The organism is Pseudomonas sp. B14(2022) (assembly GCF_012030485.1).
Lineage (GTDB): Bacteria > Pseudomonadota > Gammaproteobacteria > Pseudomonadales > Pseudomonadaceae > Aquipseudomonas.
In genome coordinates this window covers 113917-171587 of sequence record NZ_JAAUVM010000001.1, presented here as the reverse complement: position 1 = coordinate 171587, position 57671 = coordinate 113917, and the positions used below count along the sequence as shown (strand labels likewise).

49 protein-coding genes, 5 tRNA genes and 2 pseudogenes (2 of these 56 only partly in view) are annotated in these 57671 nt (G+C 60.8%); 27 read left to right on the top strand and 29 right to left on the bottom strand.

Annotated features, from left to right (window positions below; all coding sequences use genetic code 11):
* Positions 1–156 carry the 5' portion of a response regulator transcription factor gene (locus HCF10_RS00850; protein WP_003171731.1) on the bottom strand. Its footprint begins 405 nt before the window's first position, so only the first 156 of its 561 coding nucleotides appear in the window; the start codon lies at positions 154–156; its stop codon lies beyond the left edge, outside the window.
* Positions 149–1411 carry an ATP-binding protein gene (locus HCF10_RS00845; protein ID WP_090409478.1) on the bottom strand — a complete coding sequence of 421 codons (1263 nt, stop codon included), beginning with the start codon at positions 1409–1411 and terminating at the stop codon, positions 149–151. Before HCF10_RS00845 ends, HCF10_RS00850 begins: the two co-directional genes overlap by 8 nt.
* Positions 1412–1615: 204 nt before the next feature.
* On the opposite strand from HCF10_RS00845, the gene HCF10_RS00840 reads away from it, so the two are divergent.
* From HCF10_RS00840 to HCF10_RS00795, 10 genes are all read left to right on the top strand, one after another.
* Positions 1616–2329: an SIMPL domain-containing protein gene (locus tag HCF10_RS00840; RefSeq protein ID WP_145335359.1), complete on the top strand. Its 714-nt coding sequence runs from the start codon at positions 1616–1618 to the stop codon at positions 2327–2329.
* A gap of 92 nt (positions 2330–2421) precedes the next feature.
* Positions 2422–4023, top strand: a complete 1602-nt coding sequence (locus HCF10_RS00835) for an ABC transporter substrate-binding protein (RefSeq protein WP_131698455.1) — start codon at positions 2422–2424, stop codon at positions 4021–4023.
* 258 nt (positions 4024–4281) lie between these two features.
* On the top strand, positions 4282–5910 hold the full coding sequence (locus HCF10_RS00830; protein WP_131698456.1) for an ABC transporter substrate-binding protein: 1629 nt from the start codon (positions 4282–4284) through the stop codon (positions 5908–5910).
* 304 nt (positions 5911–6214) lie between these two features.
* Entirely contained in the window at positions 6215–7819 is a 1605-nt protein-coding gene (locus HCF10_RS00825; RefSeq protein ID WP_167654720.1) for an ABC transporter substrate-binding protein, read from the top strand.
* Positions 7820–7990: 171 nt separating this feature from the next.
* On the top strand, positions 7991–9388 hold the full coding sequence (locus tag HCF10_RS00820) for an OprD family outer membrane porin (RefSeq protein WP_131698458.1): 1398 nt from the start codon (positions 7991–7993) through the stop codon (positions 9386–9388).
* Positions 9389–9468: 80 nt separating this feature from the next.
* The gene (locus HCF10_RS00815) at positions 9469–11064 is read left to right on the top strand and encodes an ABC transporter substrate-binding protein (protein WP_131698459.1); all 1596 of its coding nucleotides are present in this window, start codon (positions 9469–9471) and stop codon (positions 11062–11064) included.
* Positions 11065–11140: 76 nt separating this feature from the next.
* The gene (locus HCF10_RS00810; RefSeq protein WP_003171721.1) at positions 11141–12151 is read left to right on the top strand and encodes an ABC transporter permease subunit; all 1011 of its coding nucleotides are present in this window, start codon (positions 11141–11143) and stop codon (positions 12149–12151) included.
* A 10-nt stretch (positions 12152–12161) separates the two neighbouring features.
* Positions 12162–13073 (top strand): ABC transporter permease subunit, encoded by a 912-nt coding sequence (locus tag HCF10_RS00805; protein WP_131698460.1) that lies wholly within the window; start codon positions 12162–12164, stop codon positions 13071–13073.
* 10 nt (positions 13074–13083) lie between these two features.
* On the top strand, positions 13084–14052 hold the full coding sequence (locus HCF10_RS00800; protein WP_131698461.1) for an ABC transporter ATP-binding protein: 969 nt from the start codon (positions 13084–13086) through the stop codon (positions 14050–14052).
* Positions 14052–15023 (top strand): peptide ABC transporter ATP-binding protein, encoded by a 972-nt coding sequence (locus tag HCF10_RS00795; RefSeq protein WP_017138288.1) that lies wholly within the window; start codon positions 14052–14054, stop codon positions 15021–15023. The genes HCF10_RS00800 and HCF10_RS00795 overlap by 1 nt, the downstream gene beginning before the upstream one ends.
* 129 nt (positions 15024–15152) lie before the next feature.
* Here HCF10_RS00795 and HCF10_RS00790 read toward each other — a convergent pair whose 3' ends face one another.
* Positions 15153–15398 (bottom strand): hypothetical protein, encoded by a 246-nt coding sequence (locus HCF10_RS00790; RefSeq protein WP_131698462.1) that lies wholly within the window; start codon positions 15396–15398, stop codon positions 15153–15155.
* A 195-nt stretch (positions 15399–15593) separates the two neighbouring features.
* Positions 15594–17177: a peptide chain release factor 3 gene (locus HCF10_RS00785; RefSeq protein WP_131698463.1), complete on the bottom strand. Its 1584-nt coding sequence runs from the start codon at positions 17175–17177 to the stop codon at positions 15594–15596.
* 331 nt (positions 17178–17508) lie between these two features.
* Here HCF10_RS00785 and HCF10_RS00780 point away from each other — a divergent pair, with 331 nt between their 5' ends.
* The 5 genes from HCF10_RS00780 (at position 17509) to HCF10_RS00760 (ending at position 22582) form a co-directional block, all read left to right on the top strand.
* The gene (locus tag HCF10_RS00780) at positions 17509–18225 is read left to right on the top strand and encodes an ABC transporter permease (protein ID WP_032886220.1); all 717 of its coding nucleotides are present in this window, start codon (positions 17509–17511) and stop codon (positions 18223–18225) included.
* Positions 18226–18245: 20 nt separating this feature from the next.
* Positions 18246–19139, top strand: coding sequence for a glycine betaine ABC transporter substrate-binding protein (locus HCF10_RS00775; protein WP_167654719.1), 894 nt, complete (start codon positions 18246–18248; stop codon positions 19137–19139).
* Between the two features lie 12 nt (positions 19140–19151).
* Positions 19152–19805, top strand: coding sequence for an ABC transporter permease (locus HCF10_RS00770; RefSeq protein WP_131698465.1), 654 nt, complete (start codon positions 19152–19154; stop codon positions 19803–19805).
* On the top strand, positions 19802–20959 hold the full coding sequence (locus tag HCF10_RS00765; RefSeq protein WP_053131666.1) for an osmoprotectant ABC transporter ATP-binding protein OsmV: 1158 nt from the start codon (positions 19802–19804) through the stop codon (positions 20957–20959). The genes HCF10_RS00770 and HCF10_RS00765 overlap by 4 nt, the downstream gene beginning before the upstream one ends.
* 459 nt (positions 20960–21418) lie before the next feature.
* Positions 21419–22582: a type III PLP-dependent enzyme gene (locus tag HCF10_RS00760; RefSeq protein WP_014716890.1), complete on the top strand. Its 1164-nt coding sequence runs from the start codon at positions 21419–21421 to the stop codon at positions 22580–22582.
* A 49-nt stretch (positions 22583–22631) separates the two neighbouring features.
* Here the strand turns inward: HCF10_RS00760 and HCF10_RS00755 are convergent, their stop codons facing one another.
* Positions 22632–23381, bottom strand: a complete 750-nt coding sequence (locus HCF10_RS00755) for a tetratricopeptide repeat protein (protein WP_131698466.1) — start codon at positions 23379–23381, stop codon at positions 22632–22634.
* Position 23382: 1 nt separating this feature from the next.
* A complete protein-coding gene (locus HCF10_RS00750; RefSeq protein WP_145335365.1) occupies positions 23383–24063 on the bottom strand; it encodes a Fe2+-dependent dioxygenase in 681 nt (226 codons plus the stop codon).
* Positions 24064–24269: 206 nt separating this feature from the next.
* Here HCF10_RS00750 and HCF10_RS00745 point away from each other — a divergent pair, with 206 nt between their 5' ends.
* Positions 24270–26573, top strand: a complete 2304-nt coding sequence (locus tag HCF10_RS00745; RefSeq protein ID WP_131698468.1) for a TonB-dependent receptor — start codon at positions 24270–24272, stop codon at positions 26571–26573.
* A 132-nt stretch (positions 26574–26705) separates the two neighbouring features.
* On the top strand, positions 26706–29231 hold the full coding sequence (locus HCF10_RS00740) for a PepSY domain-containing protein (RefSeq protein ID WP_167654718.1): 2526 nt from the start codon (positions 26706–26708) through the stop codon (positions 29229–29231).
* A gap of 56 nt (positions 29232–29287) precedes the next feature.
* Here HCF10_RS00740 and HCF10_RS00735 read toward each other — a convergent pair whose 3' ends face one another.
* From HCF10_RS00735 to ptsP, 4 genes are read right to left on the bottom strand one after another with little or no spacing between them, the layout of a single operon-like run.
* The gene (locus HCF10_RS00735; RefSeq protein ID WP_167654717.1) at positions 29288–30829 is read right to left on the bottom strand and encodes an alkaline phosphatase D family protein; all 1542 of its coding nucleotides are present in this window, start codon (positions 30827–30829) and stop codon (positions 29288–29290) included.
* Positions 30830–30873: 44 nt separating this feature from the next.
* Positions 30874–32589 carry a PTS fructose-like transporter subunit IIB gene (locus HCF10_RS00730; protein ID WP_131698471.1) on the bottom strand — a complete coding sequence of 572 codons (1716 nt, stop codon included), beginning with the start codon at positions 32587–32589 and terminating at the stop codon, positions 30874–30876.
* Positions 32590–32600: 11 nt separating this feature from the next.
* Complete coding sequence (pfkB, locus tag HCF10_RS00725) at positions 32601–33521, bottom strand: 1-phosphofructokinase (RefSeq protein ID WP_167654716.1); 921 nt, start codon at positions 33519–33521, stop codon at positions 32601–32603.
* On the bottom strand, positions 33522–36380 hold the full coding sequence (gene ptsP / locus HCF10_RS00720) for a phosphoenolpyruvate--protein phosphotransferase (protein ID WP_167654715.1): 2859 nt from the start codon (positions 36378–36380) through the stop codon (positions 33522–33524).
* A gap of 294 nt (positions 36381–36674) precedes the next feature.
* Here ptsP and cra point away from each other — a divergent pair, with 294 nt between their 5' ends.
* Both cra and HCF10_RS00710 read left to right on the top strand, forming a co-directional pair.
* On the top strand, positions 36675–37670 hold the full coding sequence (gene cra / locus HCF10_RS00715; protein WP_131698474.1) for a catabolite repressor/activator: 996 nt from the start codon (positions 36675–36677) through the stop codon (positions 37668–37670).
* A gap of 2 nt (positions 37671–37672) precedes the next feature.
* Positions 37673–38449: a TatD family hydrolase gene (locus tag HCF10_RS00710; protein WP_131698475.1), complete on the top strand. Its 777-nt coding sequence runs from the start codon at positions 37673–37675 to the stop codon at positions 38447–38449.
* Here the strand turns inward: HCF10_RS00710 and HCF10_RS00705 are convergent.
* The 6 genes and pseudogenes from HCF10_RS00705 to HCF10_RS00685 all read right to left on the bottom strand — a co-directional run bounded on the left by HCF10_RS00705 (position 38396) and on the right by HCF10_RS00685 (position 44774).
* The gene (locus tag HCF10_RS00705; RefSeq protein ID WP_145335377.1) at positions 38396–38827 is read right to left on the bottom strand and encodes a hypothetical protein; all 432 of its coding nucleotides are present in this window, start codon (positions 38825–38827) and stop codon (positions 38396–38398) included. The two genes, HCF10_RS00710 and HCF10_RS00705, sit on opposite strands and share 54 nt — an antisense overlap.
* A gap of 126 nt (positions 38828–38953) precedes the next feature.
* Positions 38954–39658, bottom strand: coding sequence for a methyl-accepting chemotaxis protein (locus HCF10_RS31850; protein ID WP_443200898.1), 705 nt, complete (start codon positions 39656–39658; stop codon positions 38954–38956).
* A 153-nt stretch (positions 39659–39811) separates the two neighbouring features.
* Positions 39812–40009: pseudogene (locus HCF10_RS31845) on the bottom strand (HAMP domain-containing protein); the annotation flags it as partial.
* Between the two features lie 1156 nt (positions 40010–41165).
* The gene (ampE, locus tag HCF10_RS00695) at positions 41166–42002 is read right to left on the bottom strand and encodes a regulatory signaling modulator protein AmpE (protein ID WP_145335381.1); all 837 of its coding nucleotides are present in this window, start codon (positions 42000–42002) and stop codon (positions 41166–41168) included.
* A complete protein-coding gene (gene ampD, locus HCF10_RS00690) occupies positions 41999–42562 on the bottom strand; it encodes a 1,6-anhydro-N-acetylmuramyl-L-alanine amidase AmpD (protein WP_065924088.1) in 564 nt (187 codons plus the stop codon). Before ampD ends, ampE begins: the two co-directional genes overlap by 4 nt.
* A gap of 61 nt (positions 42563–42623) precedes the next feature.
* Complete coding sequence (locus HCF10_RS00685; RefSeq protein ID WP_167654713.1) at positions 42624–44774, bottom strand: DUF1631 domain-containing protein; 2151 nt, start codon at positions 44772–44774, stop codon at positions 42624–42626.
* Between the two features lie 245 nt (positions 44775–45019).
* Between HCF10_RS00685 and nadC the strand changes: the two genes are divergently transcribed.
* Positions 45020–45868, top strand: a complete 849-nt coding sequence (gene nadC / locus HCF10_RS00680; protein ID WP_131698480.1) for a carboxylating nicotinate-nucleotide diphosphorylase — start codon at positions 45020–45022, stop codon at positions 45866–45868.
* Between the two features lie 7 nt (positions 45869–45875).
* On the opposite strand, the pseudogene HCF10_RS31770 reads toward nadC, so the two are convergent.
* The 5 genes and pseudogenes from HCF10_RS31770 to HCF10_RS00660 form a co-directional block, all read right to left on the bottom strand.
* A pseudogene (locus HCF10_RS31770) lies at positions 45876–45965 on the bottom strand (outer membrane lipoprotein carrier protein LolA); the annotation flags it as partial.
* Positions 45966–45986: 21 nt separating this feature from the next.
* Positions 45987–46292, bottom strand: a complete 306-nt coding sequence (locus tag HCF10_RS00675) for a DUF6388 family protein (protein ID WP_027604882.1) — start codon at positions 46290–46292, stop codon at positions 45987–45989.
* A 178-nt stretch (positions 46293–46470) separates the two neighbouring features.
* Positions 46471–46543 (bottom strand) — tRNA-Thr (locus tag HCF10_RS00670).
* A 48-nt stretch (positions 46544–46591) separates the two neighbouring features.
* Complete coding sequence (locus tag HCF10_RS00665; RefSeq protein ID WP_167654712.1) at positions 46592–47992, bottom strand: O-antigen ligase family protein; 1401 nt, start codon at positions 47990–47992, stop codon at positions 46592–46594.
* Positions 47993–48027: 35 nt separating this feature from the next.
* Positions 48028–48438: a pilin gene (locus HCF10_RS00660; RefSeq protein ID WP_131698538.1), complete on the bottom strand. Its 411-nt coding sequence runs from the start codon at positions 48436–48438 to the stop codon at positions 48028–48030.
* A 202-nt stretch (positions 48439–48640) separates the two neighbouring features.
* On the opposite strand from HCF10_RS00660, the gene HCF10_RS00655 reads away from it, so the two are divergent.
* The 4 genes from HCF10_RS00655 to yacG are packed head-to-tail and all read left to right on the top strand — an operon-like array spanning position 48641 to position 51529.
* Positions 48641–49849, top strand: coding sequence for a type II secretion system F family protein (locus tag HCF10_RS00655; protein ID WP_167654711.1), 1209 nt, complete (start codon positions 48641–48643; stop codon positions 49847–49849).
* Positions 49846–50712, top strand: a complete 867-nt coding sequence (locus tag HCF10_RS00650) for a prepilin peptidase (RefSeq protein ID WP_131698483.1) — start codon at positions 49846–49848, stop codon at positions 50710–50712. The genes HCF10_RS00655 and HCF10_RS00650 overlap by 4 nt, the downstream gene beginning before the upstream one ends.
* Entirely contained in the window at positions 50709–51332 is a 624-nt protein-coding gene (coaE, locus tag HCF10_RS00645; RefSeq protein ID WP_027604887.1) for a dephospho-CoA kinase, read from the top strand. Before HCF10_RS00650 ends, coaE begins: the two co-directional genes overlap by 4 nt.
* Entirely contained in the window at positions 51329–51529 is a 201-nt protein-coding gene (gene yacG / locus HCF10_RS00640) for a DNA gyrase inhibitor YacG (protein ID WP_003188437.1), read from the top strand. The genes coaE and yacG overlap by 4 nt, the downstream gene beginning before the upstream one ends.
* Here yacG and HCF10_RS00635 read toward each other — a convergent pair.
* The 3 genes from HCF10_RS00635 to HCF10_RS00625 all read right to left on the bottom strand — a co-directional run bounded on the left by HCF10_RS00635 (position 51526) and on the right by HCF10_RS00625 (position 52970).
* Entirely contained in the window at positions 51526–51741 is a 216-nt protein-coding gene (locus HCF10_RS00635; protein ID WP_003171680.1) for a hypothetical protein, read from the bottom strand. The two genes, yacG and HCF10_RS00635, sit on opposite strands and share 4 nt — an antisense overlap.
* A 75-nt stretch (positions 51742–51816) precedes the next feature.
* Positions 51817–52506, bottom strand: a complete 690-nt coding sequence (locus tag HCF10_RS00630; RefSeq protein ID WP_145335391.1) for an energy-coupling factor ABC transporter permease — start codon at positions 52504–52506, stop codon at positions 51817–51819.
* Positions 52503–52970 carry an FAD/FMN-containing dehydrogenase gene (locus HCF10_RS00625; RefSeq protein WP_131698485.1) on the bottom strand — a complete coding sequence of 156 codons (468 nt, stop codon included), beginning with the start codon at positions 52968–52970 and terminating at the stop codon, positions 52503–52505. The genes HCF10_RS00630 and HCF10_RS00625 overlap by 4 nt, the downstream gene beginning before the upstream one ends.
* A 104-nt stretch (positions 52971–53074) precedes the next feature.
* Between HCF10_RS00625 and HCF10_RS00620 the strand changes: the two genes are divergently transcribed.
* From HCF10_RS00620 to HCF10_RS00610, 3 genes are read left to right on the top strand one after another with little or no spacing between them, the layout of a single operon-like run.
* Complete coding sequence (locus tag HCF10_RS00620) at positions 53075–53704, top strand: DUF1780 domain-containing protein (RefSeq protein ID WP_027604891.1); 630 nt, start codon at positions 53075–53077, stop codon at positions 53702–53704.
* 54 nt (positions 53705–53758) lie between these two features.
* Positions 53759–53932 (top strand): DUF3094 family protein, encoded by a 174-nt coding sequence (locus HCF10_RS00615; protein ID WP_016976295.1) that lies wholly within the window; start codon positions 53759–53761, stop codon positions 53930–53932.
* 60 nt (positions 53933–53992) lie between these two features.
* The gene (locus tag HCF10_RS00610; protein WP_167654710.1) at positions 53993–55291 is read left to right on the top strand and encodes an NAD(P)/FAD-dependent oxidoreductase; all 1299 of its coding nucleotides are present in this window, start codon (positions 53993–53995) and stop codon (positions 55289–55291) included.
* A 131-nt stretch (positions 55292–55422) separates the two neighbouring features.
* Here HCF10_RS00610 and HCF10_RS00605 read toward each other — a convergent pair.
* The 5 genes from HCF10_RS00605 to clpB all read right to left on the bottom strand — a co-directional run.
* A tRNA-Pro gene (locus HCF10_RS00605) sits at positions 55423–55499 on the bottom strand.
* Positions 55500–55592: 93 nt separating this feature from the next.
* Positions 55593–55668 (bottom strand) — tRNA-Lys (locus tag HCF10_RS00600).
* Positions 55669–55673: 5 nt separating this feature from the next.
* Positions 55674–55750: transfer RNA gene (locus HCF10_RS00595), tRNA-Pro, on the bottom strand.
* Between the two features lie 9 nt (positions 55751–55759).
* Positions 55760–55835 (bottom strand) — tRNA-Asn (locus HCF10_RS00590).
* A 303-nt stretch (positions 55836–56138) separates the two neighbouring features.
* A protein-coding gene (gene clpB, locus HCF10_RS00585) for an ATP-dependent chaperone ClpB (protein ID WP_131698487.1) crosses the window boundary here: on the bottom strand, positions 56139–57671 show its 3' portion. 1032 nt of this gene lie beyond the right edge of the window; only the last 1533 of its 2565 coding nucleotides appear in the window; its start codon lies off the right edge, out of view; its stop codon occupies positions 56139–56141.

Genomic DNA, 57671 nt, shown 5'->3' with positions numbered 1-57671 from the left:
GGCGATGGTCAGGCCTTCTTCGGCGGAGCCTGCGGTGCTCACGCGAAAGCCGCGACGGCTCATGGCGCGCGCCATCACGCGGGTAAACGTGGCGTCATCATCTACCAGCAACAGATGCGGCAGTTCTTCGCCTTCGACTTGGATCTCGTCACTCATCGATATCTCCTCGTGCGACACGGGGCAGGCGCAGCTCGGTGAGCGTGCCGCCTTCCTCATGACTATAGAGCTTCACTGAGCCGCCCGCGCGGGTCACGCTGGCCTTGCTCAAAAACAGGCCCAGGCCGAAGCCTTTGCCCTTGGTGGTAAAGAAAGGTTTGCCGATCTGCTCAGCAATGGCCAACGGCACACCTGCGCCGTGATCGCGGATGCTGATCGTCAGGTCATCCACATCCCAATCCAGCCGGACTTCCAGGCCTTCGGGGCAGGCGTCGGCGGCGTTGTTCAGCAGGTTGAGCAAGGCTTGGGTCAGGTCCGGCGGTGGCGCCAGGCGCGGCACAGTGCCCTGCCCCAGCAGGTGGAAACGGTAGCTGGCCTCGGGGCGCATCAAATGCCAGCGGTTCAGGGCTTCGTCGAGCCACTGGGTCACGTCCTGCATATCGACCGCCAGGCGGCGATTGGCTTCAGCCGCGCGTACCAGTTGCTGCAAGGTTTGCTTGCATTGCTTGACCTGTTCGCGCAGCACGCCGAGATCCTCTTGCAGCGCCGGGTCGTGGTGGTCCTGGGTCATTTCGTTGAGCAGCACGCTCATGGTCGCCAACGGCGTGCCCAATTCGTGAGCCGCACCGGCGGCCTGGGTGGCGACGGCGAGCAGTTGCTGGTCACGCAGGCCTTCTTCGCGGCGAATGGCGCGCAGTTCTTCCTGGCGGCGCAGCTCTTCGGCCATGCGCGCGGCAAAGAAGGTGATCACGGCGGCAGACAGGGCAAAGCTCAGCCACATCCCGTAGATCTGCAGGTTTTCGCGGGCGATGGGGAACGTTTGCAACGGATAGAACCGCGCCAGCAGCAAGGTGTACAGGGTCAGGGCGATGCCCGACAGCACCACCGAGTAGCGCCACGGCAAGGTCACCGCGGCGATGGTCAGTGGCACCAGGTAATAAGAAACGAACGGGTTGGTGGAACCGCCGGAGAAATACAGCAACACACTGTGGATAAACAGGTCGCAGGCCAATTGCAGGGCGTATTCCAGCTCGGTCACCGGCCATGTGGTACGCAACCGAATGGCGGTAAATACACACAGCACGATGGAGAAACCCAGGGTCACGCCCAATTGCAGCCACGGCAGCGGCAGCAGGTCGAACCAATAGGCAAGCCCGACCGAACCGGCCTGTGCGGCCAGTACCAGGGTACGGATGAACGTCAGGCGCCAAAGGTTCTGGCGGGTGGCGGAAGTCAGTTTTACGGCGGCGAGCATGAGCTCTCCCGATGAGCGCTGCAGGCGGATCGGCAGGAGTATAAACGAAGCAAGCGCGCTGGCATGGCGCGTGTGGCTCTTTGCCGCAGGCCGAGCGAACAACCGTTCGTCGGCGTCCGCACGATGTGTAGCGAATATGTAAACCCGAAGAACCCGGTACCACCGTCTACAGTCATACCGATACGAACACCCTAAGGAGCTTCCATGTCTCGTTTCACTCGCAGTGCAGTTGTTCTCACCCTCAGTGCCAGCGCCCTGGCCAGCCTTCCGGCACTGGCCGCCGATGCACTGAATTACAACCAGATATCCCTGCGCGCCGAGGTCAGCCAGGAAGTGGCCCGGGACAAGATGATCGTCACCCTCTACACCGAGTCCCAGAACCCCGACCCGGCCAAGCTCGCGGCCGAAATCACCACCACCATGAACAAGGCCCTGGGCCAGGCGCGCGAAGTCCAAGGCGTGACCCTGCGCCAGGGCAGCCGTAACAGCTACCCGATCTACGACAACAAGAACCAGAAGATCACCGGCTGGCGCGAGCGCGCCGAACTGCGCCTGGAAAGCGCGGACTTCCCGGCGCTGTCCAAACTCACCGGCGAGTTGCTCAACACCCTGAAAATGGAAAACATGGACTTCGCCATCGCCGACACCACGCGCAAGACCAGCGAAGACGCCCTGCTCAAGGACGCGGTTGCCGCCTTTAAAGCACGCGCGCAACTGGCCACCGATGCGTTAGGCGGCAAGGGCTACAAGATCGTCAACTTGAACTTCAACACCAATGGCTACCCACAACCTTATGCCCGTGGCGGAATGATGATGAAGGCGGCCATGATGGATTCAGCACCGACGCCGGAAGTGGAGGCAGGTACCAGCCAGGTCAGCATGAGCGCCGATGGGGTGATCGAAGTGCAGATGCCGTAACCCCTACCCGACAAACCTGAACGGCGGTAACCTCGGTGACCGCCGTTTTTGTTTGGGCAGCTTTTATATGCCTGCCACTTTTAGGGGTCTCCATGGAAAGAACCACCTTCAAACCACTCCTCTTTACCGCCGGCCTGCTGGCCTTTATGCCGATGGCCCACGCAGCCAGCACCCTGGTCTACTGCTCCGAAGCCAGCCCCGCCGGTTTCGACCCCAGCCAGTACACCAGCGGCACCGACTTCGATGCGTCCGCCGAAACCGTGTTCAACCGCTTGACCCAGTTCAAGCGTGGCGGCACCGAAGTGGAACCAGGCCTGGCCACCCGCTGGGAGGTGTCCAAAGACGGCCTGACCTACACCTTCCACCTGCGCGATGGCGTCAAGTTCCACACCACTGACTTCTTCAAACCCACCCGCGATTTCAACGCGGATGACGTGCTGTTTACCTTCAATCGCCTGCTGGATGCCGAGAGCCCGTTCCGCAAGGCCTACCCTTCCGAATCGCCGTACTTCACCGACATGGGCCTGAACACCACGATCAAGAGCGTCGACAAACTCGACGAGCACACCGTGCGTTTCAACCTGAACAACGTCGATGCCTCGTTCGTGCAGAACCTGGCCATGAGTTTCGCCTCCGTGCAATCGGCCGAGTACGCCGCCCAGCTATTGAAGGAAGGCAAGGCCGAAGACATCAACCAGAAACCGGTGGGCACCGGGCCGTTCGTGTTCAAGCGTTACCAGAAGGACTCGCAGATCCGCTACGTGGCAAATAAACAGTATTGGAAACCCGAGGATGTGAAGCTCGACAACCTGGTGTTCGCCATCACCCCGGACGCCGCCTCGCGCCTGCAAAAGCTCAAGGCCGGCGAATGCCAGGTCAGCGGCTACCCGCGCCCGTCGGACATCGAGGTGATGAAGCAGGACCCCAACCTGCGCGTGCTGCAGCAAGCCGGTTTCAACCTGGGCTTTCTGGCCTACAACGTGACCCATCCACCGCTGGATCAACTCAAGGTCCGCCAGGCCCTGGACATGGCCATCGACAAGCCGGCGATCATCAAGGCCGTGTACCAGAGCGCCGGACAATTGGCGCAGAACGCACTGCCACCGGCGCAGTGGTCTTATGACCCGTCCATCAAGGATGCCCCGCACGATCCGACCAAGGCCCGCGCGCTACTAAAAGAAGCAGGGGTTGCACCAGGTACCACCATCAACCTGTGGGCGATGACCGTGCAACGCGCGTCCAATCCGAATGCACGCATGTCGGCACAAATGATCCAGCAGGATTGGGAGAAAGTCGGCATCAAGGCCAATATCGTCAGCTATGAGTGGGGCGAATACATCAAGCGCGCCAAAAATGGCGAGCACGATGCGATGATTTATGGCTGGACCGGCGACAACGGCGACCCGGATAACTGGCTCGGTGTGCTCTACAGTTGTGCTGCGGTCAAGGGCAGCAACTACGCCAAATGGTGTAACCCCGCCTATGACAAGCTGGTGCAGCAGGCCAAAGTCAGCAGTGACCGTGAGCAGCGCATCAAGTGGTATCAGCAGGCACAGAAAATCCTTAAGGAACAAGTACCTATAACGCCTATTGCAAACTCGACGGTTTTCCAACCGCTGCGCAGGGAAGTGAAGGACTTCAAGATCAGCCCCTTCGGGCTGACACCGTTCTACGGCGTGAGTCTAGATAAGTAACAGCAATGCCCCAACCGAGTGCGCCAGACGCCTCGGTTGACCCTTCGTGGTGCGCGCCATGCACCGAAAAAAACCTATAAATATGCTCAAATATGTCAAAACTTTCATAATTGCGACATTCCTGTACGTTCGTACCACTCTTTCTACCTTCCAACGGTTCAGCATCTTGCAATGGGTATGGCGCCTGCATAAGTATCCGCAGGCCGACTCACGAGGTCGCCCTCACCACCAAAAATGACAACAAATCATGAGGCCAACATGCTTAAACACGCAGTCCTTCCGTTATTAGTGAGCGCTGGCCTTATGGCCGCGGCCCCTTTCGCCCAAGCGGCGACTAACCTGGTGTTCTGCTCCGAAGGGAGCCCGGCCGGTTTTGACCCAGGCCAGTACACCACCGGAACAGACTTCGATGCCTCGGCCGAAACCATGTTCAACCGTCTGAGCCAGTTCGAACGAGGCGGCACCGCCGTTGTTCCTGGCCTTGCCACCAGCTGGGACGTGTCCCCGGATGGCCTGACCTACACCTTCCACCTGCGCGAAGGCGTCAAGTTCCATACCACCCCGTACTTCAAGCCCACCCGTGAGTTCTCGGCTGACGACGTACTGTTCACCTTCAACCGGATGATCAATAAAGACGATCCATTCCGTAAGGCTTACCCCACTGAGTTCCCGTACTTCACGGACATGGGGATGGACACCAACATCAAGAACATCGAGAAGGTCGATGCCCACACCGTCAAGTTCACCCTTGGCACCGTGGACGCCGCTTTCATCCAAAACCTGGCAATGAGCTTCGCTTCCATCCAGTCGGCTGAATACGCAGCCCAACTGTTGAAGGAAGGCAAACCTGCGGACATCAACCAGAAACCGGTCGGTACTGGCCCGTTCGTATTCAAGAGCTACCAGAAAGACTCGAACATTCGCTACACCGGCAACAAGGACTACTGGAAACCTGAAGACGTGAAGATCGATAACCTGATCTTCGCCATCACCACCGACCCGTCGGTGCGTATCCAGAAGCTGAAGAAAAACGAGTGCCAGATCACCCTGTTCCCACGTCCGGCCGACCTCAAGGCGCTGGGTGAAGACAAGGACCTGAAACTGCCGCACCAGGCCGGTTTCAACCTGGGCTATGTCGCCTACAACGTCATGGACAAGATCAAGGGCAGCGACCAGCCAAACCCACTGGCTGACCTGCGCGTACGCCAGGCGCTGGACATGTCGGTGAACAAGCAGCAGATCATCGACTCCGTCTACCAGGGCGCAGGTCAACTGGCGGTCAACGCCATGCCGCCAACCCAATGGTCCTACGACAACACCATCAAGGACGCCAAGTACGATCCCGAGAAAGCCAAGGCGCTGCTCAAGGAAGCGGGTGTCAAGGAAGGTACCGAGATCGTTCTGTGGGCGATGCCCGTTCAGCGTCCGTACAACCCGAACGCCAAGCTGATGGCTGAAATGCTGCAAAACGACTGGTCCAAGATCGGCCTGAAGGTCAAGATCACCAGCTACGAGTGGGGCGAGTACATCAAGCGCTCTAAAGGCGGCGAGAACCAGGCCATGATCATTGGCTGGAGCGGCGACAACGGTGACCCGGACAACTGGCTGAACGTGCTGTTCGGCTGCGACTCGCTGGCCGGCAACAACTTCTCCAAGTGGTGCGACAAGAAATTCGACGGCGTCGTGAAAGAAGCCAAGGCTACGTCGGACGTCGCCAAACGCACCGAGCTGTATAAGCAGGCGCAACATATCCTCAAAGATGCAGTCCCGATGACACCTATCGCGCACTCGACGGTGTATCAACCCATGCGCAACACCGTACAGGACTTCAAGATCAGCCCGTTTGGCCTGAACTCCTTCTATGGCGTGAGCGTAAGCGGCAAGTAAGGACCAATGACGGTGGCGTTTCATAACGTCGCCGTTATTGCATCCGCCTGGACCGTAGGAAATAGACCACGCTAGCAATCGCCGCGTCCTACAGCTGCGAACTGCGACAAGCAGCTCTTTTGCCTACAAGGTCAGTCCGATTTGGCGCATTTACTGCGAAGTCCGCGACCCATACCGTCGTAGGACAGCAGAGGCTCCAACCTGGAAAAGGCACTTGCTGTGTGTGGGATCAGTAATGTCTACCTGGCCGTACGCCAGGGTGATTGCTTGCTGATGACAACTACAAACAAGGATCGGGATCGTCATGCGCCATACCACCGTTCTATCCGCAATTTTTGGCTCCAGCCTGCTGGCCATAGCCACGATGGGCCAGGCGGCCGACAAGAAGAGCCTGGTGTTCTGCTCCGAAGGCAGCCCGGCGGGGTTCGACACCGCGCAATACACCACCGCCACCGATAACGATGTGGCCGAGCCGCTGTACAACCGCCTGGTTGAGTTTGAAAAGGGCGCGACCAACGTCGTACCTGGACTGGCGACCAAGTGGGATATTTCCGAAGACGGCCTGACCTACACCTTTCACCTGCGTGAAGGGGTGAAATTCCACAGCAACAAGGAATTCAAGCCGACGCGGGACTTCAACGCCGACGACGTGCTGTTCACCTTCAACCGCATGCTTGACCCCGACCACCCGTTTCGCAAGGCCTACCCCACCGAGTTTCCGTATTTCAACGGGATGAGCCTGAACAAGAACATCGCCAAGGTCGAAAAAACCGACCCGCATACCGTGGTGATGACGCTCAACTCGGTCGACGCTGCGTTCGTGCAGAACATCGCCATGAGCTTTGCCGCCATCCTGTCGGCCGAATACGCCGAGCAGTTGCTCAAGGAAGGCAAGCCCAGCGACATCAACCAGAAGCCGATCGGCACTGGCCCCTTTGTCTTCCAGCGCTACCAGAAAGACTCGCAGATCCGCTATGTGGGTAACAAACAGTACTGGGACCCGAGCAAGGTCAAGCTGGACCAGCTGATTTTTGCCATCAACACCGACGCCTCGGTGCGCGTGCAAAAGCTCAAGGCCGGCGAATGCCAGGTCACCCTGCATCCCCGCCCGGCCGACGTCGACGCGCTCAAGGCCGACCCGAAGCTGCAACTGCTGACCAAGCCGGGTTTCAACCTCGGCTACATCGCCTACAACGTGCGCCACAAGCCGTTCGATCAGCTCGAAGTGCGCCAGGCGCTGGACATGGCGGTGAACAAGCAGAGCATCTTGAATGCCGTGTACCAGGGCGCGGGGCAGTTGGCAGTCAATGCCATGCCACCGACCCAATGGTCCTACGACGACAGCATCAAGGACGCCGCCTACAACCCGGAAAAAGCCAAGGAACTGCTCAAGGCCGCCGGCGTGAAGGAAGGTACCGAGATCACCCTGTGGGCGATGCCGGTGCAACGGCCGTACAACCCCAACGCCAAGCTGATGGCCGAGATGCTGCAAAGCGACTGGGCCAAGATCGGACTGAAGGTCAAGATCGTCAGCTACGAGTGGGGCGAATACATCAAGCGCACCAAGAACGGTGAGCACGATGTCAGCCTGATCGGCTGGACCGGCGACAACGGTGACCCGGACAACTGGCTGGGCACCCTCTACAGCTGCGACGCCATCGGTGGGAACAACTACTCCATGTGGTGTGACCCGGCGTACGACAAGCTGATCAAGCAAGCCAAGGTCGTCACCGACCGAGAACAAAGGACTGTTCTGTACAAACAGGCGCAGCAACTGCTCAAGCAGCAGGTGCCGATCACGCCCGTAGCCCACTCGACGGTCAATCAGCCGTTAAGCGTCAAAGTCGAAGGATTCAAAGTAAGCCCCTTCGGCCGCAACGTGTTCTCGGGCGTCAGTATTACCCCATAAGAAAATAACCGGATTGCAGGGAGCGAAGTTGGCTCTCTCGCAAACGCGCAGCCTTTTGTTGGGATTTTTCCTACAGCAAACGTTTGCACCAGCTTGATCGAGTTACACACCCAATAGCCGGATCACCAAAAAAGACCGGCATTAAAAAGAGAACCAAAGGAGCTTCAACCCATGAAACTGAGCAGCAAAGCGCTTCTGGCCCTGGCCATCAGCACCATCACGGCAACCGCCTACGCTGAAACCCAAAGCCAGGACTTCGTTCCTACCACGTTGGCCGGCACCAGCGCTCAAAGCGAGGCCAAAGGCTTTATCGACGGTCAAAGCCTGGGCGGTACTACCCGTAACTGGTACTCCACCGAGAAGAGATTCCGTGGCCAGCGTTTCTCCTACGAGAAACACAATCAGACGCGCACCGACGCAAACCGCACCAACTGGGTACAAGGCACCATCCTCAACTACTCCTCGGGCTTCACCCAAGGCACCGTAGGTGTGGCGACCGAAGTCGCGGCTTACAACGCCGTGGTCCTGGACCGCAGCAAGCGAGATATCAAGGGCGGATCCAACCGTACCCTGGCTGACTCCGACGGTGATGCAGTAGGCCAATGGAGCAAGCTGGGCCTGGCTAACGTCAAGTTCCGCGTGTCCAACACCACCTTGACCGCCGGTCGCCAGAACTTCAGCAGCGGCATCGTCGACACCATCGGCAACCGTGCCCTGCCGTCGAGCTTCGAAGGTGTGAGCTTCAACAGCGAAGAGCTGAGCAACCTGTCGTTCCAAGGCGGTATTTTCGATCGCGTTTCGCCGCGTACCGAGCAGAGCCTGTCGAAATTCCGTTCCGAGTACGGTAATGGCCAGGAAACCGACAAGGTCAAAACCCTGGGCTTCAACTACCAGCCGTTCAAGAGCCTGAAAACCAGCGTGTTCGCCGCTAACGTCGAAGACTTCTGGAACCAGTACTACTTCGGTGCCACCCACGAATTGGGTGATGCACAGACCCTGGCACTGACCACCGGCCTGAACTACTACAAAACCACCGACACCGGCAGCAAGAAGATGGGCAACATCGACAACGACACTTACTCGTTGTCCCTGGGGCTGACCCACCAGGCCCACAGCCTGACCTTCTCGTACCAGGAAGTTAACGGTGACGAGTACTTCGACTACCTGCACGAAACCAACGGCATCTACCTGGCCAACTCCCTGACCTCCGACTTCAACAGCCCGAACGAGAAGTCCTTCCAGGTCGCCTACGCCATCAACATGGCCGAATACGGCGTGCCAGGCCTGAAGTTCAACGTCTACTCGGCGCGCGGCTGGGGCATCGACGGTACTCACTACAACGGTACCGCCTACGGTACTGCCGGTGAGAGCCGCAGCGACCTGCGCCTGATGGACGGTGAGAAACACCAGGAATACGGCGTTGGCACCTCCTACGCGATTCAGAGCGGCCCACTCAAGGCCACCACCATCCGTGGCACCTACGTGACTCACCGCGCCAGCGCACAACAGGCTGACGGCAACATCAAAGAGTTCCGTCTGGTCACCACCATCCCGTTCAACATTCTTTAATTAGCGCCAGGTAGACGGCGGGCTCAGGACGAGCCCGCCGTCTACGCTTGTCTGGTCCCATCGATTGCAGAGGGCTCTGAATGAAAATGCTCCCGCTACAAGCTGCCGTTGCCGCTGCGCTGTTAAGCGTCGCTATCGGCGTATCGGCCAAACCCCTGGTGGTCTGCACCGAAGCCAGTCCGGAAGGTTTTGACCCGGTCCTGTACACCACCGCCGTCACCGCCGATGCCGCCGCTGAAACCATGTTCAACCGTTTGGTGGACTTCAAGCCCGGCACCACCGAGATCGTGCCAGCGCTCGCCACTTCCTGGGAAATCAGTGACGACGGCCTGACCTATACATTTCATCTGCGCGATGACGTCAAGTTCCACACCACCGACTACTTCAAACCCACGCGCAACATGAATGCCGACGACGTCCTCTGGAGCTTCCAGCGCCAGCTGGACCCAAAACACCCATGGCACAACAAGTCCAACGTGGGCTACCCGTACTTTGAAAGCATGGGCTTCAAGGAACTGCTCAAGAGCGTGGAGAAGACCGATGACCATACCGTGGTCTTCACCCTGACCCGCCCTGAGGCACCGTTCCTGGCCGATGTCGCGATGCCGTTCACCGCCATCCACTCCGCCGAGTACGCCGACAAGCTACTCGCCGCCGGCAAGACCGAAGAGCTCAACAGCAAGCCGATCGGCACCGGCCCGTTCATTTTCACGCGCTACCAGAAGGATGCTCAGGTGCGCTTCAAGGCCAACCCGGAGTACTTCCGTGGCAAGCCTCCGGCCGATCCGTTGATCCTGGCCATTGCGGTCGACAACAACGTGCGCCTGCAGAAGCTCAAGGCCAACGAATGCCAGATCGCGCTGTATCCCAAGCCCGATGACCTTCCCAGCATCAAGAAAGACCCGAACCTGAAGGTCGCCGAACTGGCGGCGATGACCACCGCCTACACCGCCCTGAACACCACCCACAAGTACATGAGCGACGCGCGGGTGCGCCACGCGATCAACATCGCGTTCGACAAGAAAGGCTACAACGAATCCCTGTATGGCAAAGGCAACGCCGTTGATGCCACCGGTCCGTATCCGCCGACCCTGCTGGGCTTCAACGACAAGCTGAAAAACCCTGAGCGCGACCTGGACAAGGCCCGTGCCCTGCTCAAGGAAGCCGGCGTACCGGAAGGCACCGAGTTCACCCTGTTCACCCGTAACGGCGGCGGCCCGACCAACCCTAACCCAATGCTCGGCGCCCAGCGCATGCAGGCGGACCTGGCGCAAATCGGCCTGAAAGTGAACATCAAGGTCATGGAATGGGGCGAGATGCTCAAGCGCGCCAAAGCCGGCGAGCACGACATGGTTTCTGCTGGCTGGGCCGGTGATAACGGCGACCCGGATAACTTCCTCACGCCGAACCTGAGTTGCGATGCAGCCAAAAACGGCGAAAACTACGCACGCTGGTGTAACAAAGAGTTTCAGGACTTGATCGATAAGGCCCGTGCTATCGCTGAACCCACTGAACGCGCCGCACTCTATGAACAAGCACTGGACGTTTTCGACAAGGACCAACCATGGATTCCCATGGCTTACCCGAAAATGTTCACCGCCATGCGCAAGAACGTCGAGGGTTATACCCAAAGTCCTCTGACGAACAATAACTTCGCCACTACCCAGGTGAAGTAAATAAGAGAAACGCTCGGCACCGCCCACCAGGACGGTGCCGAACCTGCCTAACCGGCTGATTGAGGTACACCACAAGATGTTTAGTTTTATTGCCCGCCGACTGGGGTTATTGATCCCCACGTTTTTCGGCATCACGTTGCTCACGTTTGCGTTGATACGCATGATCCCTGGCGACCCTGTCGAAGTCATGATGGGCGAGCGGCGCGTCGACCCCGAGATGCACGCACAGGCAATGGAACGCCTTGGCCTTAACAAGCCGCTGTATGCGCAATACCTGGACTATGTCGGCAAGCTCGCCCAGGGCGACCTTGGCGAATCGCTGCGCACCCGCACCAGCGTGTGGACCGAGTTCACCGCCCTCTTCCCGGCGACCCTGGAGCTGTCCATGGCCGCCCTGCTGTTCGCCGGCATCCTGGGCCTGTTGGCCGGGGTGATCGCGGCACTCAAACGAGGATCCCTGTTCGACCATGGAGTGATGGGCATCTCCCTGGCGGGCTATTCGATGCCGATCTTCTGGTGGGGCCTGATCCTGATCATGTTCTTCTCCGTGAGCCTGGGCTGGACCCCGGTTTCCGGGCGTATCGACCTGCTCTACGACATCGAGCCGCGCACCGGCTTCATGCTGATCGACACCCTGCTGGCTGACGAGCCGGACGCGTTCTGGGATGCGCTGCACCACCTGATCCTGCCGGCCATCGTGCTCGGCACCATCCCGTTGGCAGTGATCGCGCGGATGACCCGTTCATCCATGCTCGAAGTGCTGCGTGAAGACTACATCCGTACCGCCAAGGCCAAAGGCCTGTCGCCGGCGCGCGTGGTGTTCGTGCACGGCCTGCGTAACGCGTTGATCCCGGTACTCACCGTGGTCGGCCTGCAAGTCGGCACCCTGCTGGCCGGTGCGGTCCTGACCGAAACCATCTTCTCGTGGCCCGGCATCGGCAAATGGCTGATCGAAGCCATTGGCGCGCGGGACTACCCGGTGGTGCAAAACGGCATCCTGCTGATCGCCTGTCTGGTGATCCTGGTGAACTTCGTGGTGGACATCCTCTACGGCTTCGCCAACCCACGCATCCGTCACCAGCGCTGAGATCATGACCATGACCACACCTACTCAAGTGTCAGCAGTCGATCAAAGCCTGCTGTACCCGTCGCCGTACAAAGAATTCTGGCAAGCCTTCTCCAAGAACAAAGGCGCGGTTGCCGGCCTGCTGTTCATGTTGCTGATCGTGTTCTGCGCGATCTTCGCCCCCTGGGTAGCGCCGCATAACCCCACCGAGCAATACCGTGATTTCCTGCTGACCCCGCCTTCGTGGCTGGAAGGCGGGCAGATCCAGTTCCTGCTCGGCACCGATGAGCTGGGCCGCGACCTGCTCTCGCGCCTGATCCAGGGCTCGCGCCTCTCGTTGCTGATCGGCTTGTCGTCGGTAGTGATGTCGCTGATCCCGGGCATCCTGCTGGGCCTGTTCGCCGGGTTCTTCCCGCGCCTGCTTGGCCCGACCATCATGCGCCTGATGGACATCATGCTGGCCCTGCCGTCGCTGCTGCTGGCGGTTGCCATTGTCGCGATCCTCGGCCCTGGCCTGATCAACACCGTGATCGCTATCGCTATCGTCTCGCTGCCGTCCTATGTACGTCTGACCCGCGCTGCGGTGATGGGCGAACTGAACCGCGACTACGTGACTGCCGCCCGCCTCGCCGGCGCCGGCCTGCCCCGCCTGATGTTCATCACCGTGCTGCCTAACTGCATGGCACCGCTGATCGTTCAGGCCACCTTGAGTTTCTCTTCCGCGATCCTCGATGCCGCCGCGTTGGGCTTCCTCGGCTTGGGCGTACAACCGCCAACGCCTGAGTGGGGCACCATGCTGGCTTCGGCTCGCGACTACATCGAACGCGCATGGTGGGTCGTCAGCCTGCCGGGCTTGACCATTTTGCTCAGCGTGCTGGCAATCAACTTGATGGGTGACGGCCTGCGCGACGCGCTGGACCCGAAACTCAAGAACGCCGCCTGAGGAGATTCCCATGTCACTGTTAGAAATCAAGAATCTCAACGTCCGCTTCGGCGACAAGACCGCCGTGCCGGTGGTCGATGGCCTCGATATTTCCGTCGACAAAGGCGAAGTCCTGGCCATCGTTGGCGAGTCGGGCTCGGGTAAATCCGTGACCATGATGGCGCTGATGGGCCTGATCGAGCACCCCGGCATCGTCACCGCCGACGCCCTGAACTTCGACGGCAAGGACATGCTCAAGCTGAGCAACCGCCAGCGCCGCCAGATCGTCGGCAAAGACCTGGCGATGGTGTTCCAGGACCCGATGACCGCGCTGAACCCCAGCTACACCGTGGGTTTCCAGATTGAAGAAGTGCTGCGCCTGCACCTGAAGATGTCCGGCAAGCAAGCGCGTAAACGGGCCATCGAGTTGTTGGAAAAAGTCGAGATCCCCGGCGCTGCCAGCCGTATGGATGCCTACCCGCACCAACTGTCCGGCGGTATGAGCCAGCGAGTAGCCATCGCCATGGCGATTGCCGGCGAACCGAAATTGCTGATCGCCGACGAACCGACCACCGCGTTGGACGTGACCATCCAGGCGCAGATCATGGAACTGCTGCTGGCCCTTCAGAAAGAGCAGAACATGGGCCTGGTGCTGATCACCCACGACCTCGCGGTCGTGGCTGAAACCGCCCAGCGTGTGTGCGTGATGTACGCCGGCCAAGCGGTGGAAGTCGGCCAGGTGCCGCAATTGTTCGACATCCCGGCGCATCCGTACAGCGAAGCGCTGCTCAAGGCGATTCCCGAGCACAGCCTCGGCGCCACGCGCCTGGCCACGCTGCCGGGTATCGTGCCTGGCCGCTATGACCGCCCGCAGGGTTGCCTGCTGTCGCCACGCTGCCCGTATGTGCAGGAATCCTGCCGTGCCCAGCGACCCAGCCTTGATCCGAAAAGCAACAGCCTTGCGCGCTGCTTCTACCCCTTGAACCAGGAGGTGGCGTAATGGCCGTCGTTCTTACCGCCCGCGACCTCACCCGTCACTACGAAGTGTCCCGTGGCCTGTTCAAGGGCCATGCGCTGGTACGCGCGCTTAATGGTGTGTCGTTTGAACTGGAAGCCGGCAAGACCCTCGCGGTTGTAGGCGAGTCGGGTTGCGGCAAATCCACCCTGGCCCGTGCGCTGACGCTGATTGAAGAGCCGTCTTCAGGCTCTCTGAAAATCGCCGGCCAGGAAGTCGCCGGCGCCGACAAGGCCCAGCGCAAGCAACTGCGCAAAGACGTGCAGATGGTGTTCCAGAGCCCCTACGCCTCGTTGAACCCGCGCCAGAAGGTCGGTGATCAACTGGGCGAACCTCTGTTGATCAACACCAACCTGTCCGCAGCCGAACGTCGCGAGAAAGTGCAGGCGATGATGAAGCAAGTGGGCCTGCGCCCTGAGCATTATCAGCGCTACCCGCATATGTTCTCCGGTGGCCAGCGCCAGCGGATCGCCCTGGCCCGCGCGATGATGCTGCAACCGAAAGTGCTGGTGGCGGATGAACCGACCTCGGCCCTCGACGTATCGATCCAGGCCCAGGTGCTCAACCTGTTCATGGACCTGCAGCAGGAGTTCAACACCGCCTACGTGTTCATCTCCCACAACCTGGCGGTGGTGCAACACGTCGCCGATGACGTGATGGTGATGTACCTCGGCCGCCCGGTGGAAGTTGGCCCCAAGGAAGATATCTACGCCCGCCCCCTGCACCCGTACACCCAGGCGCTGCTGTCGGCCACCCCGACCATTCATCCGGATCCGAACAAACCGAAGATCAAAATCGTTGGTGAGTTGCCTAACCCACTGAACCCGCCGCCAGGCTGCGCTTTTCACAAGCGCTGCCCGTATGCGACGGCGCGTTGCAGCAGCGAGGAGCCGCAGTTGCGGGCGTTGGATAACCGCCAGGTGGCTTGCCACTACGCGGAGCAATTCGTGGCCTGAAACCCTGTGACGGCATTCCCACGCGGAGCGTGGGAATGATCAATGTGTAAGCAGTGGATACAGCGTTCTACAGCCCTTCCCGTCAGGTTGCGCATCAGCCTGGCGGGAGGGGCTTTCTTTTGGATGCAATTAACTGTCGCCGTCGTCGTAGGTTTCGCTGTCTTCCCCTTCGTTGTAAGGGTTTTCTGCGTCCTCTTTTGGCGCGGGCTGGGCCTGGGGTTGCCAACTGCCGGAGTTGACCTCGTTCTGCTTTTTCTTGGTGACCGGGCCGGTGTCTTTCCACTGCGGCGCTCCTGCGCCCGCCAGCGCCGGAAGGGTCGTCAGCCCCAGGACGGCCAGCAACACCAGGGGAATGGCGCGTTGAGCATTTCGCACGGTGATCTCCTTTACAGTCGGTGGGTAAACGCTAGACCCGATGCCGGATTCTCGCCAATCCCATGCCTGGTGGAGACCAAAAATGTGGGAGGGGGCTTGCCCCCGATAGCGTAGTGTCAGCCCCCAAGGTACTGGCTGACACACTGCTATCGGGGGCAAGCCCCCTCCCACATTTTGTTTTGCGGCGCTCGGACCTTAGTGGTGCTCGCGGGTCGCGCGGAATTTCACATCCGGCCAGCGCTCTTCCATCAACGCCAGGTTCACCCGGGTCGGGGCCAGGTAGGTCAGGTGACCACCGCCATCGACCGCGAGGTTTTCCACGGCCTTGTTGGAGAACTCTTCCAGCTTCTTCTTATCGGCGCATTCGATCCAGCGCGCGGAGTACACCGTGATCGGCTCGTAGGAGCACTCGACCTTGTATTCCTCTTTCAAGCGGCTGGCGACCACATCGAACTGCAGCACGCCGACGGCGCCGAGGATGATGTCGTTGCTGCGCTCGGGGAAGAACACCTGGGTCGCGCCCTCCTCTGCCAGTTGCTGCAGGCCTTGGCGCAGTTGCTTGGATTTGAGCGGGTCACGCAGGCGCACGCGGCGGAACAGTTCCGGAGCGAAGTGCGGGATACCGGTGAAGCCCAGCGCTTCGCCTTCGGTGAAGGTGTCGCCGATCTGGATGGTGCCGTGGTTGTGCAGGCCGATGATGTCGCCGGCGTAGGCCTCTTCGAGCTGTTCACGCTCGGAGGAGAAGAACGTCAGGGCGTCGCCGATGCGCACGTCCTTGCCGGTGCGCACGTGGCGCATCTTCATGCCTTTTTCGTATTTGCCCGAGCAGATGCGCATGAAGGCAATACGGTCGCGGTGCTTGGGGTCCATGTTCGCCTGGATCTTGAACACGAAGCCGGTGAATTTCTCTTCCACCGGTTCCACGGTGCGCTCGTTGGCGACACGGGCCAGCGGCTTCGGTGCCCAGTTCACGACGGCGTCGAGCACGTGGTCGACGCCGAAGTTGCCCAGGGCGGTCCCGAAGAACACCGGGGTCAGTTGGCCGTCGAGGAATTCCTGCTGGTTGAACTCATGGCAGGCGCCCTGCACCAGTTCCAACTGGTCGACAAAGCGGTCGTACTCGTCACCCAGGTGGGCGCGGGCTTCGTCGGAGTCGAGCTTCTCGATGATTTTCACATCGGTGCGTTCGTGACCGTGGCCGGCGGTGTAGACAATGATGTAGTCGTCGGCCAGGTGGTACACACCCTTGAAGTCGCGGTAGCAACCGATCGGCCAGGTGATCGGCGCGGCCTTGATCTTCAGGACGGCTTCGATTTCATCCAACAATTCGATCGGGTCGCGGATGTCGCGGTCGAGTTTGTTGATGAAGCTGACAATCGGCGTGTCACGCAGGCGGCACACGTCCATCAGCGCGATGGTACGTGGCTCGACGCCCTTACCGCCGTCGAGGACCATCAGTGCCGAGTCCACCGCAGTCAGGGTGCGATAGGTGTCTTCGGAGAAGTCTTCGTGGCCCGGAGTGTCGAGCAGGTTGACCATATGGTCGCGATACGGGAACTGCATGACCGACGTGGTAATGGAAATACCCCGTTGTTTTTCCATTTCCATCCAGTCGGAGGTGGCATGGCGGTCGGATTTGCGGGATTTCACCGTGCCGGCCACTGCGATCGCCTTGCCCATCAGCAGGAGCTTCTCGGTGATGGTGGTTTTACCGGCATCGGGGTGGGAAATAATGGCGAAAGTGCGGCGTTTCGCGACTTCGGCGGCCTGGTGGGTCATGGGAAATCGCCTGGCAGGTGAGTCAAAAAAGGGCGGCGAGTATAGCGCAAACCGGGAGTGACGGACCACCGTTCACCCCTTTGGGGGTGGCTAAATACTGCCAACTGTGGAACCTTTTAAAAGGTAGAGACGTCCACTCCCCTGCTATCGCACTCGGAACAGGGGCTGAAAAATCAGCAAGTTAGCCTGACGAGGCTGCGCTTATGGCTCGATTTGATACCGCGTTGCCGGTATTGGCGAGCTGCTTTTCGCGAACTCATTCAGAGGCAGCCAGGAATGGCATTGCCGCTCGGAAATGTGTTCGCCGACAAAAGAAAAAAGGAGTCCGCCTGTGGCTATTCGCTATGGCAAAGGGCTGATAGGAGGAGTGGTTGTCGTCGCTCTCCTGGCCCTGCTGGTCCACTGGATCGGCATCAACACGATCGAACTGTACCGCGACGATTTGTTGTTTTACCTGCAAGCTCATTTGATCCTTGTTCTAGTCTCCATGCTGGCGGCCCTGATTGTGGGCATCCCCGCCGGTATCCTGCTCAGCCGACCGAACATGGTCGGGCGCGCAGAACGCTTCATGCAGATCTTCAACATCGGCAACACCGTCCCCCCTCTGGCCGTACTGGCCATCGCCCTCGGCGTCCTCGGCATCGGCAGCGGCCCGGCCATCTTCGCGCTGTTCCTCGCCTCCCTGTTGCCCATCGTGCGCAACACCTACGAAGGCCTCAAAAACGTTCAGGGCTCGCTGAAAGAAGCCGCCACCGGCATCGGCATGACCCCGCGCCAGGTGCTGTTTCGTGTCGAACTGCCGAATGCCGTGCCGATCATCATCGGTGGCGTTCGCGTGGCACTGGCGATCAACGTCGGTACCGCACCGCTGGCGTTCCTGATTGGTGCCAACAGCCTGGGCAGCCTGATTTTCCCCGGCATCGCCCTGAACAATCAGCCGCAACTGCTGCTTGGTGCCGCATGCACCGCACTGCTGGCATTGCTGCTCGACGGTCTGGTGACCATGGCCAGCCGCCTCTGGCTGGAACGCGGGTTGCGTCCGTCTTAAGGCTTGGCAAAGGAAATCACATGAAAAGACTGACCTTGATATTGAGCTGCGTCCTGCTGTTTGCTGGTTTTGCGCAAGCGGCTGAAAAACCGGTAATTCGCATCGGCGCACGGGTGTTCACCGAACAGACCCTGCTGGCCGAAATCACCTCCCAGTACCTGCGCACCAAGGGCTACGACGCCCGCGTGACCGGCGGCCTGGGCAGCAACCTGGCGCGCAGTGCCCAGGAAAGCGGGCAACTGGACCTGATCTGGGAATACACCGGCGTGTCGCTGGTGGCCTACAACCATGTGGACGAGAAGCTCGACAGCGAACAGTCCTACGCCCGGGTCAAAGAACTCGACGCGAAAAAAGGCCTGGTCTGGCTGTCGCCGTCGAAATTCAGCAACACCTACGCCCTGGCATTGCCGGAAAACGTGGCCAAGGAATTCCCGCAGATCAACACCATCAGCGACCTGACCCAAGCCCTGGCCCAGAAAACCAAAGGCACGCGCCTGGTGGCCCTGGACACCGAGTTCGCCAACCGCTCCGACGGCATGGGCGGCATGGTCAAGCTGTACGACATGAACCTGACGCGTAAAAACACCCGGCAGATGGACGCCGGCCTGGTCTACACCGCCCTACGTAACGGCCAGGTGTTTGCCGGTCTGGTCTACACCACCGACGGTCGCCTGAACGCGTTCAAGTTGAAGCTGCTGGAAGACGACAAGCACTACTTCCCGGACTACACCGCCGCCCCGGTGATTCGCCAGCAATACCTCGACCAGCACCCTCAACTGGCCGCCGAGCTCAAGCCATTGGCCGAACTGTTCAACGACGCAACCATGCGCGAGTTGAATGCACGGGTCGACGTCGAGCATGAAAGTCCATCCGCTGTTGCCGCCGATTTCCTGCGCCAACATCCGATCAACTAAGAAGGAGAAGACATGGAATTCCTGAACGCCTTTTCCCATCTTGATTGGGCCCAGGTCCTGCACCTGACCTGGCAGCACATCACCCTGGTCGGTATCGCGGTGATCCTGGCGATTGTCGTCGGCGTGCCCCTCGGCGTGCTGATGACCCGCTTCCCAACCCTCGCCGCCCCCCTGCAAGCCAGCGCCACGGTGCTGCTGACCGTACCGTCCATCGCGCTGTTCGGCCTGCTGCTGCCGTTCTACTCCAAGTTTGGCCAGGGCCTGGGGCCGATGCCGGCGATCACCGCCGTGTTCCTCTACTCCCTGTTGCCGATCATGCGTAACACCTACCTGGCGCTGACCGGCGTCGAACCGGGCATTCGCGAGGCCGCCAAAGGCATCGGCATGACCTTCGGCCAGCGCCTGCGCATGGTCGAGCTGCCCATCGCCGTGCCGGTGATCCTCGCCGGTGTGCGTACCGCCGTGGTGATGAACATTGGCGTCATGACCATCGCCGCCACCATCGGCGCCGGTGGCCTGGGTGTACTTATTCTGGCTTCCATCAGCCGCAGCGACATGTCGATGCTGATCGTTGGCGCCGTGCTGGTCAGTCTCCTGGCCATCTTCGCCGACCTGCTTCTGCAATGGCTGCAACGCTCGCTGACTCCAAAAGGACTGCTCAAATGATCGAACTTCAAAACCTGACCAAGACTTTTCAAAGCAACGGCAAAACTGTTTCGGCCGTGAACGACGTAAGCCTGACCGTCAACGAAGGCGAGATTTGCGTATTCCTCGGCCCTTCGGGCTGCGGCAAGAGCACCACGCTGAAAATGATCAACCGCCTGATCAAGCCGACCTCGGGCAAGATCCTGATCAACGGCGAAGACACCACCGACCTCGACGAAGTGACCCTGCGTCGCAACATAGGCTATGTGATCCAGCAGATCGGCCTGTTCCCGAACATGACCATCGAGGAAAACATCGTGGTCGTGCCCAAGCTGCTCGGTTGGGACAAACAGAAATGCCACGACCGCGCCCGCGAGTTGATGAGCATGATCAAGCTGGAACCCAAGCAGTACCTGCATCGCTACCCGCGTGAGCTGTCGGGCGGCCAGCAACAGCGCATCGGCGTGATTCGCGCACTGGCGGCCGATGCGCCGTTGCTGCTGATGGATGAGCCGTTCGGCGCGGTCGACCCGATCAACCGCGAGATGATCCAGAACGAGTTCTTCGAGATGCAACGCGCGCTGAACAAGACCGTGATCATGGTCAGCCACGACATCGACGAAGCCATCAAACTGGGTGACAAGATCGCCATCTTCCGCGCCGGCAAGCTGCTGCAGATCGACCACCCGGATACGCTGCTGGCACATCCGGCGGATGAGTTCGTCAGCAACTTCGTGGGCCAGGACAGCACCCTCAAGCGCCTGCTGCTGGTTAAAGCTGAAGATGCGGCCGACAACGCCCCGTCGGTGAGCCCGGAAACCCCGGTGGCCGAGGCCCTGGAGCTGATGGACGAAACCGACCGCCGCTATGTGGTAGTCACGTGCGCCGAGAACAAGGCACTCGGCTATGTACGCCGTCGCGACCTGCACCGTCAGACCGGCACCTGCGGCCAGTACCTGCGTGAGTTCAACGCCACGGCGGCGTACGACGAGCATTTGCGCATCCTGTTGTCGCGTATGTACGAGTTCAACCGCTCGTGGCTGCCGGTAATGGATGCGGAGCGGGTGTTCCTGGGTGAGGTGACCCAGGAATCGATCGCCGAGTACCTGAGCTCCGGTAAGTCCCGTGGGGGCAAGACCAGTATTGTCTCCCCTGCCGAGACCGCCCTGGCCTGATCTTATGTGGGAGGGGGCTTGCTCCCGATGGCGGCGTGTCAGTCACTTCATCTGTCACTGATCCACCGCTATCGGGAGCAAGCCCCTCCCACATTTGGTCCGCGATCTGTCAGGGAAATACCTTCAATTATCCCCATCCGGGGAACATCATTCCGTCACACGTGTCGGTTACATAAGTAGCTGCACGCGGTCCCGCGACGAACGCGTGCAAAAACGCGACATTTTTAGTTGATCTATGGCCCCTCACGTCCTAAAGTTCGCGCCGAACGTCCATGCTGGAAACGATCCATCCGGCTCAAGTACTGACGACGAGACAGCAAGGCCAAGGGAAGCGGTTGTTCCCATGGCCTTTTTGCTTTCGGCGACATGCCTTGGGAAGTAGGCGAACCAAAGTGGGGATACGGAGGACGTTCATTTGCACCCATTGATCAATTTAGTTTGCCCTTAGGAGTTCCCAGCATGTCGATCAACGTCGAAGATTATTTCGCGCGCGCCACTTTTGACAAAATGAAGGCGTTCGCCGACAAGCAAGAAACCCCGTTCGTGGTGATCGACACCGCGATGATCAGCCAGGCCTACGATGACCTGCGCGCCGGTTTCGAATTCGCCAAGGTGTATTACGCGGTCAAGGCCAACCCTGCCGTCGAGATCATCGACCTGTTGAAAGACAAGGGTTCGAGCTTCGACATCGCCTCGATCTACGAGCTGGACAAGGTCATGGACCGCGGCGTCAGCGCCGACCGTATCAGCTACGGCAACACCATCAAGAAATCCAAGGACATCCGCTACTTCTACGAGAAAGGCGTGCGCCTGTTCTCCACCGACTCCGAAGCCGACCTGCGCAACATCGCCAAGGCCGCACCGGGCTCGAAAGTGTACGTACGTATCCTCACCGAAGGCTCGACCACCGCTGACTGGCCTCTGTCGCGCAAATTCGGCTGCCAGACCGACATGGCCATGGACCTGCTGATCCTCGCTCGTGACCTGGGCCTGGTGCCGTACGGCATTTCGTTCCACGTTGGCTCGCAGCAACGCGACATCAGCGTGTGGGACGCGGCAATCGCCAAGGTCAAAGTGATCTTCGAACGCCTGAAGGAAGAAGACGGCATCCACCTCAAGCTGATCAACATGGGCGGTGGCTTCCCGGCCAACTACATCACCCGCACCAACAGCCTGGAAACCTACGCCGAAGAGATCATCCGTTTCCTCAAGGAAGACTTCGGCGATGACCTGCCGGAAATCATCCTCGAGCCAGGCCGCTCCTTGATCGCCAACGCCGGTATCCTGGTCAGTGAAGTGGTATTGGTTGCACGTAAATCCCGTACTGCCGTCGAGCGTTGGGTGTACACGGATGTGGGCAAGTTCTCCGGCCTGATCGAAACCATGGACGAAGCCATCAAGTTCCCGATCTGGACCGAGAAGAAAGGCGAGATGGAAGAAGTGGTCATCGCCGGCCCGACCTGCGACAGCGCCGACATCATGTACGAAAACTACAAGTACGGCCTGCCGCTGAACCTGGCGATCGGTGATCGTTTGTACTGGCTCTCGACCGGTGCCTACACCACCAGCTACAGCGCGGTTGAGTTCAATGGCTTTCCGCCGCTGAAGTCGTTCTACGTGTAAGACGGCTGCGCACAAAAAACCCATGACATGTCATGGGTTTTTTTATGCCTCAGGAAAGGCTCACGGCCCGTTGGCGGTAGGCCTCGGCCAGCGCTCTAACCTGCGGATCACTCGCCGCAGCCAAGGCCTTGTGGGCTGTTCGCAGGAACTTGAGATTTCCGCCCGCCAGTGCCTTGCGCAACCACGCCAACGCCGCCTCGACCTGGCCCCTGTCGGCCAACACCGCCGCATAGCTGAACTGCCCGCGAAAATCCCCGGCCTCGGCTGAACGTCGATACCACTCGACAGCCGCCTCCAGGTCCCTCGGGCAAACCTGAGCGTCTTCCAGATAGCGCCCCAGCAGGTTCATCGACTTGGCATGGCCCTGTTCTGCGGCTTGCCGATACAGGGCCAGCGCTTGCTGTGGGTTCTCGGCAACACCCCGCCCAGTCGCCAGCAGATTGGCATAGTTGTACTGGCCCCAATCCAATCCCGCGTCTGCCGCCAACCGATATTCCCGTGCAGCCGCCGTTTCGTCGATGGCACACCCCCAGCCATGCTCCCGGCAACGCCCGGCCATATTGCGCGCCATTAAATGCCCACCCTGCGCCGCAATCTGGAACCAACGCAGCGCCAGCGCTTCATCGCGCGCTATACCGCGGCCTTCCAGCAGGATTTGCCCGAGCAAGGCCTGGGCATCCACCACGCCCTCCTTGGCCGCGATCAAAATCGCCTGGGCCGCGCGCACCGGCGAGTCGTCGAGCATGCCCTGCAATTGCTCAACGTTGAGCACTTCTTCGCGGCGCAATAAAAAGCCCATGTCAGACCTCGACCCAACGACGCAACAGGTTGTGATAGGTGCCGGTGAGTTGGATCAGGGCCGGGTGATCAGGTACATCGCGGGTCAGTTGCTGGATGGCGCCGTCCATCTCGAACAGCAGCGTACGCTGGCTGTCTTCACGCACCAGGCTTTGGGTCCAGAAAAATGAGGCATAGCGCGCACCACGGGTCACGGCGTTGACTTTGTGCAGGCTGGAGCCGGGGTACAGCACCATGTCGCCGGCCGGCAACTTCACGCGCTGCAGGCCGAAGGTGTCCTGGATCTCCAGTTCGCCGCCGTCATAGTCGTCCGGGTCGCTGAAGAACAGCGTGGACGACAGGTCCGTACGCACCCGCTCATGGCTGCCCCTGGCCTGGCGCACGGCATTGTCGATATGGAAGTCGAAGCTGCCACCGGCTGTGTAGCAATTGAGCAGCGGCGGGAAGACCTTGTGCGGTAACGCTGCCGACATAAAGAGAGGGTTTTTCCACAACCTTTCGAGCATCGCCGCGCCGATTTCCTTGGCCAGTGGGTGGCCTTCGGGCAATTGCAGGTTGTGCTTGGCTTTGGCGGACTGGTGCCCGGCGGTGATTTTGCCATCGGCCCAATCGGCGGTTTCCAGGGCGTGGCGGATGCGCTGCACTTCCTCGCGAGAGAACAGGCCGGGAATGTGCAGCAACATGGGGCAATACCTGTAGGCAAAGAGGCGCTAATGGTATTGATTCTTATCCGCCCTGTAAAACGCCAAAGACGAACGAGATCGTAAAAACCGTAAGCCAAAAGTGTAAAGAATGTAAATTCAGCGCGAATAGTAATGCATCTCAATTGATAGAAAGTCTTGTTCACCCTATATTCCGCCGCCTCACATCCTTGGGGAAAGGACACGTCATGTCGCGCACCACCACAAAAACACCTGTTGCTTCACCCCGTATGCTGGCTTCGGCCATCGGCGTTGCGCTCAGCGCCAGCTCTGTCGCCCATCTGGCGCAGGCGGCCGAAGACACTGAACAAAAAGGCCAGCGCAACAGTATCTCCCTCGGCGCCACCAGCATCACCGGCGAAGAACAGGACAACACCGCTTACCAGGTCGAAAAAGCCTCGTCGCAAAAATACACCGCGCCGCTGGTGGATACGCCGCGCTCGGTGACCGTGGTGCCACAACAAGTCCTCAAGGACACCGCTGCCACCTCGTTGCAGGATGCCCTGCGCACCGTACCGGGGATTACCTTCGGCGCTGGCGAAGGCGGCAACCCGCAGGGCGACCGTCCATTCATCCGTGGTTTCGACGCCCAGGGCGACACCTACCTGGACGGCGTGCGCGACACCGGCGGCCAGAGCCGTGAGATTTTCGACATCGAGTCCATCGAAGTCAGCAAAGGCCCGAACTCCTCCTTCGGCGGTCGTGGCTCGGCCGGTGGCAGCCTCAACCTGGTGAGCAAGACCCCGCAAGCCCGGGACTTCACCAACGGCGGCTTCACTTACGGCTCCGACCAGACCCGCCGCTATGTACTCGATGTGAACCGTCAATTCCTCGACGACAGCGCCGCGTTCCGCCTGAACCTGATGAGCCACGAGCAGAACGTGGCTGGCCGTGACGCTGTAAATTACGACCGCTGGGGCGTGGCCCCATCGCTGACCTTTGGGTTGGGCACGCCGACCCGCGTCAACCTCAGCTACTACCATATGGAAAGCAATGACCTGCCGGATTCGGGCATTCCGTATGGCTACAGCTCTGCGACCGCCACCACCCACGCGCACGACAAACCCACCGACGGCGGCGACAGCAATAACTTCTACGGTCTCAAGGACCGCGACTTCCGCAAGACCCGCGCGGACATCAGCACGTTCTCCATCGAGCACGACCTGAACGACGACATGACGCTGAAAAACACCCTGCGCCATGGCAGCACCGGCCAGGACTACGTACTTACCCAGCCGGACGATAGCCAACGCAACGTCAACCGTTTCGGCACGGTGTGGCGTCGCGCGAACGCTCGCGTCTCCACCACCACGACCACCACCAACCAGACAGATCTGTTCGGCAACTTCCAGGCGCTTGGCTTCAAGCACAGCTATTCCACCGGCCTGGAGTTCACCGGCGAAGAAACCCGCGTCAGTGGTTACACCGTCACACCGAACACCAACCCGACGTGCACCGTGGCCGGCGGCGGCCGGGGTGGCCAATGCACCTCGCTGAGCAACCCGAATCCGGACGACGCCTGGACCGGCAGCATCGCGCGCAACTACAACGGCACCAACACCAAGGCCACCAGCCGTGCCGCCTATGTGTTCGACACCATTGAGCTGGACCCGAAATGGCTGCTGAACGTCGGCCTGCGCTACGACACCTTCGACACCGAAGCAAACATCAACGCAGTGCCCAGCGCGACCGTGAAGGCACGCAGCAAGGTCAAGGACGACAGCCAGTTCTTCAACTGGCAGGCCGGCCTGGTCTGGAAGCCTTTGGAGAACGGCAGCATCTACACCTCCTACGCGACCTCGGCCTCACCGGCAGGTGGACTGGTGGGCGAAGGGGTCGACAGCAATGCGATTCCTACCGGCATCAACACCAGCGACCTCAAGCCCGAAGAAACCGTCAACTACGAGCTGGGCACCAAGTGGGATCTGTTCCACAACCGCCTGTCCCTGTCTGCCGCAGTGTTCCGTACCGAGAAGAAAAACACCCGCATCCTGGTGGACTCCAACACCTACGAAACGGCGGGCGAATCGCGGGTCGATGGCCTGGAACTGTCCGCCAGCGGCAAGATCACAGAGCTTTGGCAAGTATTCGCCGGCTACAGCTACCTGAAAGCCGAACTGGTTGACCCAGGCAAAAACGGCAACCGCCAGGGCGTCGTCCAGGCAGGTTCCAACAAAGGCAACCAGATGCCCAACACGCCGGAGAACTCGTTCAGCCTGTGGACCACCTATAACGTGACCCCGAAGCTGACCATCGGCGGTGGCGCGTTCTACGTCGATCAGGTTTACGGCGATGCGGCCAACACCGTGTATGTGCCGTCCTACACACGCTACGACGCCATGGCCAGCTATAAGCTGACCAAGAACGTCGACCTGCAACTGAACGTGCAGAACCTGACAGACAAGACCTACTACGACAAAGCCTACGCCTCGCACTTCGCCAACCAGGCGGCGGGCCGCACGGCGCTGCTGTCCACAAGCTTCCACTTCTAAACGGTCAGCAGCCCACAAAGCCCCACGCATCGGATGCGTGGGGCTTTTGCGTGTCAAACAGAATGTTTCTCGACAACCCACGGCATAATGCGCGCCGTGCCCTACATATTCAGATAGACGAGGCGGTCCGACGTGTTGAAGAAAACCCTGTTCCAGTTGCACTGGTTCTTCGGCATCACTGCCGGGCTGGTGCTGGCCTTGATGGGGATCACCGGGGCTGCGATCTCGTTTCAGGATGAGATTCTGCGCGCGCTCAACCCGAGCGTGTTGAGCGTGGAGAAGCGCGAAGCCGGCGTGCTGCCGCCCGCCGAGCTGGTGCGCAAGCTGGAAGCCACCGAAGGCAAGACCGTGTCCATGCTCTGGGTGGAAAGCGAAAGCGGCAACGCCGCCCGCGTGTTCTTCACCCCGCCGCCGGGCGAACGCCGTGGCCAGATGCGCTATTTCGACCCCTACACCGGCGACTACATGGGCGACGCGGTCGGCCAGGATGTGCTCGGCTTTATCCTGCAACTGCACCGCTTTTTGGCCATGGGCGAAACCGGCCGGCAGATCACCGGCGCCTGCACGCTGATCCTGGTGTTCTTCTGCCTGTCCGGCCTGTACCTGCGCTGGCCGCGCCAGGTCGCCAACTGGCGTGCCTGGCTGACGCTGGACTGGCGCAAAAAGGGCCGCAGCTTCAACTGGGATTTGCATTCGGTGTTCGGCACCTGGTGCCTGCTGGCCTACCTGCTGGCGGCACTGACCGGTCTGTCCTGGTCCTACGATTGGTACAGCCAGGGCCTGACCAAACTGCTGTCCGACGCGCCGCAAAATGAACGGATGCGCAAGCGCGGTCCGCCGCCCGCAGGCCCGTCCCCCGTAGCCAACTACGACGCAATCTGGAGCAGCATCTACAGCACTGCCGGCCCAGGCTTGAGTACCTATAACATCCGCATGCCAGCCGTCGCCGGGCAACCCGCCATCGTCTATTACCTGCTCAAAGACTCACCCCACAACCGCGCACTGAACCAGATCAACCTGGACCCGGCTACCGGCGAGGTCAAATCCCATGACGCGTACGCCGACAAAACCTTTAAGTCGCAGTTACTGACCAGCCTCTACGCGCTGCACACCGGCAGTTATTTCGGCCTGGCGGGGCGCATTATCCTCACCGTCAGCTCGCTACTCATGCCGTTGTTCTTCATCACCGGCTGGCTGCTGTACCTGGACCGTCGGCGTAAAAAACGCCAGGTGCGCGACGCGCGCAAAGGCCTCAGTGCCAACCGCAGTGATGCCCCGGCCTGGCTGATCGGCTTTGCCAGCCAGAGCGGGTTTGCCGAGCAACTGGCCTGGCAGACCGCCGGACAATTGCAGGCGGCCGGCTTGCCGGTGAAGGTGCAGCCATTGGGCAGTGTCAGCCAGGACGACTTGCGTCAGTCGGAAAATGCGTTGTTCGTAGTCAGCACCTTCGGCGACGGCGAAGCCCCCGACAGCGCCCGCGGTTTCGAGCGCAGCGTGCTCGGCCAGGATCTGTCGCTCAAGGGCCTGAACTACTCGGTACTGGCCCTGGGTGATCGCCAATACGAACACTTCTGCGGCTTCGCCCGTCGCCTGCACTTCTGGCTGACCAACCAAGGCGGCAACCCGTTGTTCGCCCCAGTGGAAGTCGACAGCGGCGACACGGCCGCCCTGCTGCACTGGCAACAACAGCTTGGCCAACTGACCGGCCACGCACCGGCGGCGGCCTGGCCGACCGCCCAGTATGAAAACTGGACTCTGAGCCAGCGCACCCTGCTGAACCCTGGGAGCGCCAGCTCGGGCGTCTACCTGCTGGGCCTCACATCGCCATCGAAACAAAACTGGCTGGCCGGCGACCTGGTGGAAATCCTGCCGCGCAATTGCCCGGGGGCCATCGAGCACTTCCTCCAAGGCCTGGGCCTGACCGGCGCCGACGGCGTGCTGGTCGACGGCCTCGCACACACCCTCAACCAAGCCCTGGCGACCCGCCAACTGCCGGACAACCGCGCACATCTGGTGGGCTTGCATGCCCAAGCGCTGGTGAATGCGCTCGCGCCCCTGGGCATGCGCGAATACTCCATCGCCTCGATTGCCAGCGATGGCGTGCTGGAATTGATCGTGCGTCAGGAACGCCACCCCGACGGCAGCCTGGGTGTGGGCTCCGGTTGGCTCACCGAACATGCCGCCATTGGCTCGACGATCAGCCTGCGCCTGCGCCGCAACAGTGGCTTCCACCTGCCGGACACGCCCATACCGCTGATTCTGCTCGGCAACGGCACTGGCCTGGCCGGCCTGCGCAGCTTGCTCAAGGCACGCATTGCCGAAGGCCAGCAGCGCAACTGGCTGCTGTTCGGCGAACGCACCATCGCCCACGACTTCCTCTGCCAGGACGAGCTGCAAGGCTGGCTGACCAGTGGTGATCTGGCGCTGCTGGACCTGGCATTTTCCCGGGATCAGGAGGAGAAAATCTACGTGCAGGATCGCCTGCGCGAATCCGCCGATGTCCTGCGGAAATGGCTCGCGGACGGCGCGGCGATTTATGTGTGCGGGAGCTTGCAGGGGATGGCGACGGGCGTGGACCAGGCGCTGGTCGACATACTGGGGAGTGAAGCGGTGGAGCGCTTGATCGAACAAGGTCGCTACCGCCGCGACGTCTATTGATGTGATCCAATGTGGGAGGGGGCAAGCCCCCTCCCACATTTGGATCGCATTTCAAGTCAGACCGGTTGCAGTTTTTGCTGGAACACCGAGACCCCATCCAGGTCGCGCAAAATCACGGTCAACTCCGCTGTCTGCCCATCAATCTGCACTTCGCCAAAAAACTGAAACCCGGCAAACGGCGAGGTGTTCTGCGCGGGCGGGGCCTTCTCGAACACCACCTCAGGGCCAAAGGTTTTATCCAGTGGATTGGGGCCGAAGCTGCCCGCATTCAGAGGCCCGGCGACAAACTCCCAGAACGGCTCGAAATCCTGGAACGCCGCACGATCCGGGTGGTAGTGATGGGCCGCGCAGTAATGCACATCGGCCGTCAGCCACACATGGTTGCGCACCTTCTGCGCGCGTAGAAAGCCCAGTAATTCGGCGATTTCCAGCTCGCGGCCTTGCGCCGGCCCTGGGTCATTGTTGGCAATGGCTTCCCAGCGCGGCACGCCTGGGCTGACTTCGCCGTCGGGCACGCCGAGGCCGATGGGCATGTCGGCGGCGATCACCTTCCACTGCGCCTGGGACGCCTTGAGTTCGCGCTTGAGCCAGTCCAATTGCTCACGGCCGAGGAAGGGTTTTGCGCCGCCCAGGTTGTCATCGTTGGGGCCACGATAGCTGCGCATGTCGAGCACGAATACATCCAGCAGCGGGCCATAGCTGAGCTTGCGGTAAATCCGCCCGCCGCCGTCTGCGCTCTGCCGGCGCATGGGTGAATATTCCAGCCAGGCCTGGCGTGCACGGCCGACCAAAGCATGGATGTCCTTGGTCTGGTAGCGCTCGTCGAGCTGCTTGCCGGGCGACCAGTTATTCACCACTTCGTGGTCGTCCCACTGCCAGATCTGCGGCACTTCGGCATTGAAGCGACGCACATTTTCATCCAGCAGGTTGTAGCGGTAGTTGCCACGGTATTCGTCGAGGGTTTCGGCGACTTTGCTCTTGGCTTCGGTGGTGATATTGCGCCAGATACGCCCGCCCTCGGTGGGCAATTGCGCGGGTACCGGGCCGTCGGCGTAGATGGTGTCGCCGCTGTGGATAAAGAAGTCCGGCAGGCGCAGGCGCATGGCTTCGTAGATACGCATGCCGCCGATGTCTGGGTTGATGCCGAAGCCCTGGCCGACGGTGTCGCCACTCCACACAAACCGGATGTCGCGACGCTGTTGCGGCACGCTACGCAGGTGGCCGAACCACGGCTCGCTGGCGACGCCAGTCTGGGCGTCTTCAAAATGCACGCGGTAGAAAATCGCCTGGTCGGCGGGCAGCCCGGTGAGTTCGACGCGGGCGGTAAAATCGGTGCGGCTGTCGGCCAGGGGCGAGACAAATTTGCGCGGGTTGCTGAACACGCTGCGGGTGTCCCACTCCACCACCATCTTCGCCGGGCGGTCGCTGCGGCTCCAGATCATCGCGCGGTCGCCCAGCACATCGCCGGACTGCACACCGTCGGTGAGTTGCGGCCGGTCCTTGACCGACGCGATCACCGCCGGGGCCAGGCCCGGCAGCAACAGGCCGGCGCCGACGGCTTGCATCACGCGGCGACGGCCGAGATCGAAGTGGCTCATGCAGGTGCCCTCTTGAGTATCAAAAGGGCCACTAAAGCATGCGGTTATGACACCGGTGCGACAGCCAGCTCGGCCGCTTCCGGACGCTTGATCAGCGCATACACCAAACCGGTCAGCAGGCTACCGGCGACAATCGCCAGCAAGTACAGCAGCGCATGGTTCATCGCATTCGGAATGATCAACACAAACAGGCCGCCATGGGGGGCGGCCAGTTTGCAGCCGAAGTACATCGACAGAGCACCGGTCAACGCCCCCCCCGCGATGCTGGCCGGGATCACGCGCAACGGATCCTTGGCGGCAAACGGGATCGCGCCTTCGGAGATAAAGCACATGCCCAGAATCATCGCGGCCTTGCCGGCCTCGCGTTCAGTCTGGGCAAACTTGCGTCGCGCCAGGAACGTGGCGATGCCCATGCCGATTGGCGGCACCATGCCGGCCGCCATGGTCGCGGCCATCGGTGCGCCGCTCTGTGCCGCCAGCAAGCCGACGGAAAAAGCATACGCCGCCTTGTTGATCGGCCCGCCCAGATCGACACACATCATGCCGCCCAACAAGATGCCCAGCAGCACCGCATTGGTGGTGCCCATGGTCGCGAGAAAATCGGTCAGGCCTGTGAGCATGCGCGCCACCGGCGGGCCCACCAGGTAGATCATCGCCAAGCCCGTAAACAGGCTCGCCAGCAACGGGATGATCAGGATCGGCTTGAGTGCTTCCAGGCTCTGCGGCAACTTCACCGCACGGGTGATCAGCTTGACGCAATAACCGGCGAGAAAACCGGCGAAGATCCCGCCGATAAAACCGGCCCCCAACGTACCCGCCAACAGGCCACCGATCATGCCGGGGGCAATGCCCGGGCGGTCGGCAATCGAGTAAGCGATATAACCCGCCAGCAACGGCACCATCAGCATAAAGGCACGGTCGCCGACGGTTTTCAGCGCAGCCGCGAGGGTGCCTTCCTGTTCAAACGCATGAATGCCGAACACGAACGACAAGGCGATCAGCAAACCGCCCGCCACCACCATCGGCAACATGAACGACACACCGGTCAGCAGGTGTTTGTAGACGCCGGTTTTTTCTTGCTTGGCCACGGTACCGCTGGCGGCACTTTCCACCGCGCCTTCGGCCAGGGCTTTGTTAAGGGTCGCCTCGGATTGCTTGAGCGCAATACCGGTGCCGCAACGGTAGATCTTCTTGCCGGCGAAACGCTCGGTGGCGACTTCGATGTCGGCCGCCAGCAGTACCACATCGGCATTGGCGATGGCCTCGGGGCTCAACGGCGTACGCGCACCGACCGAGCCTTGGGTCTCGACCTGCAAGTCATAGCCCAGACGTTTGGCGGTCTGTTGCAGGGCCTCGGCGGCCATGAAGGTATGGGCCACGCCGGTCGGGCAGGCGGTAATCGCGACGATACGTGGGGCATGCTTCGACGCAGCCGCTGCTTGGCTGACGACATACTCCTGGGCTTCTTCAGCACCCCGGCGCAACACCGCTTCGACATCCGCCAGCGCCTGGGCCGGTGTGCTCTGGAACACCCGCTTGCCGACAAACCGCTGCATATCCACCGCGGTGCTGCTGACCAGCAACACCCATTCGGCGTCGTCGATCGTGGCCTGGGACAACTGGCGCTCCGGGCGCTGCACATCCACCACCTCGACGCTGGTGCTCCAGCCCTGGCGTTGCGCGGCGGCGTCCAGCAAGCGGGCGCACAGCACACTGGTGACCATGCCGTTCGGGCAGGCAGTAACAATGGCTAACTTCATGACAAACCCTCTTATTGTTCTGTCAGCGGGCGTACAGCGACGCCGCTTTCAAGACGCGCCAACTGCTCGGCGTCGCTGATGCCAAAACCGATCTGACTCACCGCCATGGCGGCAATTGCCGTGGCGCGGCGCAGGGTTCGTTCGGGCGCTTCAGATTCAAGCAAACCATGGAGCATCCCGGCCAGCAGCGAGTCGCCGGCGCCTACAGTACTGGCCACCGTGACCTTGGGCGGCGTGGCATGCAGGGTGGGAGCCCGGCTGTACCAGCTCACGCCCGCGGCACCGTCGGAGACGACCACATGTTCAACACCCTGCTGATGCAGTTGGCTGATCACCTCAGTGGAATTGCCCAGGGCATCGGCCAACTCTTCGGTATTGGGTTTGATCAACCACGGGGCCGCCTTAAGACCGGCACGCAGCGCCTCGCCGCTGGTGTCCAGGGCGACTTTCAAGCCGAGACGCTTCAAGTGTTCCAACAGCCCCTGCAACCACTGCGGGCTGACCCCACACGGCAAGCTGCCGGCGACGACCACCGCATCATGGCCCGGCGCAATGCGCGTCAATTGGTCGAGCAACGCTTGCTGCGCCTGCTCACTGACCAACGGCCCCGGCGCATTGATGTCGGTGACCCGGCCGTCCTGCTCGGCAATCTTGATATTGCTGCGGGTTTCGCCGGGCACGCGGATAAACGCGTCGGCAAAACCACGCTGTTCAATCAGCGCCTCGAAAGCGTGGGGATTGTCCTCACCGAGAAAACCGCCCACGGTCACTTGATGGCCCAGGTCGGCCAAGACTTGCGCCACATTCACGCCTTTGCCAGCGGCATGGCTGAGCAGGGTTTCGCTGCGGTTGACTTCACCCGGTTCCAGGTGCGCCAGGCGTACCGTCAGGTCCAACGCCGGGTTCAGCGTCAGGGTCAGAATCCTTGCCATCTACACGGCCTCCACAAGGGCACGCACTTCGGCGGGCGTGCCCACCACCAGTGCTTTTTGCGCCAGGCCCTGGGCCTCGCTCAGACTGAATTCACGCACCCGCGCCTTCACTTCGGGAATGCTGCGGGCCGACACGCTCAACTCATCCACACCCAGGCCGATCAGCACCGGCACCGCCAGCGGGTCCGCCGCCAGTTCGCCACACACACCGACCCATTTGCCATGGGCATGGGCCGCGCGCACGGTGATGTCGATCAGTTGCAGTACCGCCGGGTGCAGGCCGTCGGCCTGGGCCGACAAGGTCGGGTGGCCACGGTCGATAGCCAGGGTGTACTGGGTCAGGTCGTTGGTGCCGACACTGAAGAAGTCCACTTCCTTGGCCAGCACCGGCGCGAGCAAGGCTGCCGACGGGATTTCGATCATGATGCCCAGTTGCAGGTCGGCCACCGGAATTTCCAGGCGCAGGCGCTCGGTCATATCCCGTGCCGCACGCCACTCATCCACGCTGCCGACCATCGGGAACATGATGCGCAACGGGCGGTTATCCGCCGAGCGCAGCAGCGCGCGTAATTGCGCCTCCATGATCTGCGGGCGTTGCAGGGTCAGGCGAATACCGCGTACGCCGAGAAAGGGGTTTTCTTCCTCGGCAATCGGCCAATAAGGCAGCGGTTTGTCGCCGCCCACATCGAGGGTGCGCACCACCAGCGGGCGGCCCCCGAGGCCGTCGAGCACACGGCGGTACTCGGCTTCCTGGGTGGCTTCGTCCGGGGCTTGCGGGTGGGCCATGAAAATCAGTTCGGTGCGCAGCAAACCAATGCCTTCGGCGCCCTGCTCCACGGCGCTGGCCACACCGGCGCTTTCGCCGATATTGGCGAACACTTCCACGGCGTGACCATCACGGGTCAGCGCCGGTTCGTGGCGCTGGGCCGAGGCAGCCTGCAAGCGTTGCTCACGGGTATCGCGCTCGACGGTGGCGCGTTGCAGGGTGGCCGCGTCAGGATCTACATGCAGGCGGCCACGTTGGCCATCCAGCAACAACGGCGTGCCGGCGGCCAGCAGCAGCACCGCCGGGCCTGCGCCGACCAACGCCGGAATACCGAGGGCACGCGCGACAATGGCGCTGTGGGCTGTTGCGCCGCCACGGGCGGTGAGGATGCCGGCGACGCGGGCCGGGTCCAGGCGCGCGACGTCGGAGGGGCCGACTTCATCCATTACCAGGATGTAGGGTTCGCTCGGCTCCTGGGCGGTTTCGACGCCGCACAGTTGCGCCAGCACCCGGCGACCGATGTCACGCAGGTCGGCAGCGCGCTCGGCGAGCAAGGCATCCTGCAACGATTCCTGCTGTTTGGCGGCGGCTTCGATCACGCTCATCCACGCCGCTTGTGCGCTTTCACCTTGCTTGAGACGGGTGTCGACTTCATCGGTGAGTTCCGGGTCGTCGAGCATTTCCTGGTGGGTGATGAAAATCTCACGGATGGCTTTGGCTTGGCTGCGCTCGATGAGGCCCTGGATGTCCCGGCGCACATCAGCCAGGGCGTCTTGCAGGCGCTGACGCTCGATGGCCGAGGACTCGCCGCGCAAGGGGTAATCGAACACCTGTTGAATCTGGATATGTGCAGGGCCAATGGCGATGCCCGGCGCCGCGGCGATGGCCTGAACCTGGCTGCCAGCCTGTGGCGCGCTGATCACTGGCGCGATATCAAGGGCTTCGGGCTGTGCGCTCACGGTCGGCAGTGGCTCGACCTCTTCGCCCAGGCCCTCTTCGACGGCGGCCAGCAGCGCGGGCAATGCATCGCCGGCAATCGTTGGTTCAGCAACAAACTCCAGCACCTGGCCACGCCGGGCGCCAAGGCTCAGCAACTTGCTCAGGCTCTTCACCGACACGGCGCCCACCGGGCCATCGACAATGCGCACACGGATGTCGCCTTCAAAACTTTTCGCCAACTGCGCGAGGATCTTTGCCGGCCGGGCATGCAGGCCGTGGGCGTTGGCCAGGGTGATGCGGGCGCTCGGCCAGTCAGGCGGCAGTTCACCGCCGAGCACTTCGAGCACCGCGCGACTGCTGGTGGCGCTGCCCAATTCCTGGCCGCGACCTTCGATCAGCAAGGCGCACAGGCGCTCAAGCAGGGCCTGGTGCGCCTCACCCAGGCTGGCCAGGCAGAACAGCCCATTGAGCGGCTGGCCCAGGTAGCGCATGGGTTTATCCGGGGTGACAAACGCCAGGCCCGGGCGCTTGACCGTCTGCTCGCTGTGCAGCCACCACAAGCCATCACCCAGGGGCAGCGCGTCGACCTGCTGCAACACGGCGGCAAACCCATTGCTGACGCAATCGGCCTGGCGCAGCAAGCGTGCGCCTCTCCAGACAAGTTCTTCGAAGTCATCGGCCGACACGCCCAGGCTGATCATCTGCGCGTCCAGCGCCAGCTCCTGCGGTGCGCCTTGCAGCAGTTTCAGCAAGGCTTCAGCCGTGCCGGCGCGGCGCAGCGCCTGGCCCAGGTCGGTTTCACCGAGGGCGCGGGTGAGCAGTTGCAGCAGGCGCAGGTGTTCGTCGGATTTGGCGGCAATACCAATGGCCAGGTACACAATCTGCCCATCGCCCCAGTCCACCCCTTCGGGGAACTGCAACAGGCGCACGCCGGTGGAAAACACCTGATCGCGGGTTTCGGGGGTGCCATGGGGGATGGCAATACCTTGGCCAAGAAAGGTCGAGCCTTGGGCTTCACGGGCTTGCAAGCCGCTGAGATAACCCTCGGCAACCAGGCCATCAGCCACCAGTTTGTCTGCGAGCAGGTGCAAGGCAGCAGATTTATCCACAGCCACCTGGCCCATGGAAATCTGCTCTACAGTGAGCTCAAGCATGCCGTTCTCCTAGTTAGTGCGATGGACGCACTAGGTATTGTTTTGAATAAAACAGTGTAATGGTGTTCCGGGATAACTGACTGAGCAGTCAATTGGCAGTAGGCACTCAGTGGCTAACGTCGTAAAAATACGCTGGCTGAAACGTTTAATCTAGAATTTATGGCAGGTTACGCGTTAATTGCGCATCCTTGAAGAACCACTCGGCACTTGAGCTGAGACATTGGTCGTGTGCAGGAATCGGTTACGATTGGACAAAATGTCGGGGCGAGCTCCAAAAAACAAGGAAATCCCGGTTTGAAACTCAGTGATATCGCACGTCTGGCCGGTGTGTCCGTGACCACCGCCAGCTATGTCATCAATGGCAAAGCCGCACAGCAACGCATCAGCAGCGCGACCGTCGACCGGGTGCGTGCGGTGGTCGAAGCCCATGGCTTTACGCCCAACCCCCAGGCCGCCGGGCTGCGCAGTCGGCATACCCGTACCCTGGGATTCATCCTCCCGGATCTGGAAAACCCCAGTTACGCACGCATCGCCAAACTGCTGGAGCAAGGTGCACGGGCACGCGGCTATCAGTTGCTGATCGCCAGCTCAGACGATGAAGCCGACAGCGAGCGCCAACTGCTGCAACTGTTCCGCGCCCGCCGTTGCGACGCGCTGTTCGTCGCCAGTTGCCTGCCGGCCAGCGACGACAGTTACCGCGAGCTGCAAGCCAAGGGTCTGCCGGTGATTGCCATCGACCGGGTGATGGGGGCGGACCAGTTCTGCTCGGTGGTCAGCGACGACCGCCAGGCCTGCCAGCAACTGACCAGCAGCTTGCTGCAACCGTTGCCCAAGCAGATCGTACTGATTGGCGCGCGGCCCGAGCTGAGCATCAGCCAGGAGCGTGCGGCTGGCTTCCGTGAAGCGCTTGACGGTTTCACCGGCGAGGTCATCGTCGAACACGGCGAAGCCTTCAGCCGCGACTGTGGCCGACAGCTGATGGAGCAACTTCTGCATCAACTGGGGCACTTGCCTGACGCCTTGGTGACCACGTCCTACGTGCTGTTGCAAGGCGTGTTCGACGCACTGCATGACTTCCCGCTCAAGTCGCGCCCGCTGCGCCTGGGCACGTTTGGTGACACCCAGTTGCTGGACTTCCTGCCGCTGCCGGTCAACGCCATGGCCCAGCAACATCAGCTGATTGCCGACACCGCCCTGCGCCTGGCCCTGGCCGCCATTGAAGAAGAACAGTACCAACCGGGCGTGCACGCCATCGGCCGGACCTTCAAGCAGCGTATCCACGAGGCCTGAGCGTGGAGCTGATCGACACCCACACCCACCTGGATTTCCCGGACTTCGACAGCGATCGCCGGGAAGTCCTCGCCCACAGCCGGGCGTTGGGCGTGCGGCGCATGGTGGTGTTGGGGGTGTATCAGCAGAACTGGCAGCGGCTGTGGGATCTGGTGCAGGCGGATGCAGGTTTGTTCGCGGCCTTTGGCCTGCATCCGGTGTACCTCGATGAGCACAAGCCCGCCGACCTGACGGAGTTGGGTGACTGGTTGACCCGCCTCCACGGCCATCGACAGCTCTGCGCGGTAGGTGAGATCGGCCTGGATTACTTCCTTGAACAGCTGGATCGCGAAGGCCAGCAAGGCCTGTTCGAAGCCCAACTCAAACTGGCGGTGGACTTCCAACTGCCGGCGCTGCTCCACGTACGCCGCAGCCACGCGGCCGTGATTGCCACACTCAAGCGCATCCGCCTGCCACGGGGCGGCATCATCCACGCGTTTGCCGGCAGCCGGGAAGAAGCCCACGAATACATCAAGCTGGGGTTCAAGCTCGGCCTGGGCGGCGCAGCCACATGGCCCCAGGCCCTGCGCATGCACAAGGTGCTGGCACACCTGCCGCTGAACGCGGTCGTACTGGAAACCGACGCCCCCGACATGGCGCCGGCCATGTACCCGGGCCAGCGCAACAGCCCGGAGCACCTGCCGGCGATCTGCACCGCCCTGGCCGAGCGCATGGGCACCAGCCCCCTAGCGCTGGCCGAGGCGAGCACACGCAATGCGTGCGAGCTGTTCAATTGGTAGTACCGGGGTCACCGCTTGCAGGTTCAAGGTCATGCGCTGCCGATGACGGGCATAGCGCAACACCAGGAAATGCACCAGCAGCACCACTAACGACACATTGAGTTGCCCGATCAGGCTGATCAGCCCCACCCACTCCATCACCAGCGCCACGATCAGCACCACGCAGGTCAGCACGGCCATGCTCGGGCGTACCAGCGCCCAGTGATCCAGCGCCTTGAAATGGCGCAACTGCCGGGGGCAGTTCAACGCCAGGATGCGCTGGCAATACGGGCAATCAAAGGGCTCTTCAATGGCGATGGCATTCAACTGCCAAGGCTTGAGTTCAAACGTGATGTCGCAATGGGCGCAGTGCCCCTTGATGCCGATTGCAGGGGTCATCGTCGTGCCTCCCTTGGACCTTGATTGAGTGACACAAATTTTCACTCATTCACCCGCGCAAAAAAGGCACTCCGGGAAATCAGGACAGGCACTACACCAAACCAAGACCAATCCTACGACATAGCCTTACACACGAAAGGCCCCGATCAGTTGCTTCAATTCGATCACCTGTATCGACAGCTGCCGGCTCGCCGCTTCAGTCTGATGCGCGCCTTCGGCAGCATGCTCGCCGGCACGATTGATTTCGACGATATTCTGGTCGATGTCATGAGCAACGGCGGTCTGCTGCTCCACAGCCGCGGCGATCTGCTGATTCTGATCGACGATCATGCCCACGGCACCGAGGATATTTTCCAGGGCTTGCTGGACCTTATCCGACTGTTCCACGGTGCCGCTGGCCATTTCATGGCTGCTGCCCATGGCCTTCACGGCCGCTGCCACGCCGCTGTGCAGACGGCTGATCATTTGTTCGATTTCTTCGGTGGAATGCTGGGTCCGCCGGGCCAGGGTTCGCACCTCGTCGGCCACCACGGCAAAGCCGCGTCCCTGCTCACCGGCCCGCGCGGCCTCGATGGCAGCATTGAGTGCCAGCAGGTTGGTCTGCTCGGCGATGCTTTTGATCACCTCCAGGACGCTGCTGATGGATTGGCTGTCAGTGGCCAATTGGTTGATCACCCTTACCGACTGGTCGATCTCCGAGGCCAGCCGCGCAATGCTGCCCTGCTGGGATTGCACCAGGCCACGGCCATTGACGGTTTCATCGTTGACGCTGTGGGCACTGCTGACCGCCGCCGCCGCACTGCGCGCCACCTCCTGGGCGGTGGAAGACATTTGGTTCATGGCCGTCGCCACCTGCTCAATCTGCATGCGCTGGCCAGAGACCGCCTGATTGCTCCGGGCCGAGACCGTTTCCACTTGACCGGCCTGTAATTCGACCTGGCTGACGGTGTGCCCGACGCGCTCGATCAAGTCATGGATTTTCGCTACGGTACCGTTGAACACTTGGCCCAGATCGCCCAACTCATCGCGGCTTTGGGCAACAAAGGTAACGGTCATGTCGCCGGCGGCCACCTTGTCCATCATCGCCCCCAGACGCCGCAACGTAGTACGCGTAGACGCGTAGAACCCCGCATACAGGTAGAAAATCAGCAAAAACACCGCCGTCAGCGCCGAGACCAGCATCACCATGTGCGTACGGTTCTGCGCCAGGCGCTGCTCCAGTTGCTGCCCGAGGAACATCAGGGTGGCGTCATCGAGCTGATAGGTGTGGTCCATCAATTGGCTGACGCTGTCATAGAAACCCTGCCAGGGGGCATCAAGGGTTTCGGCCATCACCACCTGTTCTTCAAACAACTCACTGCCGTGCTTGAGGCTGGCGTTACTGGCCTTGGCCAGGCTGTCGAGCGCCGCGTGCGCGGCGTTGCTGGAGCCCAGGACGTCCTGCAATTTCAAGGCGTATTCGGCCTGGAGCTTTTCCAACTGTTGCAGCAGTTCGTCGAAGCGGGTACTGGAAGATGAGTTGAGAAAACCCTGGCCCAGGGAGTAGGCGCCCATCGCCCGGCCTTCTCCCAAGGTCTGGGTGACCTGCGGGGTGACGCTGGTGATCAGTTCGCTGAGTTGGCGCAAATCACTCTGGGGGTCGCGGCTCAAGCCGGACTGGCTGGCAATGATCTGGCTGAGCATCTGTGCCTTATTGAGCAACTTGCCGATCAACGCACTTTTGCTCTGCAGCGAGCTTTCCTGCTGCTGGGCCTGGAAGGCCGCGATCAGTTCGTCACGCTTACCTTCAAAGGCGGCGATTTGCTCAGGTTCGGCAGCCATCGGGTTGAGGCCTTGCAGACGGGCGAGCACGCTCTGCTCCAACGCGCTGATCTTGTCCTCAAGGTCAGCGGCCTTGCCGGACTGACCGAGCGTTACGTTGATCTGCACCTGGTTATTCAGGGTTTCCAGGTCACGGCGCAGGACCAGGCTGCTGCCGAGCAAATCCAGGCTTTGCAGCTCGACACGAGTGCCCTGGAATTCGCGCCAGGAATCGCGCACCAGGTAATAGTTGGTCGCCAGCATCGGCAGCAGGAACAGCACGCTGATCAGGCTGAACTTCAGGCCGAAGCTAAGACGGTTCATCAGCGCGATGGCGGGATAGAGCAAGCTCTTCACAGGTGACCTCCCCTTTCTTTTATTTTTATTGAGGCGCAGGGCGGCGGCAGAAAGCCACTATTTGGCGCTCTGTCTGTATAGCTCAATTTGAAAGGGAGTTTTGTAACGTAAAGTTAACGAACCAGGATTGCGGGGGGCTGCTGCGCAGCCCGGCGCGGGGCAAGCCCGCTTATCACAGGAATCAGGGCAACACCGTCCAGATGGCGAAGCCGGCATACCACAGCACCGCCGCACGCAGCAGCAGTTCCCACAGGCGATCCAGGCTGTTGATGCCGTCGGCACCCACGGCCGGAGGGGGGATTTCAGCGGCGACCAGACCGACTTTTTCCACCAGTTGCGCCGCGCTGATGTCCCAGCTCAGCAACTCGTGAAGCATGACACGGCTGACCGCGACGAAATTGCCCACCAGCGCAAAACTGGCCGCCAGCAAGCGCACCGGCAACCAGTCAAACGCGTGACGCAGCTGCCCGGCGCGCTCAGCCACCAGAGGGTTGTGGCTATGCTCACTGGCGAGCGCCAGCAGTCGATAGGCCAGCGCGGCGACCGGCCCTAACAGGAAGTACCAGAAAATCACGGCGAAGAAGCTCTGGTAGACCTGCCACAACAGATAGCCCTGGACGCGCTCCAGCAGTTGCTCGCCGCTGTCGGCTCCCAGCTTCAGGTCGCGCTCGGCCACATGTTCGGCCGCCTGCAGGTCACCACGGCGCCAGGCATCACGAAATGGCCCCAGCCCAGCCAATAGATCGCCACGGCCCAGGCTGTAGATCACCACCAGCAAGTGCACCGGCAGCGCCAACAAACCATAGGCCACCGGTTCCAGCACCAGCAACAACAACGCCAGCAACGCCACCGGCAGCAACACCAGCAGGACCAGAATCAGCCAAGGCTGCTTGCCCGTGCGCGGGCTCGACTCCAACTTGGCCAATTCGCGCAACCAGCCGCCGTCACGCTGCAACCGCTGGCGCATGGCCGAGAACTTCTCGATCCACACTGCCAACACCAACACCAGAAAACTCATCGTGCGTGTCCTCCATCCTGCAGGGCGCTGCGAAAGCGCGCCCAATCAAAAGCGGGGCCGGGATCGGTCTTGCGCCCCGGAGCAATATCGCTATGGCCGCAAATACGCTGCGGCGTAATACCTGGGTAGGCTGCCAGCAACTGACGGGTCAGGTCGATCAGCGATACATACTGAGGGTTGGTGAACGGCAAATCATCCGTGCCCTCAAGCTCTATCCCCAAGGAAAAGTCATTGCACGTCTCACGCCCTTCGAAGCACGAGACCCCGGCATGCCAGGCCCGGTCGATACAGGACACAAACTGCGTCACCGTGCCATCGCGCTCAATCAGAAAATGCGCAGACACCCGTAGGTCGGCAATCCCTTCAAAGTAGGGATGTTCCGTGACGTCCAGGCGATTCTGGAAAAACTCCTGCACTTTGCCGGTGGCAAACTGCGCGGGTGGCAGGCTGATGTTATGCACCACCAACAGTGAGATTTCGCCTGCCGGGCGCTCGTTGAAGTTGGGTGAAGGGCAATGGCGAATGCCCTGGCACCAGCCGCTGGCGGGGTCCAACTGCATACAGGATCCTTGAACGTGACTAAGTGTGACCAGTATGCCGCGTTCGACCCCGTGGTTGCGATCACTTGCCGCGATTGAGTTGACGCAGCTTGCCCACCACCGCCGCCAGCGCCCGCTCGAACAGCGGCTCATCGTCCAGGTTATGCAGCGCGCCACGTTTGAACGCCATTGCCAGTTGGCCCGCGCTCTTCTCCAGGACCTTGAGCCCGGTACGGCCGACGAAAACATAGGTGCTGGCCGGCGCCATGATCGCCGTCAGCTTGCACCGCAGGGTGCCTGCCTGGCCCTGCTGGAACACGAACCAGTCGCCGATTCGCAATTGGTGCACCTTGGCCAGGTCCGGATCATCGTCCGGCAGGCCCTCGACTGGATCGAGCGGCAGTGCGCTGAACACAAAGGGCTCACGCACTTCGAGCCATCCATCGCCCCCCTCGGGCGGCCGGACATGCAGGGTCTGCAAGCGCACAAAAAAATCGCGGGTGCTGAAGGGGTCGAATGCAGCGCTGGTCAAGCCGTCGCGCAGTGCCTTGAGCAACCCCGGCAACTGCTCCAGCAAGTGCACCCCGGCTTCAGTGTCTGCCGGCAGGCTGACACTCCAGATCAGCTCATCCATGGTGCGCAGCCCTGCCTGCCATTGCACCGACTGCTCGCCGTGCTTGAGGCTGGCCAGCAACAGCACCTGGCTCCAGGCCTGTTGCAGGAACTGCACCACCGCCTGCGGCAAAACCTTGCCCAGCATCCGTCGATTGAGTACCTCAGCCACCCGCGCACGCGCCGCTTCAGTGCGCACGCGCCCTTCTTCAGCATTGCGGGTGTGTTGTTCAAGCAATTCGCTACGACGACGCTCATCGGCGGTGAACGCTGTGAATTCAGTCAGCAATTGGGAAAAAATCGCCGGATCTTCAACAAACTCATTGAGTAAACGCTGAACCACCTGCTCTATGCGCAGGTACAGGCTGTCGCGCTGGAAGTCATCGACGGGGCTCCAGCCCATGGCAGTGGTCGCGATTTCATTCAACAGGCGCCGAGCCGGGTGGCCGGGGCGACTGAAAAAGCTCTTGTCCAGCACCGCCACTTTCAGCATCGGGATCTGCAGGCGGCCAATCAAGGCCTTGAAGGCGTCCGGCACCGCGCGGTCATTAAGGATGAATTCGAACAGCAGGGCGATCAGGTTGATCACATCTTCATCCGCATCCTCCACCACCCGCGACTTGCCACTCTTGACGCTGACACGGGTGAGCAACTGCTCGAGTTGGTTACACAGGTCAAAATCATCTTCGGCGCCCGGCTCCGGGACGTACTGCTGCAAATGGGATAACAGGCGCAGCAGATCGCGGGTGGCGATGGGCTGGGGTTCGGCACTGGCTTCAAGGGTAGGCGACACGCTACCGCGCACGACGGTCAACAATGCCTGCAAGGCGGTGAAGGCTTGCTGGCCATTTTCGTCGACGGGTTGGTCGGCGCTCGACAATGCCTCCTCGCGATGATGATCGCGGGTGGCACGACCGCCAGGACGACGGGATGGCACGGCCTTGAGTTCCGGCAACACGCCGGTCGCGACCAGCAGTTGATTGGCTTCACCGTACAGTTGGTCAGCATCACTGAGGACGTACTTTTCAAACAGCTTGAGCATGATCAGCTTGACGCGGATCTCCACGCCCAGACTGCGCCCGGCACGCAGGAAAAACTCGCACAGCAGCGCCGGCCCCAGGGGGTTCTCACGGTCGTCCAGGCGATTGCCGAGCAATACACTCAAGCGTGCAGTGAGTTGCGACAGCGCCAGGCCGTCGCGGTGACGCACCCGGCCTAGCATGGCCTCAAGCGCGACAGCTTTTTCCAGGTCGTCCCTGGACGTGCCTGGGGCCGCATCATAGGACACCACGGGCACCAACTGAAGCTCACCACGCCCCGCCTGCCCCAGGTTTCCAAAGGCTTCGAACAGCCGCTCCATGAACACGCGCTCGAAATTCTTGCGCTTGAGGCGCAGGTCGCGCATGGCTTCAAAGAAAATATGGTGGTCCACGTTGCTGCGAGCCTTGTCGGCCATTTCGAACAAGGTGTCGTCGGCGTTATCGAACAGTTCCTGCAAACCCTGCTGCAACTGCTGCGCCGCCTTGTCGCGAACCTGCAGCAACACCACCGGCAGGCGCGCGAGCGGCGATGGCGTGGCTTGTGCCTTGTTGATCGGCACCACCTTTCCGTCATTGTGCATCCTGGCCTCCTGAAACGGCGGTAAAGCGTTGGGGAAAGATCGTGTACAGGCCCAATAAGCGCTGTGGATAACCGGTTACCACCAGGGCGTCAAAGCTATGACGCCAATTGCAAGGCGCAAGATTATCTTGCAAATGAGTGCGGTTGCGCCAGCAAACTCTGACATTGCGCTGTAAATGAGTGGTGAGCCTGGGTTCAAACGCACGCTGCCCCTATAATCGGGACACTTTGTTTGTGGAGCCTGTTATGCCAAACCTCCGTCTTGCCGACCTCACCGCCGAAATCGAAGCCAACGTGCGCCGCGCGCTCCTGGAAGACATCGGCAGCGGCGACATCACCGCACAGTTGATCCCGGCCGAACGGCTGGCCACGGCCACCATCATTACCCGCGACGACGCCGTCATCGCCGGCACAGCATGGGTGGACGCGGTATTCCGCCAACTGGACCCGCGGGTTGCCGTGCACTGGCAGGTGGCCGACGGCGAGCGCGTCAGCCCCAACCAAGTCCTGTTCCGTCTGGAAGGTCCGGCGCGTTCGCTGCTCAGTGGCGAACGCTCTGCCCTGAACTTCCTGCAATTGCTCTCCGGGGTCGCCACACGTGCCCGGTTCCTGGCGGATTTTGTCGCCAGCACCCAGGTGAAGCTGCTGGACACCCGAAAAACCCTGCCCGGCCTGCGCCTGGCGCAGAAATACGCGGTGACCTGCGGTGGCTGCCACAACCACCGCATCGGTTTGTATGACGCGTTCCTGATCAAGGAAAACCATATCGCGGCCTGTGGCGGGATTGCCCAAGCCATCAGCGCCGCCCACAAGATCGCACCCGGCAAGCCGGTGGAAATCGAAGTGGAGAGCCTGGACGAACTGCGCGAAGCGCTGGCGGCGGGCGCCGACATCATCATGCTCGATGAATTGAGCCTGGAAGATATGCGTGAAGCCGTGCGCCTGAACGGCGGCAAGGCCAAGCTGGAAGCCAGCGGCGGGATCAATGAAACCACCCTGCTGCCTATCGCCGAGACGGGGGTGGACTACATCTCCATTGGTGCGATGACCAAGGATGTGAAAGCAGTGGATTTGTCGATGCGTCTCAGTATTTGAGCACCTTAACGGTAGGAGCGAGCTTGCTCGCGAAAAACCTGAGAATGCCGCAGGGAACCAGGCAGCCCGCGTCATCGTTAGCGATTTTCGCGAGCAAGCTCGCTCCTACAAGCTGCTTTTAAACGACCAAATCGTTCATCTCGCAATACTCTTCCCATTCGACACCCAGCACCTCGGCCGCCTCTTTGTGCAAGGCCAGCCGTGCCGCTTCGAATTCTTCCGGTGTCGAGGTGTACTTGAGGGTCAGTTCCCAAGGCTGGAAGCCCTGGCTCTCGGCTTCGTCCTCGAAGGCCCACTGGATCTGGTCGCGCTGATCATCGGCGCTCAGGTCCTTGATCTCTTCTTTAAGCTGCGGCGATTCCTCAAGGTATTTTTCGAGGGCTGCTTGATGCCGAACTTCCTGGGTCATTTCAGTCGTGGTCATGTTGTTCTCTTAGATCGAGGAATGGGGATGCATCTGGGTCATCAAGGTTGCGCAGATACAAAAGAGCGGGCACACGTGCCAACTCGTCTGGCCTTCAGAACCATTCTGGGATCATCTGAAAACATTGCCTTTGAAACACTGCCGTTAAAACACCGCAGCTAAAACAGTAGCGCCTTTTTGCCCGAGACAGGAATCGAACCTGCGACCTTCGCGTTACGAGTGCGCTGCTCTACCAACTGAGCTACACGGGCGGTGGGCTAAAGCTAGCACCGCATCGGGCGTCCGGCAACTTGCGCCCTTCAACGGGCAATGACCCCCTGAGCCCAGAAGCGTGGTTGCAGGTGACGACCTTCGCCGTCCTGGTACTGCTGCTGGGCTTGCTGGAGGTGAGGCACATCGCGCATCGCGATAAACACCAACAGACCAACGGCCAACACACTCAAGGCTTTCCATAGGTTCCGGGCCAACGGCAGCGCAGCGCTTGCTGGCATGTGCGACACATGCAGCGCCATCAGCCAGCCCACCACCAGCGCCAACCAGACCTGGGAGTTGGGCATCACGATCACGCCATCGACCATAGACTGCACCAGCGCCCCCACCAACGCCGCAGACAGGCACAAACGCAGCAGGTCAACACGCTCGGCGGACAGCGCTCGCTCGCGTAGCACAGCCAACGTGGCCCAGCCGCCTCGCCCTGCCAGCACCGCCACGCACAGCGCCGAGGGCACACCCCATTCGCTGGCCCATTGCAGAATCGCCTGATGGGGATGAGCGGCAATCCTGTTGGCGATATCGGCAAAATGCATCGGCCCGAAACCAAGCCACGGCCGCTCGACGAGCATGTACCACGCCTGCCACCAGATCGGGCCACGTCCCGACAGCGAGGTGGTGAGGCGATCTCCGGCACCACTGGAGAGCTCAATCCCCAGGTAATCCGCCAGCACCGTGAATATCAGCCAATACAGCAACAGCCCAACCAACACCGCGGCCAACTGCCAGCCCAGCCAGCGACGCCCCCAAGGCCCAAGCACCGCCAACACCAGGCCTGCCACACCCATACCGAGCCAGGTACCCCGCGTGCCGCCGCTGATTGCGATCAGCCACCAGACACACAGCAACGCAAACATCGCACCTCGCAAGGCACGGGAGATATTCGGGATCAGTAAAGGCAGCGCCAGCAATGGCAGGGTAAATGTCTGAAACTGGCCGTAGAAACGCTTGTTGGAAAAGCCGGACAACAGCCGGTCAGGGTCCAGCGCGCGCTCGCCACTGGTGAATGCGAGCGTACCGGCATAGAGATACTCGGCCGACTTGATCAGGCACAACACCACCACAACCAGGATCAGCACGCGATCCAAAGACTCGCCGCCGTGACGACGAAGCAAGGAAAAGGCGACGGCAATCGCCGCGCAGCTGATAAACAGCGCCACTTCGGTGAGCGCCCACAGCGGCTGATGGGCAAGCGCCGAAGACAGCAGGCCCAGCCCGACAACCAGCGCTACTCCCCAGGCCGTGGGCCTGTCCACCCAAGGTTCAGTCGAGGTAACCGACAACCCATACAGCACCGCGCAAAACCCGATGGCAATTTGCATTCCACGCTGTAGATCATGCCCACCGAACGGTGCGCAAATCCCGACAGTCATCAGGCACGCAGTTGCTATCAGGAAAACTCCGCCTCGCTGCTGTACGGATAACGCCATCGGCCACCTCGACCTCCCTGTGGATGGTTTAGCAGTTATGCCCCGTCGGTGCCGCAGCCCTTGCCGACATATTTCGCTTCAGCGGTAGTCGTGCACTTCCAGCCGGTGGCGCTGCGCACCAGGCTGATGGTCTTGCCCAGCACCGGCGCCGGCGCGTCGAGTATTTCGCAGCTGATGGAGCCCGCGCCCGTGGCCACGTCGCCTGCCACATCGATCTTGCAGTTGGCGGTGGGACTGGTGCCGCCGATCAAGGCCAAGGTAGGTACGGTGCCCTGGTTGATGGTGTCTTCGTAGCCGGCCTTCAACGCGGCAATTTCAGCCAGGCCGGCAGTGAACTTGGCCTTGGCCTGGTGCGTGGTGTACATGGGCAAGCCGATGGTGGCCAAAATGCCGATGATTGCCACGACGATCAACAACTCGATCAGGGTAAAGCCTTTCTGACGTATCACATTCACTCTCCAGAATAGAACTCATGACAAGGCGCGTCCTGCACCCCGTTTTTGCAACGGCGCCAGTGTACTCACCCGCAAGCGGTCAATCGCGTTCAAGACGCACATTCTGACATTTTTATCCTGCGCCATAGGCATGCCCGAATCCGTCACCTGACTAAGCTATAAATCTTCGACAGTCTGTATGCGGAACCGCGACATGAACAATGCTTCGACGATTTACGCCTGGGAAGGCATCAACCGCAAAGGGCGCAGGGTGTCCGGGCAAACCAAGGGGCACAACCCTGCCCTGGTCAAGGCACAACTGCGCCAGCAAGGGATCAGCCCCGGCCGTGTGCGCAAGCAATCTCCGCTGCTGCCAAGCCTCGCACCATCAGTCAAAGCGGCTGACATCACCCTGTTCGCTCGCCAACTGGCTACGCTGCTGAAGGCAGGGGTTCCACTTCTGCAAGCCTTCGACATCATCAGCGAAGGCGTCGACAACCGAGCAGTGCGTGAACAGGTGCAAGGACTTAAACAGGCGATCGCGGCCGGCAGCAGCCTGGCTGATGCATTGCGCAAACAACCGCGTTATTTCGATGCGCTGTACTGCAACCTGGTGGCCGCCGGCGAACAGGCCGGGGCGCTTGAGACACTGCTGGAAAGGGTGGCGATCCACCGGGAAAAAAGTGAGCAGCTCAAGGCCAGGATCAAAAAGGCCATGACGTACCCCATCGCAGTCCTGGTGGTTGCCAGCCTGGTCACCGGCATACTGCTGGTCCATGTGGTGCCGCAGTTCCAGAGCCTGTTCGCCGGGGTCGACGGCAAACTGCCTGCATTTACCTTACATGTGATCGCCTTGTCGGCGTTCATGCAGCACGCATGGTGGATGCTGGTGTTGGGCATAGCCGCGGGCGCCATGGGACTTCGCCAGGCTTATCGGACCTCGTCGGGTTTTCGCTACTGGCTGGACGCCGGTTTGTTGAAAGCGCCCCTGGCAGGCAAACTGCTGACAAAATCCGCTGTGGCCCGTTACGCCCGCACGCTCTCCACGACCTTTGCCGCCGGTGTCCCACTGGTACAGGCATTGGATTCAGTCGCCGGCGCCGTGGGAAATGGCCCGTTCAAACAGGCAATCGAACATATGCGTCACGATGTATCCACTGGTATGCAACTGAATCAATCCATGGTCAACAGTGGCCTGTTTCCCAGCATGGCGATCCAGATGACGGCGATCGGCGAAGAGTCGGGCACCCTGGAATACATGCTGGAAAAGGTCGCCAGCCACTATGAAGCGGAGGTGGACAACCAGGTCGACAACCTCACCAGCCTGATGGAGCCGTCGATCATGGTGGTCCTGGGGGGGATTGTCGGCGCGCTGGTCATCGCCATGTACCTGCCGGTCTTCCAATTAGGGAGCGCATTTTGAGCGTGCTGCTGAACGAGCACCCATGGGCTTTTGTCGCCATAGCGTTGGTACTGGGGCTCATCGTCGGCAGCTTCCTCAACGTGCTGGTCTGGCGCCTGCCTAAAATGCTCGAACGGGAATGGCGTGCCCAAGCCCATGAGGTGCTCGGTCTACCTGCCGAACCTGACGGGCCGACCTACAACCTGATGCACCCCAACTCATGCTGCCCACACTGTGATCATCCCATTCGGCCCTGGGAAAATATCCCACTGCTCAGCTACCTGATACTCAGGGGCCGCTGCGCCCATTGCCGGGGGGCCATCAGCCCCCGCTACCCTTTCACCGAACTCGCCTGCGGGTTGATCTCGGCAGGGGTCGCCTGGCATTTCGGCTTTGGCTGGGAAGCCGCAGCGCTGCTGGTGTTGAGTTGGGGATTACTGGCGATGAGCCTGATCGATGCAGACCACCAGTTGCTGCCGGATGTGCTGGTGCTGCCATTGCTGTGGCTGGGGCTGATCGTCAACAGCTTTGGATTACTGACGACATTAGCCGACGCGCTATGGGGTACCGTGATCGGCTACATGAGCCTGTGGAGCGTGTTCTGGCTGTTCAAGCTGGTCACCGGCAAAGACGGCATGGGCCACGGTGATTTCAAGTTGCTGGCCCTGCTCGGCGCCTGGGGTGGCTGGCAGCTATTGCCGATGACACTGTTGATGTCCTCGCTGGTGGGGGTGGTTGTCGGGTTGATCATGATGCGCCTGCACAAGACCCAGACGTCCACGCCGATGCCATTTGGCCCGTATCTGGCAATTGCCGGCTGGATTGCAGTGCTCTGGGGTGGTCAAATAACCGACTTCTATTTGCAGTCTGTCGGTTTCAGATGACCACTCCTGTTGCAACACCCTGGATTCTTGGCCTCACTGGCGGCATCGGCAGCGGTAAAAGTGCGGCAGCCCAGCACTTTATCGACCTGGGCATTGACCTCGTGGACGCCGATCACGCCGCGCGCTGGGTGGTCGAACCCGGCCGCCCGGCATTGGCACGCATCGCCGAGCATTTTGGTGCTGGCGTATTGCAGCCTGACGGCCAGCTGGACCGCGCAGCTCTGCGCAAGCTGATCTTTGAGGTGCCCGAAGAGCGCCGCTGGCTGGAAGCCCTGCTGCACCCGTTGATTGGCGAGGAGATTCGCAGTCACCTGGCTCGCGCCCGCTCGCCTTACGCGATCCTGGTGTCACCGCTGCTGATCGAATCGGGCCAGTACAGCATGACCCAGCGCATCCTGGTGATCGATGTGCCGCAATCGCTGCAGATTCAGCGTACCCTGCAGCGCGACGGCATCAGCGAACAACAGGTTCAGGCAATCCTCAAGGCCCAGTCCAGCCGTGAAGACCGCCTGAACCATGCCGATGACGTGCTGGTCAATGACCAGGACCTCGCCTGGCTGCACAGCGAGGTCGAGCGACTGCACCACTTTTACCTTACTTTGCGTGGAGGCCGATCATGAGCCAACCCTTGACCGTCGACTGCCCAACCTGCGGCGCACCCGTGGAATGGAAAGCGACCAACCTCAACCGGCCGTTCTGCTCGGACCGTTGCAAACTCATCGACCTGGGCGCGTGGGCCGCCGAGGAACACAAGATTCCCGTGGCTCCGGATGCCGAAGACGAGCTGTTTTCCGAAGACTTGCCGCCACGCCACTAAGGCCGCATAAAGGCGTATTCCTGCTGGTCGTCGAGGTTTTCTGCGAGGTATTGCAGCTCGTCGGCCAGGTCTTCGAAACTGCGTACGCCCTTGCTCTGCTGTACCACCGCACTGAGCATCGCGCGCAGGGTCAAGCCTGGGTCGAAACCGATTTCCTGTGCCGCATCCTGGCTTCTGCGCAACTCCTGCCGTGCCCACTCGTACACACTCATGATTCGTGCTCCCGCCTTGCCTAGGAAAATTTCGCAGAGCATGGGCCTGCTCGGCTGCGCGGGATTTGATCTGGGTCAACGCTGCGATTCGTCATCCTTCCAGGGCGCCGAGAGGTAGCGTGTGCGGTTGAATGTCTCCAGCCATTCCGGACAAAACACCACCAGGGCGCTGATCACCATCCCGTTGATAAAGGCCTCGGGGAAGATGATCAGCCACAGGTAACCGACGAAATCCTCCAGCCATTCCGGCATAGCAAAACGACCGTCGAACCACAGCAACCCGAGCCCCAGCAGCAGGCAAAACAAGGCCGACAACGCGGCAGCAAAAAAACCGGAGCAGAAGATATACACGAAGGGATTGCGCGGCTGCGCTCGCTCGACCACAAGCGCACAGCCTTCGGTGATCAGCACCGGCAGCACGACCAGCAGCAGGCCGTTGACGCCAAGGGCTGTCAGGTCCTGGCGCCCAAGCAGCATTAACCCGAACTGGGCGGCAAAACCACCGACGATGGCCAGGGGCCAATCCAGCAGCAGGGTTACGGCGGTCATACCGATAAAGTGGTAGGACACTCCGGTGTCGAAATCCCGTCGCACCAACCACAACATGAACAGTGCGAACACCGTACCGAACAGCAAATGCTGACGCCGCCGGTCGGCAAACAACTCGACCCAGGGCGAGCGCAGGATCGCCCATAACAGCACCGGCGCATACAACAGCCAGCCGATGCCGAGGGTTGTGGGCGCCAGCACTGCGGCGCTGATCACGGCTTCACCTGCTCCAGGGCCTGGCGCAGTTCGGCAGCGGTGCCGTATTCATGTTGAGAAACCAACGTACCGTTATCCAGCTGCAGCCACAGCACTTTATCCGCCGCCGCGGGATAACGCGGGGCGATACGCGCGTCACGGTCCAGCATGACGCGGTAGTTGTAGGATTGCATGGCCGGTACCGCGAACAATTTGGCGATCAGTCGAGGCATGCGCTGGATGTCAGCGACGAACACTGCATGCCGCGCTTCGAGGTAGCCTTTAGGTTGGCCTTGCAGCGCCGCGTCGACCAGCTTGGCCGCGTCCATGCTGCGCGCCACCAACAGAATCTGCGCCTGGTTATCGAGGGTATAGGCTTGGTCGAATTGATCGAGCAAGGTCCAGGGGGCGAGGCGTTCGCCCACTTCAACAGCCTGTGCCCATACCGGTAAAACACTTAGCAATAGCACCACCAGAAACTTCACTGCACGCTCCTCATTCGGGGGAATTACGCTTGAAAGGCCAGTCTACACCCTGGCTTTTGCAGCAGGACTTCCTGCGGTCATCATTTGGACGCTAAGCTGCAAGCATGGATGACTCAGATTATTTGCGCCTGCTCACCGTAGCAGCCGAACAAGCCAATGCGTTCCTGTCCAATGCCCGCAAATGGGAGCGTGAGCGTTGGGTTTGCCAGCGCCTGCTGCAAGGCTTGAATGTGCCCTACCGCGCCGAAGAGTTTCATCCCGCCGGGCAAGAGCCGCCTGACGTGCTGTTTCGCGATGCCAGTTTCGAGGTGTTTTTCGTACTCGATGAAGGCCGGCGCCTGAACGACGAATGGCGCGATGAGTTGCTACGCCGGCGCAGTGCATTTTCCCTGAGCCAACTGGTGCGCCGCGAAGCCAAGCCTCGGCGCATCCCCGCCCATGAATTCCTGCTGCGCCTGGCACCCACGCTGCGCAAAAAAGCGCACAACTATAAGGAGCGCGGCATGGACCTGGGCGAGTTGGATATCGTCGCCTTCACCAGTCTCAAGCGCGAAGTGCTCGACCTCAACAGCCACTTCCCACCGCCAACGGAATACCTGCGCCAGGGCTGGCGCTCGCTGTCGCTGGTGGGGCCAACGTTTGCACGGGTGCTGTTCGCCCACCCGGACGCGCCGGATTTCTTGCGCAACAACTTGGGTCGCAGCATAGTGTTCGACGTGGGCATCAGCCTCTGATCCCCTCGCTGTAACGTGGCGCCCCTTTGCAACGTCTACCTGACGAGGCCTTATATGACCAGCCGCCTGAACCCCGACGACCAACAGCATGTCGAAGAGTACCTGCAACTTTCCCAGAACCGAGTCGAGCGCAAGCCTTTCCGGCCGTGGCTGCTCCTTGGTGTGGTGCTGGTGGTGGTGATCGGGCTCGGCCTGCTGAGCCGCCTTTTGAGTTACCTGACGCTATGAGCTGCCTGGCGCTCGCGGGGGTAACTGCTCCGATTTCTTTTAGCCTTGCGAGATATCCCCATGACCCATCGTATTATTATCGTCGGCGGCGGCGCCGGCGGCCTGGAGTTGGCTACGCGCCTGGGTAAGACTCTGGGCAAGCGCGGCACCGCCAGCATCACGCTGGTGGACGCCAACCTCACCCACATCTGGAAGCCTTTGCTGCACGAAGTCGCTGCCGGCTCACTGAACTCTTCGGAAGACGAACTCAATTACGTCGCCCAAGCCAAATGGAACCACTTCGAGTTCCAGCTGGGGCGCATGAGCGGGCTCGACCGTGAGCAGAAGAAAATCCAGCTGGCCGCCACCCTCGACGAAGAAGGCCGCGAATTGGTGCCTGCGCGCGTGCTGGGCTATGACAGCCTGGTGATTGCGGTAGGCAGCACCACCAACGATTTCGGCACCGAGGGCGCGGCACAGCACTGCCTGTTCCTCGATACACGCAAGCAGGCCGAGCGCTTCCACCAGCAGTTGCTGAACCACTACCTGCGCGCCCATGCCGGGCAGACCGATGTGGTGGAAAAGATCAGCGTTGCCATCGTCGGCGCGGGTGCGACCGGGGTCGAATTGGCCGCCGAACTGCATAACGCCGCCCATGAGTTGGCGGCGTATGGCCTGGACCGCATCAAGCCGGAAAACATGCACATCACCCTGATCGAAGCAGGCCCACGTGTACTGCCGGCCCTGCCGGAGCGGATCGGCGGGCCGGTGCATAAAACCCTGGAGAAGCTCGGGGTGACGGTACTGACCAACTCTGCGGTCAGCGAAGTGACCGCAGACGCATTGATCACCAGCAGTGGCCAGGTGATTCCTGCCAGCCTCAAAGTGTGGGCCGCCGGGATTCGTGCACCGGGCTTCCTCAAGGACATCGACGGCCTGGAAACCAACCGCATCAATCAACTGCAAGTGCTGCCCACTCTGCAAACCACCCGCGATGAAAACATCTTCGCCTTTGGCGACTGCGCCGCCTGCCCGCAACCGGACACCGATCGTAATGTGCCGCCACGGGCCCAGGCCGCGCACCAACAGGCCTCGTTGATGGCCAAGTCGTTGAAACTGCGTATCGAAGGCAAGGACCTGCCGTCGTACAAGTACACCGACTATGGGTCGCTGATCTCGCTGTCGCGTTTCTCGGCGGTAGGTAACCTGATGGGCAACCTGACCGGCAGCGTGATGCTGGAGGGCTGGCTGGCGCGGATGTTCTATGTGTCTCTGTACCGCATGCACCAGATGGCGCTGTATGGCTTCTTCCGCACGGCGATGTTGATGCTGGGCAGCAAGATTGGCCGCGGGACTGAACCGCGCCTGAAACTTCACTGACGGCAGAGTCCCTGGTGGGACTCGTTCAATGTGGGAGGGGAACCGCCTCTCCCACATTAGTTTTATGTTGGAGTTGAGATAATTTCAGGCAAAAAAAATCCCCGTATCTTTCGATACGAGGATTTTTAATATGGTCGGGGTAAGGGGATTCGAACTCCTGACATCCTGCTCCCAAAGCAGGCGCGCTACCGGACTGCGCTATACCCCGGAAAAAAAAGGCGACCTTTCAGTCGCCTTCTTCGATCAGCGCTTTTGGCCTCTGATCTTAAGATTCGATTCCAGCGTTAACTGGTCTCAAAAATGGTGGGTCGTGTGGGATTCGAACCTACGACCAATTGGTTAAAAGCCAACTGCTCTACCAACTGAGCTAACGACCCAAATATGGTCGGGGTAGGGGGATTCGAACTCCCGACATCCTGCTCCCAAAGCAGGCGCGCTACCGGACTGCGCTATACCCCGGTTTGAAATTGGCTCCGTGACCAGGACTCGAACCTGGGACCCAATGATTAACAGTCATTTGCTCTACCGACTGAGCTATCACGGAACTACATATTTCAAAGTACAACTTTTACTGCTGTGTAACCTTCTCTTCGACCCTGTCCGTATCGCTACGTTAGCGTCTCTGAGGCGCGCTATTCTACAATCTTAAAAACCCCTGTCAACCCTTTAAATTGCTTTTAAGACAATGATTTGCGCTTCTTTCTGATTTCTTCTTGGGGAGAAGAAACCCGTGGGCTGACGTTGCTGCGGGGCGCACTTTACAAGCCTTTGCCTTACAGTTCAACGCCCTATCGAAAAAAAAGGCCCTGGGATGCAGGGCCTTCTCTTATTGCAGTGCAATTCGGGCTCAGTGGAAGACGATTTCGTCGTTCTCCACAGTCGCCTCGACGCTGGTGCCCGGCATAAAGCTGCCCGACAGGATCAACTGCGCCAGCGGGTTCTCGATCCAGCGCTGGATCGCACGTTTCAAAGGTCGTGCGCCATACACCGGGTCGTAACCGACCGCGATCAGCTTGTCCAACGCCTCGCGGCTCAGTTCCAGCGACAACTCGCGTTCCGCCAGGCGACCGCGCAGACGCCCCAACTGGATCTCGGTGATGCCCGCGATCTGATCCCGCGCCAATGGCTCGAAGATCACCACTTCGTCGACCCGGTTGATGAATTCCGGACGAAAGTGCGTAGTCAACGCATCCATTACAGCCGCGCGCTGGGCCTCACGATCACCTACCAGCTCCTGGATCTGCGCCGAGCCCAGGTTGGAGGTCATCACGATCACCGTGTTGCGGAAGTCCACCGTACGCCCGTGGCTGTCCGTAAGCCGACCATCTTCCAGCACTTGCAGCAAGATGTTGAATACGTCCGGGTGAGCCTTCTCGACCTCATCCAGCAGGATCACCGAGTAAGGCTTACGCCGCACGGCTTCGGTCAGGTAACCGCCTTCCTCATAGCCTACGTAGCCTGGTGGAGCACCGATCAGGCGAGCCACAGAGTGTTTCTCCATGAACTCGGACATATCGATCCGCACCATGGCCTCTTCAGTATCAAAGAGGAACTCGGCCAATGCCTTGCACAGCTCGGTCTTACCCACGCCGGTCGGGCCGAGGAACATGAACGAGCCGCTCGGGCGATTCGGGTCGGACAAGCCGGCACGGGAGCGGCGAACCGCGTTGGACACCGCCACGACGGCCTCTTCCTGGCCGATCACGCGCTGGTGCAACAGGTGCTCCATCTTCAGCAGCTTGTCACGCTCGCCTTCGAGCATTTTCGACACGGGGATACCGGTCCATTTGGAGACGACCTCAGCGATTTCTTCCTCGGTCACCTTGCTGCGCAACAGCTGATTTTCAGCCTTACCGTGCTGGTCGACCATCTGCAGGCTGCGTTCCAGGTCCGGGATCACCCCGTACTGCAACTCGGCCATGCGGTTCAGGTCGCCTTTACGGCGTGCGGCTTCCAGCTCCTGGCGCGACTGCTCGATCTTTTGCTGGATCTGCGCAGAGCCCTGTACTTCGGCTTTTTCCGAGGTCCAGATTTCTTCAAGGTCCGAATACTCGCGTTCCAGGCGGAGGATCTCCTCCTGGAGTTTTTCCAGGCGTTTCTTGGCTGCCTCGTCCTCTTCTTTCTTAAGTGCCTGGGATTCGACTTTCAGTTGAATCAGGCGACGATCCAGGCGGTCGAGCACTTCCGGCTTGGAGTCGATCTCCATGCGAATGCGGCTGGCCGCTTCGTCGATCAAGTCGATGGCCTTGTCCGGCAATTGACGGTCGGTGATGTAGCGATGGCTCAATTTGGCCGCCGCAATGATCGCGCCGTCGGTGATCGCCACTTTATGGTGAACCTCGTAGCGCTCTTTCAGGCCCCGCAGGATCGCGATGGTGTC

Bases quoted from the DNA above. Each gene is read 5' to 3' on its own strand.
- HCF10_RS00820 (WP_131698458.1), top strand. From the start codon at position 7,991: ATGAAACTGAGCAGCAAAGCGCTTCTGGCCCTGGCCATCAGCACCATC.
- HCF10_RS00775 (WP_167654719.1), top strand. From the start codon at position 18,246: ATGAAAAGACTGACCTTGATATTGAGCTGCGTCCTGCTGTTTGCTGGT.
- HCF10_RS00815 (WP_131698459.1), top strand. From the start codon at position 9,469: ATGAAAATGCTCCCGCTACAAGCTGCCGTTGCCGCTGCGCTGTTAAGC.
- HCF10_RS00620 (WP_027604891.1), top strand. From the start codon at position 53,075: ATGGATGACTCAGATTATTTGCGCCTGCTCACCGTAGCAGCCGAACAA.
- ptsP (WP_167654715.1), bottom strand. From the start codon at position 36,380: ATGCTTGAGCTCACTGTAGAGCAGATTTCCATGGGCCAGGTGGCTGTG.
- HCF10_RS00610 (WP_167654710.1), top strand. From the start codon at position 53,993: ATGACCCATCGTATTATTATCGTCGGCGGCGGCGCCGGCGGCCTGGAG.
- HCF10_RS00760 (WP_014716890.1), top strand. From the start codon at position 21,419: ATGTCGATCAACGTCGAAGATTATTTCGCGCGCGCCACTTTTGACAAA.
- HCF10_RS00840 (WP_145335359.1), top strand. From the start codon at position 1,616: ATGTCTCGTTTCACTCGCAGTGCAGTTGTTCTCACCCTCAGTGCCAGC.
- ampE (WP_145335381.1), bottom strand. From the start codon at position 42,002: ATGAGTTTTCTGGTGTTGGTGTTGGCAGTGTGGATCGAGAAGTTCTCG.
- HCF10_RS00705 (WP_145335377.1), bottom strand. From the start codon at position 38,827: ATGACCCCTGCAATCGGCATCAAGGGGCACTGCGCCCATTGCGACATC.
- HCF10_RS31850 (WP_443200898.1), bottom strand. From the start codon at position 39,658: ATGTCTTCCACCGCCCAGGAGGTGGCGCGCAGTGCGGCGGCGGCGGTC.
- HCF10_RS00800 (WP_131698461.1), top strand. From the start codon at position 13,084: ATGTCACTGTTAGAAATCAAGAATCTCAACGTCCGCTTCGGCGACAAG.
- HCF10_RS00810 (WP_003171721.1), top strand. From the start codon at position 11,141: ATGTTTAGTTTTATTGCCCGCCGACTGGGGTTATTGATCCCCACGTTT.
- HCF10_RS00745 (WP_131698468.1), top strand. From the start codon at position 24,270: ATGTCGCGCACCACCACAAAAACACCTGTTGCTTCACCCCGTATGCTG.
- nadC (WP_131698480.1), top strand. From the start codon at position 45,020: ATGCCAAACCTCCGTCTTGCCGACCTCACCGCCGAAATCGAAGCCAAC.
- yacG (WP_003188437.1), top strand. From the start codon at position 51,329: ATGAGCCAACCCTTGACCGTCGACTGCCCAACCTGCGGCGCACCCGTG.
- HCF10_RS00805 (WP_131698460.1), top strand. From the start codon at position 12,162: ATGACCACACCTACTCAAGTGTCAGCAGTCGATCAAAGCCTGCTGTAC.
- HCF10_RS00730 (WP_131698471.1), bottom strand. From the start codon at position 32,589: ATGAAGTTAGCCATTGTTACTGCCTGCCCGAACGGCATGGTCACCAGT.
- HCF10_RS00765 (WP_053131666.1), top strand. From the start codon at position 19,802: ATGATCGAACTTCAAAACCTGACCAAGACTTTTCAAAGCAACGGCAAA.
- coaE (WP_027604887.1), top strand. From the start codon at position 50,709: ATGACCACTCCTGTTGCAACACCCTGGATTCTTGGCCTCACTGGCGGC.
- HCF10_RS00795 (WP_017138288.1), top strand. From the start codon at position 14,052: ATGGCCGTCGTTCTTACCGCCCGCGACCTCACCCGTCACTACGAAGTG.
- HCF10_RS00830 (WP_131698456.1), top strand. From the start codon at position 4,282: ATGCTTAAACACGCAGTCCTTCCGTTATTAGTGAGCGCTGGCCTTATG.
- HCF10_RS00835 (WP_131698455.1), top strand. From the start codon at position 2,422: ATGGAAAGAACCACCTTCAAACCACTCCTCTTTACCGCCGGCCTGCTG.
- pfkB (WP_167654716.1), bottom strand. From the start codon at position 33,521: ATGGCAAGGATTCTGACCCTGACGCTGAACCCGGCGTTGGACCTGACG.
- HCF10_RS00785 (WP_131698463.1), bottom strand. From the start codon at position 17,177: ATGACCCACCAGGCCGCCGAAGTCGCGAAACGCCGCACTTTCGCCATT.
- HCF10_RS00675 (WP_027604882.1), bottom strand. From the start codon at position 46,292: ATGACCACGACTGAAATGACCCAGGAAGTTCGGCATCAAGCAGCCCTC.
- HCF10_RS00685 (WP_167654713.1), bottom strand. From the start codon at position 44,774: ATGCACAATGACGGAAAGGTGGTGCCGATCAACAAGGCACAAGCCACG.
- HCF10_RS00755 (WP_131698466.1), bottom strand. From the start codon at position 23,381: ATGGGCTTTTTATTGCGCCGCGAAGAAGTGCTCAACGTTGAGCAATTG.
- HCF10_RS00770 (WP_131698465.1), top strand. From the start codon at position 19,152: ATGGAATTCCTGAACGCCTTTTCCCATCTTGATTGGGCCCAGGTCCTG.
- ampD (WP_065924088.1), bottom strand. From the start codon at position 42,562: ATGCAGTTGGACCCCGCCAGCGGCTGGTGCCAGGGCATTCGCCATTGC.
- HCF10_RS00615 (WP_016976295.1), top strand. From the start codon at position 53,759: ATGACCAGCCGCCTGAACCCCGACGACCAACAGCATGTCGAAGAGTAC.
- HCF10_RS00825 (WP_167654720.1), top strand. From the start codon at position 6,215: ATGCGCCATACCACCGTTCTATCCGCAATTTTTGGCTCCAGCCTGCTG.
- HCF10_RS00635 (WP_003171680.1), bottom strand. From the start codon at position 51,741: ATGAGTGTGTACGAGTGGGCACGGCAGGAGTTGCGCAGAAGCCAGGAT.
- HCF10_RS00655 (WP_167654711.1), top strand. From the start codon at position 48,641: ATGAACAATGCTTCGACGATTTACGCCTGGGAAGGCATCAACCGCAAA.
- HCF10_RS00750 (WP_145335365.1), bottom strand. From the start codon at position 24,063: ATGTTGCTGCACATTCCCGGCCTGTTCTCTCGCGAGGAAGTGCAGCGC.
- HCF10_RS00665 (WP_167654712.1), bottom strand. From the start codon at position 47,992: ATGGCGTTATCCGTACAGCAGCGAGGCGGAGTTTTCCTGATAGCAACT.
- HCF10_RS00845 (WP_090409478.1), bottom strand. From the start codon at position 1,411: ATGCTCGCCGCCGTAAAACTGACTTCCGCCACCCGCCAGAACCTTTGG.
- HCF10_RS00735 (WP_167654717.1), bottom strand. From the start codon at position 30,829: ATGAGCCACTTCGATCTCGGCCGTCGCCGCGTGATGCAAGCCGTCGGC.